Genomic DNA, 56367 nt, shown 5'->3' with positions numbered 1-56367 from the left:
TCGGGGCGCGGGGTCCTGTCCCAGATCTTTTGCAGCGGAGCATGGGCGCCGAGGAAGATGATACCGCCGATCACCGCGATGGCCGACATGATCAGCGCCGGGGTCACGCCGTGCCAGATCTTGAGCGTGTGCATGTGATAGCCGCCGCCCACGACCGCATTGGTCGCCATCTGGACGTAAGGCCCGGCAACCGCCATCGGGAACAGACCGATCGCGACCACGAGGACCACAAGGAAACCGGGGCTCAGCCACATGCCGAAATTCGGGTCATGCGGTTTCTTCGGCAGATCTTCGGAGACCGGGCCAAAGAAGGCGTGGGTGATGAAGCGGAAGGCGTAGGTGGCCGAGAACAGCGCTGCGACCGTCGCCATCGCCGGGATCAGCCAGTCGTTCTTGAGCCAGCTCGTATGGGCAGCCGCCTCCAGCATCATTTCTTTCGAGAGGAACCCGTTGAAGAGCGGGATCCCCGCCATCGACAGCGCCGCAATCGTCGCAATGGTGAAGGTGATCGGCATCAGCTTGCGCAGCCCCGAAATCCGGGTGAGATCGCGCGTGCCCGCCTCGTGATCGACGATGCCCGCGCTCATGAACAGCGCCGCCTTGAAGGTCGCGTGGTTGATGATGTGGAACACCGCGGCCAGCGCGCCCGCCTCGGTGCCGAGGCCCAGCATGAAGGTGATCAGCCCCAGATGCGAGACTGTCGAAAACGCGAGCAACGCCTTCATGTCATGCTTGAAGATCGCGATCAGCGCCGCGATGAACATCGTGAACAGCCCGACCGAAGCCACGATATAGAACCATTCCGGCGTGCCCGAGAGCACTGGCCACATCCGCGCCATCAGGAAGAGCCCCGCCTTCACCATCGTCGCCGAGTGCAGGTAAGCCGAGACGGGCGTGGGTGCCGCCATCGCGTGCGGCAGCCAGAAATGAAACGGGAATTGCGCGGATTTCGTGAATGCGCCCCCGAGGATCAGCAGCAGCGCCGGGATGTAGTAGGGGCTCGCCTGGATCGCGTCCTTGTGCTTGAGGATCTCCGAGATGTCGTAGCTGCCCGCGATATGGCCGAGTATCAGCATCCCCGCGATCATCGACAGCCCTCCCATGCCGGTCACGGTCAGCGCCATACGCGCGCCCTGGCGGCCCTCGGGCAGGTGCTTCCAATAGCCGATGAGCAGGAAGGACGAGAGCGAGGTCAGCTCCCAGAAGATCAGCAAAAGCAGGATGTTGTCGGACAGAACAATGCCCACCATCGCGCCCTGGAACAGCAGCAGATAGGTGTAGAACTGACCGACCGGGTCGCGGTTCGACAGGTAGTAGCGCGCATAAAGGATGATCAGCAGGCCGATCCCGAGGATCAGCGTCGCGAACAGCATCCCCAGACCGTCGATCCAGAAATTCACGTTCAGGCCCAGCCAGGGCAGCCAGTCGATCTTGGTCTCGACCACGCCACCGGCCAGCACCGTCGGCAGGTTCAGCAAGAGCCCCAGCAGCGCGAGCCCGGTAAAGAGCGCGGCGACCGCGGCGGCATTATTGCGTCCGGTGCGGATCAGGATCGACGGCAGGGCAGCGCCAAGGAAGGGCAAGGCGGCGATCAGGGCAGGCGACATTTTCTCTCCGGTCCGTTCTTTGGCGGGCCTTGGGGCGAAAGATGCGCGCGCATTGCTCCCCCCCGCGCAAGCTACCCTCTACCTGCGCATGAGGGTCTCGCCTGTCAAGCGCCGCCGGGCGGAATCAGGGCCAGAATCGAGCCGGTTTCGACCGTTAGCGCCCATAATACCCGGTCACCCGCCCCCCGACGGCTTTTCGCAGTTGCAGCGAGCTGTGATCGGAAAAGCGCACCATCGGCGGGAAACCGCGCTTTTCGACGCATGGATGGGCAGGGTTATGCAAATTTCGCATAGCTTGGCCCGTCCGGCAGGCCCGAGACCGCAAGAGCTCTTGCAAGTTTCGCAACCCTGTGGCTATGCAAATCCCGATCCGTGCCTATCTATGGGCACGAAGCGACTGTTATCGCAGGGAAACCAATGCCTCATTCCCGCACCTTGCCAGTGTCCCGTCTTTCTCGCCGACAGCTTCTGCGCGTTGGCTCCGCAATGGGCTGCCTTGCCGCGGCCGGTCTCGTACCGAGCCCGCTTATGGCGCAGGATGCTCAACCTGCGGGCGATGCCACCCCCGCCCCGGCACCTTCTGCCGCACCGCAGCAAACGCCCTTCTCCTTCGACGCGCTTGCCGCCGAGATGCAGCAGGCCGCGAAAAGCGACCCGGTTGCGCCTGCGACCAGCTCGGCGGAGTTCCTGAGCAAGCTGAACTATGACAGCTACCGCCTGATCCGTTTCGACCCCGCGAAATCGCGTTTCGCCGATATCGAGGATACGCGGTTCGAGCTTCAGGCCTTCCATCTGGGCTGGCTTTTCAAGGAGCCGGTGCAGCTCTTCACCGTCGAGGCCGACCAGTCGCGCCCGATGGAATTCAACACCGACGATTTCATCTACGAGCGCGAGGCGCGCGAGATCGTTCCCGAACACGTGGCCCTTCCGGGTGTCGCGGGCTTCCGCCTGCACAGCCCGATCAACCGTCCCGACATCATGGACGAGCTGATCGCCTTCCAGGGCGCTTCCTATTTCCGTGCGCTCGGGCGTCGCTCGGCCTATGGGCTTTCCGCACGCGGGCTGGCGGTGAATACCGGCCTGTCGGTCGCCGAAGAGTTCCCGCGCTTCACGCGGTTCTGGATCGAGACCCCGCAACCGGGCTCGGACACGATCACCGTCTTTGCCGCGATGAACTCGCAATCGCTGACCGGCGCCTATCGCTTCGTCATCACCCCCGGCGAGGCCACGGTGATGGATGTGACCGCGCGCCTCTTCATTCGCGCCGATATTCAGCAACTCGGCGTCGCGCCGCTGACCTCGATGTTCCTTTACGGGCCGCGCAACCGCTCGGATTTCGACGATTACCGCCCGAAGGTACATGACAGCGACGGGTTGGCGATCGAGCAGGCCGACGGCGACAGGATCTGGCGCCCGCTTCAGAACCCCGGCGCGCTCGCCTCGTCCTATTTCTCCGAGACCGCTCCGAAAAGCTTTGGGCTCTATCAGCGCGATCGCGATTTCGACCATTATCAGGATGCCTCGGCCCATTACGAACGCCGCCCCTCGGTGCGCGTCACGCCTCTGGGCGACTGGGGCAAGGGGATGGTCCGCCTCGTCGAGATCCCGTCGAAACTCGAGGTGAACGACAATATCGTTGCCTTCTGGGTGCCCGAAGCGCCCGCGAAAGCCGGCGATGCGCTGGAATTCGCCTATCGTCTCGAATGGGGCGATCTGCCCCCCGATCCGGCCGACACCCGAGCCCATGTCGAAGAGACGCGGGCGGGAGAAGGCGGCGTCTCGGGCGTCGAGAACACCAAGGGCACCCGGAAATTCGTCATTGATTTCAAGGGTGGAGAGATTTCGCGCCTGCCGGGATCGGCGGCGGACAAGATCAAAGCGGTCACCCATGCGAACAAGGGAAAGATCGTTACCGAGACGCTGTCGAAGGTCGAGCAGGACGGCGTGTGGCGGCTTGTGCTGGATGTTTCTGCCGATAGCGATGCTCCGGTGGAACTTTCCGCGCACCTTTCGGGTTTTGGACGGAACCTGTCCGAAACCTGGCTATACCAGTGGAATAAATCATGATGTCCCATCTCGACCTGCCCGCCGTCCCCGCGATGACCGAGCAAGCCCGTCCCGTGCGCGTCGTCTCCCCCGAGGCGCTGATCGCGGGCCCTTGCGCGCTGCCCGCCGCCCCGATGGCGATGCCGCCGCAACAGATCGAGCCTGATTTGAGCCTGAGCACCCGCCTCGCGCGGCTGTTCACTCGCCGCCCTGTTGGGGAAGGCACCTGACATGACCGCGCTGTCGCGTCCTCGCGGCGCCACCTTGATCGCCCTGCGCAGTATCGCGCTGGGGCTTTCGGCGCTGGCCGGTATCGGGGCCTTCGTGCTGTTCTTGCAATTCGGTCAGGCCGACGGGTTGCAGACGCTCGATATCGTGCGCGCGGTGCTGATCCTGATTTCGACGCTCTGGCTTGCATGGGGCGCGGTGCAGGCGCTGATCGGTTTGAGCTCGCGCGCCGAGGCGCCCGCCTATGATCCGGCGGCCCCGATCCGCGGACGCACCGTCGTTCTGGTCCCCGTCTATAACGAAGACCCGGTTGCGACCTTTTCGCGTGTGGCCGCGATGGATGCCTCGCTGGCCGCGACTCAGGACCCTGCCGAGGTCCACTTCGCGATCCTGTCGGACACCCGCAAGGAAGAGATCTCGGCCCGTGAAGCGCGCGTCTTCGCCCATCTCGTTGACGAGCGCGACGGGCTCGGACGGTTCTTCTACCGCCGCCGGATCAACAATATCGGCAAGAAGGCGGGCAATATCGAGGATTTCATCACCCGGTCGGGCGCGGCGTATGACTACGCGCTGATCCTCGATGCCGACAGCCTGATGGAAGGCGAGACGATCCTGCAGATGATCCGCCGGATCGAGGCCGAGCCGCGTCTGGGCCTTCTCCAGACGCTGCCCAAGGTGATCCGGGGCCGCTCGCGCTTCGCCCGCGCGATGCAGTTCTCGGCCAGCTTCTTCTCCCCTGTCTTCGCGCGTGGTCTCGCGATGCTGCAAGGCAAGACCGGTCCCTTCTGGGGGCATAACGCCATCGTGCGCACCCGTGCCTTCGCCGAAAGCTGCGGTCTGCCCGCACTGAAGGGCAAACCGCCCTTCGGCGGCCATGTGATGAGCCACGATTATGTCGAGGCGGCCCTTCTGGCGCGCAGCGGCTGGCTGGTACGGCTCGATGACGATCTGGAAGGCTCCTACGAGGAAGGCCCCGAGAATATCGTCGATCATGCCAAGCGTGACCGCCGCTGGTGTCAGGGCAACCTGCAACATTCGCGCATCATCGGCGCACCGGGCCTGCGCGGTTGGTCTCGCTTTGTCTTTGCGCAAGGGATCATGGCCTATATCGCGCCGCTATTCTGGCTTGGATTTCTCGTGGCCTCGATCGCGGCGCCCCTGTTTGTTCCGCCGCCGGATTACTTCCCCGAACCTTACTGGCCTTTCCCCTATTTCCCGCCCTCCGAGGCCTCGAAGGCAATCGGCCTCGCCATCGGTATCTTCGGGCTTCTGCTGGTGCCGAAGCTCCTGATCGCGGCGCGCGCGGCGCTTGTGGGGACTGCAAGCGGTTTCGGAGGCGCCGCGATGGGATTTGCCTCGACTCTGGCCGAGCTTCTGTTTTCCTCGCTCACCGCGCCGGTGCTGCTGGCCTTCGCGACGCGCTCTGTGTTTCAGGTGCTGATGGGGCGTGACGGCGGCTGGCCGACGAACAATCGCGGCGACGGTCGGATGAGCCTTTCCGAGGGGTTCGCCGCCTCGTGGTGGATCGTCGCGATCGGCCTTGGCGGGCTGGTCCTGACCGATCTGCTCGCGCCGGGGCTGCTGCTGTGGCTGCTGCCGGTCGGGCTGCCGATGATCGCGGCTCCCTGGTTGATTTCCTGGTCTTCGCAGCCCTCTCGCTCGCGGTTGATGCTGGTGCCGAGCGAGGTGTCGACCCCGCGCGTCGTTCGCCTGCACGATGCGATTTTCACCCGCTGGGAAAATGCTTTCCCGGCCCCCGATCCCGCACAGCCCGCTCCGGTGAGCGCGGCCCCCCGGAGCCCCGCCCATGCATGAGCGTTCCGCCCCCTTGCCGGTAAAGGCCGGGCGCGACCTGCGGATCGACCTGTTCCGCGGCCTCGCGCTGATCATGATCTTCATCGATCATATCCCCGGCAATCTCTATGAGAACTTCACCTCGCGAAACCTCGGTTTCTCGGATGCGGCGGAAGGCTTCGTCTTCATGTCGGGCCTTGCGGCGGCGCTGGCTTACGGCCCCGCGCTGGCGAAGGGGTTGAGCTGGGAGGGCACCTCACGGCTCTGGGGCCGCGCTTGGCTTCTCTACCTCGTTCATATCCTCACGGCGGTCTGGGCGATCGCCATCGTCTCGGCAGCCGTGCAGTTCTGGGGCAACGAGGCGATGCTCGCGAAGAACGCCTTCAAGACCTATGGCACCGATCCGTTCGGCTTCCTTATCGGGATCGCGACCCTCGGGCACCAGCTCGGCTATGTGAACATCCTGCCGATGTATATGGCGCTGCTGCTGATGGCGCCCGCGCTGATCCGGATCGGGCAGCGCAGCAAATGGGCGCTCTTGGCGACCTCGGTCGGGCTTTGGGCGCTGACGGGGCTGTTCCGGCTGAATCTGCCGAACTACCCGATGCAAGGCGGATGGTTCTTCAACCCGCTCGCCTGGCAGCTGGTGTTCAGTCTCGGCATCCTGACCGGCCTCGCGATCCGCGAGGGCAAGCGGCTGGTGCCGGTGAAAGGCTGGATCGTGGCGCTCGCGGCAGGTTGGCTGGTGCTGACCTTCGCCTGGGTCCATACCGAGTGGATGCTCGAAACCTTTGGTCACGGTACCTGGCAATTGCGCCAATGGGGTGTGCCCTTCTTCATCGCGGGTTTCGACAAGACCTTCGTCTCGCTGCCCCGGCTGACGCACCTTCTGGCACTCGCCTATATCCTGTCGCTTCCAGGCATCGTGCCGCGCATCGCCGCATCGCGGGCAGTGGCGCCGATCCGGTTGCTGGGCCGACATTCGTTGCCGATATTCGCGCTCGGGACGATCCTCGCCATTGCCGCACAGGCGATCAAGCAGATCCACCCCGGCGGGCTTGGGCAGGACACGCTGATCATCGGGACGGGCCTGGCGCTGCAATTGGGCTTTGCCTTCGCCCGCGACCGGCTGGGGCCGAAAGCGATCGCAAAGCGCAAACGTCATCGCGAGACATCGGGGCCGCAGCTGGCCTTCGGCCCGACCGTCGTGCTTGCGGCAGGCAACAGCCCCGTGCCGGTGCCTCCGCGCCCGAGCCGGTCGGCGGCGCGCTGACGCCAGCCGATCAGGCTGCGACCAGCCCCTCGGAGAGCCGCGCCTGTTCCTTGATCGCCTTCACGGCGGCCTGCACTTTCGGCGTGCGGTGCAGATCGACATGGGTCACCACCCAGAGCTCGGTATCCCAGCTCTCATAAGGTTTCATCACCTCTTCAAGCGTCGGATCCCCCCGCCCCATCGGCACTGTCAGGAAGCCCAGGCCAAGCCCCGCCTTGATCGCATCGACCTGGCTTTCATGCTCGTTGGCCCGGAAAACCACCTGCTCATCCGGGACGTTCTCGCGCAGCCAACGATAGAAGGGCGCGCGACTGTCGCGATTGTCGATCGAGACGAAGCGATGTTGTGCAAGCTCTTCCTTCGAGCGCGGGATGCCGTAGCGCTCGACATATGCGTGACTGGCATAAAGTGCATTCTGCATCCGGCCCAGCGATTGCACCACGTTATCGGGTTCGGTCGGACGATTGCCGGCGCGGATCGCGACATGGGCCTCGCCATATTCCAGCCGGAACACACGCTGATCGGTCAGGTAGCGCAGCCGGAGCCCGGGATATTCGCCAAGCAGTTTCTCCATTGCGGGCAGCACCAGCACCGAGACAGCCGTCAGCGAGGTCACGATCAGCTCCCCCGTCACCTCTTCGCCCGCGCCTGCAATCCGGGCGGCGAGCTGGCTGAACTGGTCTTCGGTCGCCTGCCCCACCGAGAGCAGTTGCTGCCCCGCCTCGGTCGGCGTGTAGCCGCGCGGATGACGCTGGAACAGCTTCGTTCCAAGCTTCTCCTCCAGCGCATCGACATGGCGGATCACTGTCGCATGGTGAACGCCCAGAACCTCCGCAGCCCCCGAAACGGTACCGATCCGAGCGACCTGAAAGGCCGTGCGAATTTCGTCCCAACTGTCAAAACTCATTTTGTGCACCCATGAACATTACATGCTCGATCATGCCCGTTGAGTTCCTAAATGCAATAGCCATCCTATAGGCCGTCAACATTGTGAACGGAGCCCTCCCCCATGACCAAGATTCTCCGCATCGACAGCTCGATCAAAGGCGATGCGTCGATCAGCAAACGTCTCACGGACAAGATCGTCGACACCCTCGGCGGCGATGTCACCAGCCGCGACGCGACCAAGATCCCCGCCATCGACGGCGCGTGGATCGGCGCGGTCTACACCCCGGCCGACCAGCGCAGCGACGAGCAGAAAGCCCTGCTCACGCTCTCCGACGAGCTGATCGCGGAACTGAAAGCGGCCGATACCGTCGTGATCGGTTGCGGCGTCTATAACTTCGGCGTCACTGGCCCGCTGAAAGCATGGATCGACCAGATCTGCCGCGTCGGCGAAACCTTCCGCTACTCCGAAGCAGGCCCCGAAGGCCTCGCCGGCCCCAAGCGGGTGATCATCGCCTACTCGTCGGGCGGCGTCCCGGTCGGCTCGGCCTTCGATTTCGCGACCCCCTATATCAAGCAGGTGCTCGGTTTCATCGGCATCACCGACGTGACCGTGGTCGCGGCCGAGGGTGTGAACATCGACGAGGCGGCGGCGATCGCCAAGGCTGAAGAGCAGATCATTCATCTCGCAGCCTGATCCACGCCCCTTCCTCTTCCTCCCGACTGGCCCCGAGGTTGACTCCGCGGGGCCTTTGTCTTAATTCACGCGAGATTTCCCCGGAGGACGAATCCCTCCGGTCCCGGCATGCGGTCGGGATCGCCACCAGTCAGCGCGTTGCGCCCACTGGTGCGCTTGTCGTTTGTCCCGGCCCCAAACCTAGGAGGGTGGCCCATGTTCGAAAGTCTTTCCGAACGCCTTGGCGGCGTGTTCGACCGGCTGACCAAACAAGGCGCGCTCTCTGCCGAGGACGTGAAAACCGCATTGCGCGAAGTGCGCGTGGCGCTTCTCGAGGCCGACGTTTCGCTGCCCGTGGCACGCCAGTTCATCAAGGCGGTCGAAGGCAAGGCGACAGGCGCTTCCGTGACCAAATCGGTCACGCCGGGCCAGCAGGTCGTGAAGATCGTCCATGACGAACTGATCGCGATGCTCTCGGGCGACGGTCCGGCCGATGCGCTCAAGATCGACAACCCGCCCGCGCCGATCCTGATGGTCGGCCTTCAGGGCTCGGGCAAGACCACCACCACTGCGAAACTGGCCAAGCGCCTCAAGGACCGCGAAGGCAAGCGGGTGCTGATGGCCTCGCTCGACACCAACCGCCCGGCGGCGATGGAGCAGCTCGCGATCCTCGGCACGCAGATCGGCGTCGACACGCTGCCGATCGTGAAGGGCGAAAACGCGGTGCAGATCGCCAAGCGCGCCAAGCAACAGGCAACCTTCGGCGGTTATGACGTCTACATGCTCGACACCGCGGGCCGTCTGCATATCGACGAAGTGCTGATGGACGAGGTGCAGGCGGTGCGCGACGTGGCGCAGCCGCGTGAAACCCTGCTCGTGGTCGATGGCCTGACCGGTCAGGACGCCGTCAACGTCGCAACCGAGTTCGACGAGAAGGTCGGCGTCTCGGGCGTGGTGCTGACCCGGATGGATGGCGACGGCCGTGGCGGTGCGGCGCTCTCGATGCGCGCGGTCACCGGCAAGCCGATCCGCTTCGTCGGTCTGGGCGAGAAGATGGATGCGCTCGAGACCTTCGAGGCCGAGCGTATCGCGGGCCGCATCCTCGGCATGGGCGATATCGTCGCCCTGGTGGAGCGCGCGCAGGAAACGCTGGAGAAGGAACAGGCGGAGCGCATGGCCAAGCGTTTCCAGAAGGGCCTGTTCAACATGAACGACATGCGTGGCCAGCTCGAGCAGATGCTCAAGATGGGCGGCATGCAGGGCGTCATGGGCATGATGCCGGGCATGGCGAAATATGCCAAGCAGGCCGAAGAGGCGGGCCTCAACGACAAGACAATCCAGCACCAGATCGCGCTGATCAACTCGATGACCAAGCAGGAACGCGCCAACCCGCAGCTTCTGCAGGCGAGCCGCAAGAAGCGTATCGCTGCGGGTGCAGGCCTTGAGGTTTCCGAGCTCAACAAGCTGCTGAAGATGCACCGTCAGATGGCCGACTCGATGAAGAAGATGGCCAAGATGGGCAAGGGCGGCATGCTCAAGCAGGCGATGAAGATGATGGGCGGCAAGGGCGGCATGCCGGATCTGGCCAATATGGACCCTGCCGAGGTCGAGGCCGCGGCGAAGGCGATGGGCGGCAAGCTGCCCCCGGGCGGCCTTGGCGGTCTGGGCGGCGCGCTGCCGCCGGGCCTGTCGGGCTTCGGCAAGAAGAAGTGATCCGATGACCGTCGCGCTCTCCCCCACCCCGACCCTCGAGACCGAGCGTCTCGTGCTCCGCGCCCCGCAGGCGCGGGACTGGGAGGCATGGCGCGACTTCTATCTCTCCGAACGCGGCCACTGGTTCCGTCCGGTGAAGAACCCCACCCCCGAGGATGCGTGGCGCAGCTTCGCCGCGATCACCGGCCATTGGGTTCTGCGCGGCTGGGGCATGTTCATCATGACCGAGCGTGGCTCGGATCAGGGCTTCGGCGCGCTCGGTCCCTGGATGCCCGAGAGCTGGCCCGAGGCGGAAATCGCCTGGTCGGTCTGGTCGCAGGACGCCGAGGGCAAAGGCTATGTCGCCGAGGCCGCGCGCGCGGTGATCGCCCATGCGTTCGGGGACCTGAACTGGTCCACCGCCGTCAGCTATATCGACCCGAACAACACCCGCTCGGCCGCATTGGCCGAGCGTCTGGGCGCCCGCCCCGACCCGGGTGCCGCCCATCCGGGCGAGCCGCCGATCGTGGTCTGGCGCCACCCCCAACCGCAGGAGGCCATGGCATGAGCGACGCAACCATCCGTGCCGCAGAGCTTCTGAAGGAACATCGCGACAGCATCGACCGGCTCGATGCGGTCCTGATCTGGACGCTGGCCGAACGCTTTGCCCAGACCAAGGCCGTGGGCAAGCTCAAGGCCGAGCACGCGCTCCCGCCCTCCGATCCCGCGCGCGAAGAACAACAGATCGCGCGGCTCGAGAAACTGGCGCTCGATTCCGGCCTCGACCCGGAATTCGCCAAGAAATTCCTGAACTTCGTGATTTCGGAAGTTATCCGTCACCACGAGAAATTCCAGAAATGACGGGCCAGACGGCCCGCTCACCAGCCATCCAAAGGAGATAACTGTCATGGCTATGAAGATCCGCCTCGCCCGTGGGGGCTCCAAGAAGCGTCCGTTCTACTCGATCGTCGCCTCCGACTCGCGCATGCCGCGTGACGGCCGCTTCATCGAGAAGCTGGGCACCTACAACCCGCTGCTGCCGAAAGACAGCGAAGAGCGCGTGAAGATGAACATGGAGCGCGTGAAGTACTGGCTGAGCCAGGGCGCCCAGCCGACCGACCGTATCGCCCGCTTCCTCGAAGCCGCTGGCGAGATGGACAAGCAGGAACGCGCCAACATGAAGAAAGCCGTCCCGGGCAAGAAAGCTCAGGAACGCGCCGAAGAGAAGGCCGCGAAAGCTGCCGAGGCCGCCGAAGCGGCTGCCGCTCCGGCTGAGGCTGCCGCGGAAGAATAATCCGCCAGTACGGTGGATGGCTGGCGGGCCGGGCGCTTTTGCGTCCGGCCCCTGCCCCTTTCAGGACCGCCTTTCTCAGGATCAGGAGTATCGCATGACCCTTCCCGACCGTGTCTGTGTCGGCGCCATCGCCGGAGCGTTCGGTGTGCAGGGCGAGGTGCGCCTGAAAAGCTTCTGCGCCGAGCCCGAGGATATCGTGGATTACGCGCCGCTTTACACCGAGGATGGCAGCCGCAGTTTCGATGTTACGCTGACCCGCCCGCTCAAGAACGGGCTGGGCGTGCGCCTTTCGGGCGTCGCGACCAAGGAACAGGCCGATGCGCTGCGCGGCGTGACGCTCTGGACCGCGCGGGAGAACCTGCCCTCGCTGCCCGATGACGAATTCTATCACGCCGATCTGATCGGCCTCGAAGTGGTCGACACCGGAGGCGCAAGGCTCGGTACGGTGCGCGCGGTGCACAATCACGGCGCGGGTGACATCCTCGAGATCTTCGCCCCGGGCCGCAAGCAGGCACTGCTGCTTCCCTTCACCAAGGCCGCCGTGCCAACTGTCGACCTCGCCGCGGGCCGCATCGTCGCCGACCCGCCCGAGGAGATGCAATGACGCGGATCCTGCTGCATCTTGGCTTTCACAAATGCGCCACGAGCAGCGCGCAGGCTTTCCTGCACGAGAACCGCGAACGGATCTGGCCGACCTGTGCCCTCGCCCTGCCCTACCGGCTCCGCCCCATCGCCAACAAGGTGTTCTGGTATCGCTTCGAGCGCGACGAGGCGGCGCTGGCCGATCTGCACGCAAGCATGCGCGCCTTCATCAGAGATCTGAACCTCACGCCCAACCGCAATCTCATCCTGAGCAGCGAGAACCTGTTGGGACAGATGCCGCTGGGCACGCTCGACGAGCCCTACCCGATCGCGGTGCCGGTCGTGCGCGCATTGACCTCCGCTTTCGAGGCGATCGCCTGGCCCTGCGAATTGACTGTCTATTTCTCGACCCGCGCGCACGATGACTGGGTACGCAGTGTCTGGGGGCATCAGGCACGCAAGCGGCGCAACGTACGGATTACCGACGATCTGGAGACCTTCCGCGCCCGGCTCTCGAAGGTCAGCTTGCACGATCAGCTCGCCCGGATCCGCGCCGCACTTCCGGATCTGCATATCGTGAGCGAAGATATCGACGCGCTCGCGGGCGCCCCTTTCGGAGTGGCCCAGCCGTTTGTCGATTTTCTGCGTCTGCCGCCTGCGAAGCTTGCCGAATTCACCCCGCCGCCCCGCGCCAATCAGGGACCGGGGCTTGCGCTCGCCGAGCAGCTGATCGAGCTGAACCGAAGCGATCTGGATCCCGACGCGCTGCATGCGGCGAAGGACGCGCTGATCGGCGCGCATTTCGGCTCTGCTCAAGAGCTGGACGATGACGAGGAAGAGCAGGTTTCAAGATGAGTGACGACAAACCCACCGTCGCGACGAAATCCCACGGTCGGCTGAGCATTTCCGCCTCGCGCAAGCCGCGCACTCTGATGGAGGAACCCGCGCGGGTGAAGGGCGCGTGGACGGCGAAGATCGTCACCCTCTTTCCCGATGCCTTCCCCGGCACGCTGGGGCTGAGCCTTCTGGGCCGCGCGCGCGATCTGGGGCTCTGGGCGCTGGAAACCATCGACCTGCGCCCCTTCGGTATCGGCAAGCACCGCAATGTCGACGACACCCCCGCAGGCGGCGGCGCGGGCATGGTGCTGCGCGCCGACGTGGTGGGCGCGGCACTGAGCGAGGCCGCAATCGGCACACCCGAGGACCGCGCTCGCTGGCCGGTCATCTATCTCTCCCCGCGCGGCAAGCCCTTCGATCAGACGATGGCGCGCCGCTTCGCCGAGGCCGAGGGCATGACGCTTCTTTGCGGGCGGTTCGAGGGCGTGGACGAGCGCGTGCTGGAACATTTCGGCGTCGAGGAAGTCTCGATCGGCGATTTCGTCCTGACGGGGGGCGAAGTGGCCGCTCAGGTGCTGATCGACGCCACCGTGCGGCTGATCCCGGGCGTGTTGGGCAATGCCGAGAGCGCCGTGGAGGAAAGCCATTCCAGCGGCCTTCTGGAGCACCCCCAATACACCCGCCCCGCCGAATGGGAGGGCCGTGCTATCCCCGAAGTGCTGACCTCGGGCAACCACAAGAAGATCGAACAGTGGCGCCGCGAGATGAGCGAAAAGCTGACACAGGAGCGGCGGCCGGATCTGTGGGAGAGGCACGCAGCGAATAAAGAATAGGCGTTCCCAACTGCCGGTCCCGCGCTAAGATGACTTCAATTTCATCATAGGCAGTTCGCGATGTGGCTTTTTTACGACCTCGCGGACAACGCAGAGTTCGTTCATGAATTTCAAAAGTTGGAAGACCCAATTTATCTTTGAGGAGGCGTTTTCGATCGCTGTCACCGTTTTTGGCTATTTGATCGACTACAAGCTCTTTTTCTTTCTGGGGCTAATGAATATCTTCGGCATCGTGCCCAGACGCGCTTTCCTTCGGTTCATTCAAGAGGTGCAAGAGCGCACGGAAACTCCGACGACGACCCCAAACAAGACCGAGAAATAGCGCCGTCGCTTAAACCCCTCGAAATCGTCAAGCACACAAGGGCCGAGCCGCTACTTCCCCCTTGATCCACACCCCATTTCCCCTTAATACGCGCGGGTCCGGACCGGAATCGGCCCTCGGACCCTTCTGCTGTTGCCCGGCGATGCCTTCTTCGGCCCGCCATCAGGCCCGGCAAAGGGCGCAAAAGCGAAAGACGACCTGAACCCTCCCGCGGGCGCGACCCTGAAAAGGCGACCGGACCCGGCGAAGACGCGGAGCTCTGAGGCGGCGAAACCTTCACGGAAAAAACCGTGAGCATCGAAAGGAAAAGCGATGAACCTGATCGCACAGATCGAGGCGGAGCAGATCGCCAGCCTCGGCAAGACCATCCCGGATTTCAAAGCCGGCGACACCATCCGCGTTGGCTACAAAGTCACCGAAGGCACCCGTTCGCGCGTGCAGGCCTATGAAGGCGTCTGCATCGCCCGCAAGGGCGGCGACACGCTGGCGGCGTCGTTCACCGTGCGCAAGATCTCCTTCGGCGAAGGCGTGGAGCGTGTGTTCCCGCTCTACTCGACCAACATCGACTCGATCGAAGTGGTCCGCCGTGGCCGCGTGCGTCGCGCGAAGCTGTACTACCTGCGTTCGCGTCGCGGCAAGTCGGCCCGTATCGCCGAAGACACCACCTACAAACCCAAAGCCGACGCGTAAGGAGCGGGACTATGAAAGCGGAAATCCATCCCGACTACCACATGATCACCGTCAAGATGACCGACGGCACCGAGTACCAGACCCGTTCGACCTGGGGCAAGGAAGGCGACACGATGACGCTCGACATCGACCCGACCTCGCACCCGGCCTGGACCGGCGGTTCGTCGCGCCTGATGGACACCGGCGGCCGTGTGTCGAAGTTCAAGAACAAATATGCGGGTCTCGGCTTCTGAGCCTGAGCAGCATGACCGTTACGGAAAAGGGCGCCTTTCGGGGCGCCCTTTTTCATTGCGCGCCTTGCCGTGCGGTGCGCTGATCCCCGGCGCCTCAATGCCGCGCGGGCGCACGCCAGCATATACTGGTCGCGCCCCCTAGCCCTCCCCTCGATTCCCTAGTAAACCCGCGCCCAAACCGCTTACACGCAAGAGGGTCTTCATGGCGCGCCATCTCATCACCTCGGCCATTCCCTATATCAACGGCATCAAGCACCTCGGCAATCTCGTGGGCTCGCAGCTGCCGGCCGATCTCTTCGCCCGCTATCAGCGCGCGCGCGGCAACGAGGTGATGTTCATCTGCGCCACCGACGAGCACGGCACGCCCGCCGAACTGGCCGCCGCCAAGGCCGGCAAGCCGGTCGCCGACTACTGCGCCGAGATGCATGACGTTCAGGCGAAGATCGCGGAAGGCTTCCGCCTCAGCTTCGATCACTTCGGCCGCTCCTCGAGCCCACAGAACCATCGCCTGACGCAGCATTTCGCGGTGAAACTGGCCGAGGCCGGTCTGATCCGCGAAGTCTCCGAGAAACAGATGTATTCCAAGGCCGATGGCCGCTTCCTGCCCGATCGCTATATCGAGGGCACCTGCCCGAATTGCGGCTTCGAGAGCGCGCGCGGCGATCAGTGCGACAACTGTACCAAGCAGCTTGACCCGGTGGATCTGATCAACCCCCATTCGGTGATTTCCGGCTCGACCGACCTAGAGATGCGCGAGACCAAGCACCTGTTCCTGCGCCAGTCCGCGATGAAGGACCAGCTCGACGCCTGGATCGATAGCAAGACCGACTGGCCGGTGCTGACGACCTCGATCGCGAAGAAATGGCTACATGACGGCGACGGGTTGCAGGATCGCGGCATCACCCGCGATCTCAGCTGGGGCGTCCCCGCCCAGTTCGAAGGCGCGCCGTGGGAGGGCATGGAAGGCAAGGTCTTCTACGTCTGGTTCGACGCCCCCATCGAATATATCGGCGCGACACAGGAGTGGTCGGCCGAGACCGGCGGCGACTGGGAGCGCTGGTGGCGCACCGACAAGGGCGCCGACGACGTGACCTACACCCAGTTCATGGGCAAGGATAACGTCCCCTTCCACACGCTCGGCTTCCCGACCACGATCCTCGGCTCGGGCGAGCCTTGGAAGCTCGTCGATTACATCAAATCGTTCAACTACCTGAACTACGATGGCGGGCAGTTCTCGACCTCGCGCGGGCGCGGCGTCTTCATGGATCAGGCGCTGGAAATCCTGCCCGCCGATTACTGGCGCTGGTGGCTTCTGAGCCACGCGCCCGAGAGCGCGGATGCAGAATTCACCTGGGAAAATTTCCAGACCTCGGTGAACAAGGACCTTGCCGACGTGCTGGGCAATTTCGTCAGCCGGATCACCAAGTTCACCCGCTCGAAATTCGGCGAGGCGATCCCCGAGGGCGGTGCTTGGGGCGATCAGGAGGCGGCGCTCATCGAAGAGCTGACCACCCGCATCCGCGCCTACGAGGCGCATATGGAAGAAAAAGACATCCGCAAGGCCGCGGGCGAGCTGCGCGCGATCTGGGTGGCGGGCAATGAGTACCTGCAAGCCGCGGCCCCTTGGTCGGTCTTCAAGACCGATCCCGATCAGGCCGCCGCCATCGCGCGGCTCGCGTTGAACCTGATCCCGCTCTACGCGGTCCTTTCGGCACCGTTCATCCCCGATGCGGCCGATGTGATGCTGGGCGCGATGCAGACCGAGGATCGCAGCTGGCCCGAGGATGTGAAAGCCGCGCTCACCGCGCTACCTGCAGGTCATGCCTTCACCACGCCGGAGGTGCTCTTCCGCAAGATTTCGGATGAGGAGCGCGAGGCCTGGCAGGAGCGCTTTGCCGGCACGCGGGACTGAGCCACAAGAGGGGGCGCTGCCCCCTCTGGCCTTCGGCCATTCACCCCCGAGATATTTGGGTCAAGAAGAAGGGTCAGATTCTTTTAACCAGAATCGGGCAAGGATGGCTGTGCGGTACAGGCGGAGACGCCGATGACCGCTCAAGGAGAAACGCCCGGCCTGCTGCCCGACGAGGGCTCGAGCCGGGCGAATTTGCTTCTTCTTGATAAAAATATCTCGGGGGTGAGGCGCCAAGGCGCCGAGGGGGCAGCGCCCCCTTAGCCCACATCCGTCCGGCCCCGCCGGTCGGATCGGAGATTGGAATACAAGACGTGATTGCGCCAACGTCCATTGATCTGAAGATAACTCTGCGCGACCCCTTCGTACTTGAAGCCCGATTTCTCCAGGACGCCGCGCGAAGGGCCGTTCTCGGGCAGGCAGGCCGCTTCGATCCGGCTCAGGTCGAGTTTCGTGAAGGCGTGATGCACGAGCGCCTCGATCGCCTCGCGCATGTAACCCTGCCGCGCGTAGCGTTGCCCGATCCAATATCCGAGCGTGCCTGATTGCGCGGGTCCGCGCCGGATGTTGTCCAGCGTGATCGCCCCGAGCAACTTGTCATCGGCGCGCGAGATCAGAAAGACCGGAAGGGCCGTGCCGCTGGCGATCGCGCGCGCCGCCCAATAGACCCGGTTGGAGAACGCCTTCCGACTGAGATGGTCGGGCGACCAGCTTGGCTCCCATGGGAGCAGGAAGGTCCGGCTCTCCTCGCGCAGGCTTGCCCAAGGTCGGTAGTCGCCATGCTGCGGCGGGCGCAGAACCATCCGCTCCGTATCGATCCGAAGCTGACGACGGCGCGCGAACATCAGGCGGCAAGCCTCTCGCGCAACTCCCCGAGTTCGGGCGCGTCCTTCACCGGGCCGTAAAGCGCCAGTGCCGCGCGCCCGCCAGTCGCGAGCCGTTCGGCGAAATCGCGCACCGCGTCGCGGGTCACGCCGTCGATTCGGGCGGAGGCCTCGTCGATGCCCGGCACACGGCCCCAGATATTGAGGCTGCGCGCCATGCGCTCGGCCCGAGCAGAGGCGCTTTCCAACCCCATCAGAAGGCCTGCCTTGATCTGGGCGCGGGCGCGGGCGATCTCGGCCTCGCTCATGTCTTCTGCCGCGCGCTTGAGTTCGTCCACGGTCAGTTCGGCCAGCCCGCGGATCTCTTCTCCGGATGTGCCCGCATAGATGGTGAACATACCCGTGTCTTCATAGGCGCCTGCCTGCGAGAAGATCGTGTAGCACAGCCCGCGTTCTTCGCGGATCTTCTGGAACAGGCGCGAGGACATGCCCCCGCCCATCGCGGTCGAATAGACCTGCGCGGTGTAGAGATCTGCGTCGCGATAGCTCGGCCCCTCGATGCCAAGCGCGAAATGCGCCTGTTCGAGCTGCTTGATCTCGCGGCGTTCATTGCCCGTCCAGCTGGCGGGATGCGGCGCGGGGTTCAGCGCGGGGCGCAGGTCACCGAAGATATCCTCGGCGCGCTTGACGATTTCGGCGTGGTCGACTGCTCCGGCCGCCGAAAGGATCATCTGATCGGGACCGTAATGTTCGGCCACGAAGCGCGAAAGATCTTCACGCGCGAAGGCACGCACGCGCTCTGCCGGGCCAAGGATGGTGCGGCCCATCGGCTGATCCGGGTAGGCCGCCTCTTGCAGCCAGTCGAAGATCACGTCGTCGGGCGTGTCGAGCGATTGGCCGATTTCTTGCAGGATCACGCCACGCTCGACCTCGATCTCGCGCTGGTCGAAGACCGGGTTCAGCAGGATATCCGAGATCACGTCGAGAGCGAGCGGCACATCCTCGGCCAGCACGCGGGCGTAATAGGCGGTCATCTCGCGCGAGGTATAGGCGTTGATATAGCCGCCCACATCCTCGACCGCCTCGGCGATCTGCAGCGCGGAGCGGGTCTTCGTGCCCTTGAACGCCATATGTTCGAGGAAATGCGCGATGCCGTTCTGCTCGGGGCGCTCATGGCGGCCACCGGCCGTCACCCAGATCCCGATCGAGGCCGAGGCAAGGCCCGGCATCTTCTCGGTGATGATGCGCAGGCCGTTCTTCAGGGTCGTGAATTCGATCATTTGCGGCGACGCTCCCGGATCAGCGCTTCGAGCGCGTCGAGATCGTTGGGCACGCGGGTCACACGCTCGTCGCGGGTGAACAGATCGGCCATGCGCGGCGGCAGGCCGGGGCGGATGCCCGTCGCCTCTTCCACCGCATCGGGGAATTTCGCCGGATGCGCGGTGGCGAGCGTGATCATCGGCGTGGCCGGATCGCGGGCGACGGCCTGCTTGCCCACGTTCACGCCCACGGCCGAATGCGGGCAGAGCAACTCTCCAGTCTCCTTCAGCGTGTCGCCGATCTCTTCGAGCGTGCGCGCCTCGCCGACCGAACCGCTGTCATAGATGTCGCGCAGCGCGCCGATGGCGTTTTCCGAGACGGTGAAGGAGCCCTCGGTCTTCAGCTCCTCCATCAGCTTCTCGATCGCGGCCCCGTCCTTGCCATAGGCCCAGAACAGTGCGCGTTCGAAGTTCGAGCTCACCTCGATATCCATCGAGGGCGAGATCGAGGGCGTCACGCCCTGCTTGGTGTAATCACCCTTCGAGAGGCAGCGATGCAGAATGTCGTTCTGGTTCGTCGCGATCACCAGACGCTCGATCGGCAGGCCCATTTCCTTCGCAAGGAAGCCCGCGAAGATATCCCCGAAATTGCCGGTCGGCACGGTGAAGGAGACCTTGCGATGCGGCGCGCCAAGTGCCACGGCGGCCGAGAAATAATAGACTATCTGCGCCAGCACGCGGGCGAAGTTGATCGAGTTCACGCCCGCAAGGCCAACCTCGTCGCGGAAGGTGAAATCGTTGAACATGTCCTTCAGCTTGCCCTGGCAATCGTCGAAATCACCGTCGAGCGCGAGCGCGTGAACATTGCCTTCGACCGGGGTCGTCATCTGGCGGCGCTGCACCTCGGACACCCGGCCATGCGGGAAGAGGATGAACACGTCCACATTGTCGAGCCCGCGGAAGGCCTCGATCGCGGCCGAGCCGGTATCGCCCGAAGTGGCGCCGACGATGGTGATCTTCTGGTTGCGCTTCTCCAGTTCGATCTGGAAGAGCTGGCCGATCACCTGCATCGCGAAATCCTTGAACGCGAGGGTGGGGCCGTGGAACAGCTCCAGCAGGAAGTGGTTCGGCGCAAGCTGCACCATCGGCGCGCGGGCGACATGGCCGAAGCCTGCGTAGGCGCGGGTGATAGCGCCGCGCAGTTCCTCGTCCGAGAAGGTCTCGGAGACGAAGGGCTTCATCACGCGGAAGGCCGTCTCTTCATACGAGAGCCCGGCAAGCGCCGCGATCTCGCCTTCGGAGAACTGCGGCACGGTCTCGGGCACGTAAAGCCCGCCATCGCGGGCAAGCCCCGTGAGCATCGCGTCGCCGAAATTCAGAACCGGGGCTTTTCCCCGCGTGGAAACATAACGCATCGTCAATCCTTCAGGCCGATTGCCGCCTGATACGCCAGAGAAGAAAGATTGTCATCCCGGCCCAGACGATTGCGAGCAAAAACCAGGTGATTGCGTATTGCTTGTGATCGTTGGGAATGCCGGTGATCGTGATCGGCTGCGGCGCGATGCCCTGAGTGTCGCCCTCGACACGGGCCGCGACGACGAGCACCGGCTCGGTCCCGAGCCTGACGGCCATCGCGGGCACGTCACGGGCAAACCAGAGCCCGGTCTTTTCGTCGGGCTTGGGCGTGTAGCTGTCGGTCTCTTCGGGCCAGTGGAGATTACCCGTGATCGTGAGGTCGACCGCCAGACGGGACACGCCCTTGTCAGCCTCGCGCAGGAAGCCCCGGTCGAGCAGAATGCGGCGTCCGGCGTCGGTTTCGAAAGCGTCGATCACGCGGTAGCCTGCCCCGATGCCCTTCTGCCCCGAAAGCACGAGGATCTCCTGGCCCGTCGTGCGCCCGCTCACCGTCACCGGCTGGTATTTCAGCGGTTTGGTGTCAGTGCCTTCTGGCGGCAGTTCCTGCGGCGCACCGCCGATCTTGGCGGAGATCTCGGCCAGCATTGCCTCTTTCCATTGCAGCCGTTGCAACTGCCAGACCCCGAGCGAGATCAGGATCGCACAGCCGACGATGCCGAGCAGAAATGGAAAGATGTAGCGTTTCATCGGTCCTCCAAGCGAACGGCGCGAGGGTCGCCCCCCGCGCCGCCATGCGCGTTTCCTCGCACGAGGGTCAGGGGCGCTTACGCACCGCCCCAGATATAGATCGACGCGAAGAGGAAGAGCCAGACCACGTCGACGAAGTGCCAGTACCAGGCGGCGGCTTCGAAGCCGACATGTTCGTTCTGGGTCATCTGGCCCTTGATGATGCGGATCAGGCAGACCAGCAGGAAGATCGTGCCGATGATCACATGCAGACCGTGGAAACCCGTCGCCATGAAGAAGTTCGCGCCGTAGATATTGCCAGAGAGGCCAAAGGCCGCGTGGCTGTATTCATAGGCCTGAAGCACGGTGAAGGAGGCACCGAGCAGCACGGTCAGGATCAGACCCTGCTTGACCTGCTTGCGGTCGTTCTCGTGCACGAGCGCGTGGTGCGCCCAGGTCAGCGTTACGCCCGAGAGCAGCAGGATCACCGTGTTGATCAGCGGCAGGTGCCACGGATCGAAGGTCTGGATGCCCGCGGGGGGCCAGACGCCATCCTGAAGGGGGCTCATCGGGCCCATCGGATACATGGCGTGCTTGAAGAAGCTCCAGAACCAGGCCGCGAAGAACATCACTTCGGACATGATGAAGAGGATGAAGCCGTAGCGCAGGCCGATCCGCACCACCGGCGTGTGATCGCCGACCTCGCCCTCGTGGACCACGTCGGACCACCAGCCATACATCGTGTAGAGCACGATGAGCAGGCCCGCGAAGAACATGTAATGGGTGATGTCCCGCATCCACAGGACTGCCCCGAAGAGCATGACGAACCCGCCCACCGCGCCGAGGAACGGCCAGATCGAGGGTGGAAGGATATGGTAGTCGTGGTTCTTTGCGTGCGCCATGCGTCTCCCTCCGATGGCTTAGTTGACCGTCTCCGCCGCTTTCGGGCGGACCGAGGCAGTTTTCTCGGGAAGGTCGGTTTCGTAGAAAGTGTAACTCAACGTGATCGAGTGGATCCGCTTCGCATCCGCATCCTCGACGATCTCGGGATCGACGAAGAAGCTCACCGGCATCTGAACCCTCTCCCCGGGTTGCAGCACCTGTTCGGTGAAGCAGAAACACTGAATCTTGTCGAAATAGTAGCCCGCCACATCGGGCGAGACATTGTAGCTCGCCGTCCCGGCGATGGGCCGGTCAGTCGGGTTGTAGGCCTCGTAGAAGGCAAGCCCGTTCTGACCGATCTTGAGCTTCATCTCGGTCTGCACGGGCTTGAACTCCCAAGGCATGCCGCGCGAGACATTGGCGTCGAAACGGACCGTGATCTCGCGGTCGAGCACGTGATCGGGAAGCTTCTCGGCCACGTTGGTCGTGCCGCCGTACCCCGTCGTCTTGCAAAACCAGTTGTAGAACGGAACTGCCGCCCAGGCACCCGCCCCCATCACGACGATCACCGCGAGCAGCATCAGCAGCACGCGGGTGTTCGACTTGTTCGGGGCGACGGGCTCGTTCACTTCTGCGCTCCCTCCGCCGGAAGCAGCGAGGTGCGCGGCTGGTGGTCGTAAGCCTCCATCGTCGAGCCACGCTCGACCTTGACCACGGTCAGGCCGAAGACGATGGCCACGAACCCGAGAAGCACCACGCCCAGCCCCGCATTGCGCGAGAACCGGCGGGTATGAAGATCACTGTCCCGGGTGATTGCCATCGCTTACCAGACTCCCAAACCGATATGGCTCAGCCCCTCTTCGGCCAGCAAGGCTGCGAAATGCGCGAAGAGATAGACGAGCGAGAAATAGAAGAACCGCTTTTCAACGGCGTATTTGTCGGCCTCGGCCTGAACCTCGGTCCGGCCGTGGATCTCGATCGCGCCCTTGATGAAGAGCGCGTTCATCACGATCGCGGTCGCGAGATAGAGCGGCCCGCCGATCGAGGTGAAGCCGGTCCCGACCGCAAGCGGCGCGAGGATCAGCGTGTAGACGAGGATGTTCTTGCGGGTGTGCTCGCGACCATGGGTGACCGTGAGCATCGGCACTTTCGCCTCGTGGTAGTCCGACTTCATGAACAGCGCGAGCGACCAGAAATGCGGCGGCGTCCAGAGGAACACGAGCAGGAACATGGCGATCGATTCGATCGAGATGCCACCCGTCGCCACCGCCCAGCCGATCATCGGCGGGAAGGCGCCCGCCGCGCCGCCGATCACGATGTTCTGCGGCGTCGCGCGCTTCAGCCACATCGTATAGATCACCACGTAGAAGAAGATGGTGAAGGCAAGGAACAGGCCCGAGAAGATATTCGTGGCCAGAGCCAGCATCACGCATGAGATACCCGAGAGCGCCAGGCCGAAGCCAAGCGCCTCGCGCTCGCTCACCTTTCCTGCGGGGATCGGGCGCGAGCGGGTGCGGCGCATGATCCGGTCGATATCGGCGTCATACCACATGTTGAGCGCACCCGACGCCCCCCCGCCCAGAGCGATGAACAGGATCGCCACGAACCCCACGAAAGGGTGAACGGGATTGGGCGCGACCACGAGCCCCACGAAGGCCGTGAACACCACGAGCGACATCACCCTCGGCTTCAGAAGCGCGATGTAATCGCTGAAGCGCGCCTCGTTGTCCTGTTGCTGGATATAGCTGATATCGCTCATGAAATTGTCCCTCGGGTGTCTCGCGCTGGCATTCAGTTCTGCGCGACCCGAACCGGCTTCTCGGCCTCGACCGAAGCGAAGTCATTCTTCGCGCGCTCAAGCCAGTTAGCGTAAACCTCCGGTGAGACAACTTTGACCACGATGGGCATATAGGCGTGGTTGGTGCCGCACAGCTCCGAACATTGGCCGAAGTACACGCCCTCGTTATCGGCCTTAAACCACAATTGCGCGATCCGGCCCGGCACGGCGTCCTGCTTCACGGCAAAGGCGGGCACGGTCCAGCTGTGGATCACGTCGGCGCCGGTGACCTGCACCACGATCGTCTTGCCTGCCGGCACGACCATCGCGTTGTCGGCCGCGAGAAGGTATTCGTCGGGCGCGTAACCGTGATCTTCCAGCTCGTCCTTGGTGAGCATGATCGAATCGAAGACGATCCCCTCATCGGGGTATTCATAGCCCCAGTACCACTGATAACCGGTCACCTTCACGGTGATGTCGCCCTCGGGGATCTCCTGCTGGTTCCACAGCGCGGGAAGCGAGAAGGCACCGATCGCCACGAGGATCAGGATCGGAACGAAGGTCCAGGTGATCTCGAGCGGGGTGTTGTGGGTGAAACGGCGCGGATTGGGATTCGCGCGGCTGTTGAAGCGCAGCAGCGAATAGATGATCAGCGCGAAGACGAAAACGCAGATCGCGGCGATGATCACGAGAAGCATGTGATCGAGCCATTGCTGGTCTTCGGCAAGGTTCGAAGAGGCTGGCTGGAACCCCGTTCCGCCCAGATGCGGCTTACCGATCACCGGCAGCCCCTTGATCATGTCCTGAGCCGCGGCTTGCCCGGCGATAAACATCGTCAGCGAAGCCGACGTGACAGCGGCCGCGAAACCGCGGCTGGTGCTTGCTTTAAGCATTCTTGTCTCCCTCTTGCGGCTCTCCCAGCCGCCAACGCGGGGTTTCGGCTCTCCCAAACCGGTGCCCCCGTTGTGTATTTCCGATTAAAGATCATATTTGTGGGGCGCCGCAAGCAAAAGCTGCGACATTCTGTCACTTTTATATCCGCCGATTGGAGAGCCGATGAGCCAGACCGACCGTTTTGCCCCTTTCGAGGAGAAGCTCGATCAGGAGCGCGCCCTGCATTTGCTGCGCGAGGCGACGGCCGGAGCGGAGGATGGCGAGCTTTTTCTCGAACAGCGCCGCTCGGAGGCGCTGGTCTTCGATGACGGTCGGGTCAAGACGGCCTCCTATGATGCGTCCGAGGGATTCGGGCTGCGCGCGGTAAAGGGGGAGGTCGCGGGCTATGCCCATTCGACCGACATTTCCGAAGCGGCCCTGAAGCGCGCGGTCGATACGGCGCGGCTTGCCGTGGGCGATGGTGGCGGCATGATGGCGCCTCCGCCTCAGGGCACGAACCGACATCTATATAGTGATGCCGATCCGGTCTCTGACACGCCCTTCGCCGCGAAGATCGACATTCTGCGCGAAATCGACGCCTTCACCCGCGATCTCGATCCGCGCGTCGTGCAGGTCTCGGCGTCGATGGCGGCGAGTCTGCAGGAGGTTTTCATCCTGCGCCCCGAGGGCGGGCTGGTCTCGGATATTCGTCCGATGGCGCGGGTGAATATCTCGGTGATCGTCGAGGAGAACGGTCGTCGCGAATCGGGCGGGCATGGCGGCGGCGGGCGCTTCGGTCTCGCCGGGCTGATCGATCCCGACCATTGGAAGCCCGTTGCGCGCGAGGCGCTGCGCATCGCACTGGTGAACCTGCGCGCCGAACCTGCGCCTGCGGGCGTGATGGATGTGGTATTGGGCCCGGGCTGGCCGGGTGTCTTGCTGCACGAGGCTGTGGGTCACGGGCTCGAGGGCGACTTCAATCGCAAGAAATCCTCGGCCTTCGCGGGACTGATGGGGCAACAGGTGGCCGCCAAAGGCGTGACCGTGCTGGATGACGGCACGATCCCCGATCGGCGGGGCTCGATCACCATCGACGATGAGGGCACGCCGTCCGGGAAGAACGTGCTGATCGAGGACGGGATTCTCGTGGGCTACATGCAGGACCGCCAGAACGCGCGCCTGATGGGGGTGACGCCTACCGGCAACGGGCGGCGCGAGAGCTTTGCCCATGCGCCGATGCCCCGCATGACCAACACCTACATGCTGGGCGGCGATGCCGAGCCCGAGGCAATCCTCGCCGATCTGAAAGACGGCATCTATGCCGTCGGTTTCGGCGGCGGTCAGGTCGACATCACCAACGGCAAGTTCGTCTTCAACTGCACCGAGGCGTATCGCGTGAAGAACGGCGTCGTGGGCGCACCCGTGAAGGGCGCGACCCTGATCGGCGACGGGCCAACGGCGATGCGCCAGATCCGTGCGATCGGCAATGACATGGCGCTCGATCCCGGTATCGGCAATTGCGGCAAGGCAGGCCAGTGGGTGCCGGTCGGCGTGGGTCAACCGACATTGATGATCGGCGGGCTGACTGTCGGGGGCTCAGCCGCGCGCTGAGCCTCACGGCACGCCAGTAATCGCAATTGAAAGATTTTTTCTCCAAAACCGCGAAAATTTTCCCAAAAACGCGCACAACCCGAGGTTTAGTAACCTCTTGTTAACACTAATGGGCGCATAAAGGTCTCGCGATTGAGGCGGAGGGCTGGATGGAAACAGATTTGTTTTCTTACCCCACCCCCTTCACCCCACCCACCACGGAAGAAGATGAACTGTCGGTTCTCCGTCTCATTCGCTCGCGTCGCGTGGGGCCGACGACTTTCCACCGATTGATTGGCGAACATGGGTCGGCCCGGGCCGCTCTCGAGGCCTTGCCCGAGGTTGCGCGTGCCGCCGGCGTGTCCGATTACGCAACCTGTACCGAGGCGCAGGCACGAGCCGAGCTGAAAGCGGGGAAGCGGGCAGGCGCGCGGCTGATCTGTTTCGGCGCAGCGGATTATCCCGAGAACCTTTCAGGCATCGACGACGCGCCCCCGGTTCTCTGGGCGCTTGGCCGGACCGAGCTTCTCACCCGGCCGATGGTGGCGATCGTGGGCGCGCGCAACGCCTCATCGCTGGGTCTGCGCATGGCCCGCAAACTGGCCGAGGGTTTGGGCGAGGCGGGCATCTGCGTGGTCTCGGGACTTGCACGCGGGATCGACGCCGCCGCGCATGAGGCGGCGCTGGCCAGCGGCACGATCGGGGTGCAGGCGGGCGGCATCGACGTGATCTACCCGCCGGAAAACACCGATCTCGCCCGCCAGATGGCCGAAACCGGGCTGCGGCTGAGCGAGGCATCTCCCGGCATACAGCCGCAAGCGCGTCATTTTCCGGCGCGCAACCGGATCATTTCGGGGCTCTCGGCGGGCGTGGTCGTCGTGGAAGCGGCACCGAAATCAGGCAGCCTGATCACCGCGCGCGATGCGCTCGATCAGGGACGCGAGGTGATGGCCGTGCCCGGTCACCCGATGGACGGACGCGCGGGCGGGTGCAACCTGCTGATCCGGGACGGCGCGGTTCTGGTGCGCGGGGCCGAGGATGTGCTTGCCGCGCTCGATGCCGTTCGGATGCCCGAAAAAGAGAAACCTGCCTCCGGCTGCATGCCCCCCGAACCACTCCCGCGCTCTGCTCCTTCCGAGGCAGCACTGGCTGCGAAAATCCTTGACCGGCTCGGCCCCTCCCCCACCGCCGAGGACCAGGTGATCCGCGATCTCGGGCTTGGGGCGGCGGCGTTTTCGCGCGCCCTGACCGCGCTCGAGATCGAGGGGCGGATCGAACGTCATCGCGGCGGGATGATCTCGCGCCTCGCCTGATTCCGGTGGTTTCCCTCAGGGTCAGCACGCATTGACAATCCCCCCCAAACCCCCACATGTTCCGCGCCCAGACCCTTTGACTGTTGAATTGTGAGGACCTTATGGCCGTTGTCGTCGTCGAATCCCCTGCCAAGGCAAAGACGATCAACAAGTATCTGGGGTCCGATTACACGGTTCTCGCCTCCTTCGGCCACGTCCGCGACCTGCCTCCGAAAGACGGATCGGTCGATCCCGAGCACGATTTCGCGATGAAATGGGAAGTCGCGAGCGACTCGAAAAAGCACATCAAGGCGATCACCGACGCGCTCAAGGATGACGACACGCTGATCCTCGCCACCGACCCCGATCGCGAGGGCGAAGCGATCTCGTGGCACCTGCAGGAAGCGCTGGAGAAGAAGCTCAAGGGCAAGAACGTCTCCCGCGTGACTTTCAACGCGATCACCAAATCCGCGATCCTCGAAGCGATGAAGCATCCGCGCGAGGTCGATGCCCCGCTGGTGGAGGCCTACCTGGCCCGCCGCGCGCTGGATTACCTCGTGGGCTTCAACCTCTCGCCGGTGCTGTGGCGCAAGCTGCCCGGCGCGAAATCCGCCGGCCGCGTGCAGTCGGTCTGCCTGCGCCTCATCGTCGAGCGCGAGATGGAGATCGAGGCCTTCAAGGCGCGCGAATATTGGTCGGTGACGGCCGTGCTGACGACCCCGCGCGGGCAGGAATATGAAGCCCGCCTTTCGGTGCTCGGCGGCAAGAAGCTCGAAAAATACGATATCCCGGACGCGACCACCGCCGAGATGGCGGTGCAGGCGGTGACCTCGCGCGATCTGACCGTCACCTCGGTCGAGGCGAAACCCGCCTCGCGCAATCCCTACCCGCCCTTCATGACCTCGACGCTGCAACAGGAAGCAAGCCGCAAGTTCGGCTTTGGCGCGCGGGCCACGATGTCGGCGGCGCAGCGGCTCTACGAGGCCGGGCACATCACCTATATGCGGACCGATGGCATCGACATGGCCCCCGAGGCGGTGATGTCGGCGCGCGATGCGATCAAGGACAAATTCGGCGAGCAATACCTGCCCAAGTCCCCGCGCATGTACAAGAACAAGGCCAAGAACGCTCAGGAAGCGCACGAATGTATCCGCCCCACGGATATGTCGAAATCGCCCGACCGGCTGAAACTGCCCGACGATCAGTGGAAACTCTACGATCTGATCTGGAAGCGCACGATCGCGTCCCAGATGGAAGCGGCGCGCTTCGAGCGCACGACCGTTCTCGTGGGCTCCGCCGATGAACAGGTCGAACTGCGCGCGACCGGTTCGGTCGTGACCTTCGATGGCTTCCTCAAGGTCTATGACCAGGGCCGCGACGACGACGAGGGCGAGGACAGCAACCGCCTGCCCCAGATCATGGAAGGCGAAGAGGCCAAGAAGGGCCAGATCACGCCCGAGCAGCACTTCACCCAGCCGCCGCCGCGCTACACCGAAGCGACGCTGGTCAAGCGGATGGAAGAGCTCGGCATCGGGCGGCCCTCGACCTATGCCTCGATCGTCACGACGATTCAGGATCGCGGCTATGTGCGCAAAGACAAGAACCGCCTGATCCCGGAAGATACCGGGCGGCTGGTGACGGCGTTCCTGTCGAACTACTTCAAGCGCTATGTCGAATACGATTTCACCGCCGATCTCGAAGACCAGCTCGACGACATCTCGGCGGGCGATCGCGACTACAAGGAAGTGCTCAAGCGGTTCTGGCGCGATTTCTCGGCGGCACTGGAAGAGACCTCGGAACTGCGCATCACCGAGGTGCTCGACAAGATCGATGAAGTGCTCGCGCCGCATCTTTACCCGCCGCGCCCGGACGGCTCGGACCCGCGCATCTGCCCGCTTTGCGGCAACGGCAAGCTGCATCTGAAAACGGCGCGCTCGGGCGGGGCGTTCATTGGTTGCGGCAATTACCCTGAATGCCGTTTCACCCGGCCTCTGTCGGCGCCCGATGGCGATGACGAGGTGCAGGCGCTCGACGGCAAGGTGCTGGGCTATGACGAAGGTCAGGCGATCACCCTGCGCGTGGGCCGCTTCGGGCCTTATGTGCAAAAGGGCGAGCCCACCGAGGACCAACCCAAACCCCCGCGCGCCTCGCTGCCCAAGGGGTGGAAACCCGAAGAGATCGATCTCGAGAAGGCGCTGATGCTCCTGAGCTTGCCGCGCGAGATCGGCCCGCACCCTGACGATGGCGAGTTGGTCGAAGCCGGAATCGGCCGCTACGGCCCCTATGTGAAGCACGGCCGCATCTACGCGAACCTGCCGGAAGTCGATGAGGTCTTCACCATCGGCATGAACCGTGCGGTCGAGGTGATCGCCCAGAAAGCCGCCAAGGGCGCCGGGCGCGGCGCTGCCGCGAAACCGCTCAAGGAGCTCGGCGAGCATCCCGAGGGCGGCCCCGTGCAGGTCATGCCGGGGCGTTACGGGCCTTATGTCAAATGGGGCAAGGTCAACGCGACCCTGCCCAAGGACATGGAACCCGAAGCGGTCACGATGGAAGACGCACTTCCGCTGATCGAGGCGAAGGCGGCGAAGAAGGGCGGGGCAAAGAAGAAGGCCGCGCCGAAGAAGGCGGCCGCAAAGAAACCTGCGGCCAAGAAGACCGCCGCGAAGAAGGCACCCGCCAGGAAAACCACCAAGAAGACCGACGAAGAATAGGGCGCCCGCGCCCCTCTTCCTCTTGGAAAGAAATATCCCGGGGGGCTCGCATCGCGAGCGGGGGCAGAGCCCCCTGTTCGGCCATCATTCTTCACCCTACGGCGACGGGGCAGAGCCACACTCTATTTGTCGCCCTCCTTCGACGGGGGCAGCGCCCCCTCCCCAGCGTGAAGTTTGCCCCCGCGATCCGCTCTCGCCGCATTGCAGCAATTGACTCCCCTCGCCCCGCGCGCCATCCTCGCGCGCATCTGAGCGGAGGACATTCATGAACAAGGTTTACGGTTCTGCGAAAGAGGCTCTTGACGGGCTTCTGTTCGACGGAATGCTGATCGCGGCCGGGGGCTTCGGGCTTTGCGGCATCCCTGAGCTTTGCATCGACGCGCTCGTCGAAAGCGGAGTGAAAGACATCACCATCGCGTCCAACAACTGTGGTGTGGACGGGTTCGGTCTGGGCAAGCTGCTCGACACGAAGCAGATCAAGAAGATGATGAGCTCCTATGTGGGCGAGAACGCGGAATTCATGCGCCAGTACCTTTCGGGCGAACTGGAGCTGGAATTCAACCCGCAGGGCACGCTGGCCGAGCGCATGCGCGCCGCCGGTCACGGCATCCCGGGCTTCTACACCAAGACCGGCGTGGGCACCGTGATCGCCGAGGGCAAGGAACATAAAGAGTTCAACGGCGAGACCTATATCCTCGAGGAAGGGATCTTCGCCGATGTCTCGATCGTCAAGGCGTGGAAAGCCGACGAGAGCGGCAACGCGATCTTCCGCAAGACCGCGCGCAACTTCAACCCGCCCGCGGCCATGTGCGGCAAGGTCTGCGTGATGGAGGTCGAGGAAATCGTACCGACCGGGTCGCTCGATCCCGACTGCATCCACCTGCCGGGCATCTATGTCCACCGTCTGATCCAGGGCGAGCACGAGAAGCGCATCGAACAGCGCACCGTGCGCCCGCGCAGCGATCACAGCAACACGCCTGCGGGCACGGGGGAGGAAGTCTGATGGCCTGGGACCGCAACCAGATGGCGGCACGCGCCGCCAAGGAACTTCAGGACGGCACCTATGTGAACCTCGGGATCGGTATCCCGACGCTCGTGCCGAACTTCATCCCCGAGGGCGTCACCGTGACGCTGCAATCGGAGAACGGCATGCTCGGCATGGGCCCCTTCCCCTATGAGGGCGAGGAAGACCCCGACCTGATCAACGCTGGCAAGCAGACGATCACCGAACTGCCCCAGACCGCCTATTTCGACAGCGCGACCAGCTTCGGCATGATCCGCGGCGGCAAGATCGCGATGGCGATCCTGGGCGCGATGGAAGTGGCCGAGAATGGCGATCTGGCGAACTGGATGATCCCCGGCAAGCTCGTGAAGGGCATGGGCGGCGCGATGGATCTCGTGGCCGGTGTCGGCCGCGTCGTCGTCGTGATGGATCACACCAACAAGCATGGCGAGAGCAAGGTTCTCAAGGCCTGCACACTGCCGCTGACCGGCACAGGCGTCGTCAACCGCATCATCACCAATCTCGGTGTGCTCGATGTGGTCGAGGGCGGGCTGAAGCTCGTCGAACTGGCCGATGGCGTCACTGAGGAAGACCTGCGCGCCGCGACCGAGGCGACGATCGTCAACTGATCGACCCGGTTTCAGAATTGCGAAGGGCGGCTCTCGGGCCGCCCTTTTTCATCCCTTGATGCGGAACACGCAGCCATCCGTCATCAGCTGTGGTGGCGTCACACAGAGCCCGCGCGCCACGTTCCATGCGGCCAGAACCTTCGGCACGTAATCGCGGGTCTCGGCGAAGGGCGGTACGCCGTCGTTCTTCTTCACCGCGTTCTCGCCCGAGTTATAGGCCGCGATCACCATCAGCGGATCGCGATTGAATTCCTTCATCAGCCAGTCGAGATAGGTCACCCCGCCTGCGATGTTCTGTGCCGGATCCTTGCTGTCGGCGACATCGAAGCGCTCGGCCGTCGCCGGGATCAGCTGCATCAGCCCGACCGCGCCGGCATGGCTGACGGCATCATGGCGACCGCCGGATTCGACCGAGATCATGGCGAGCACCAGCGCGGGCGAAACCTCGGTGCCGATCGTCGACCTGAGAATATCCGTGCCATGCACCTTCGCGATCTTCGCCAGCGTCTCTAGCCGCGGTGCGCCCACCTGCGTGCCCTTCGGCCCTTGGGTGAGGGCTGCCAGAGCGAGGTCAAGCCGTCCTGCGCGATCTTCCAGACGCGGTGACACCTTGTTCCAATACCAAGCGTAATGCGCCGAGCGCACCGGCTTGTCCGCCCCCGCCGATCCTGTCGCAGCAGGTTTGCGCGTAACGGGCTGCCAGGGCTCCTTGGCCATGGCGGCAAGTTCACGCTTCTGCTCTTCGGGATCGATCTGGATGGTGATGAAGCGCTTCGTCCCCGGCGCGGGCGGTTTGATCGTCTTGGGCTTGAAAGTCGATGGCTCCGGCGCGGCGATCTCCGCCCAGCCCGGCGCGGCCAATCCGGCCGACAATAGCGTCACGATGACTGCCCGTCTCAAGCGCATCCGCGCCACCTGCTCACTGCCTCTTGCGGTTCTGTCGTCCGCTTTGACGCCTTTATCCCCGAAATTCGTGCGATTTTCCAGAAAATCCGTGCGGGAATCCTCCGCGATTCGGGAATTGATTCGTATTTCTCGGTGGAAAAAGCGAAATCGAGCGTCGCCGGTTGATTTTTATATTTTTTATTTTCAATGATTTAGGTGGAAGGCATCAGGCCTTGGCAATTTTCCTGAAATCGCCGCGCGCCTGCCCAAATCGCGCCACGATCCGGGGGCCTTATATGCTCATACCGCGAGACGGAGAACGGCAGTCAACGCCAACCAGAGACGCGGGGCAGAGAACCGAACCCAAGGAGAGACACCATGATGAAATTCTTCAAAATCAAGAAGTTCCACGACGAAGAAGACGGCGCTGTGACCGTTGACTGGGTTGTGCTGACCGCTGCTGTTGTTGGCCTCGGCGCCGCTGCGCTGGCTCTGGTCCGCACCAACACCAAGGTCCTCGTGGACAAAATCGGCGGCTACCTGTCGACCGCCAAAGTCGAAACGACCTTCGACAGCGGCTCGACGACCCCCGACACGCCGTAATCTGGCACGTGTTGTGAATGCAAGCGGGGCCGCACGTGAATGTGCGGCCCTTGCTCTTTTTCAGGACACCAGCCGATCGAAGCGACGGGCTCTCCAGGGAACGTGATGGGCGCCACTAGCCCGAACGTTTCCCTTAACCAAGCCCGCAATCCGTTCGCGAAACTGTCAAAGTTTGGCCATTTTGATGGGCTACGTCTTTGAGAAATTGGGTCTGTATCAAATTGAGAGAGGACGCGAGACCATGATCAAATTCCTGCAGGCACTGCGCAACATGCGCAAGGATGAAGACGGCGCTGTGACCGTCGACTGGGTCGTTCTGACCGCAGCCGTCGTTTCGTTCGGAATGCTCGTCGGTGCTGTTATCTGGGGCCAGACAGGTGGCCTCTCCAAAACCATCGCCGACTATCTCGGCACGACAGAGGTCGCGACGACCTTCGCTGCGGGCGAAAGCCTCTAAACGGAAACAATTTCCCCCACGACGCCATTTTATTGCCCTTTTTGCCTGCGATAGAGCATGTCACCCGCCGGCATTGTGTCCGGAATGAAAACGGAAGGAAAAGACGATGCGACTGATGTTCGCCCTGTTTCTCGTCGCCGGGATCGGCCTTGCCGTGGTGGCCGTGATCATGGCGCAAGGCCAGATCGCGCAGTTCCAGGCAGAGCGCGACCATCTTGTGGCGATGCAGAAGAACGCACCGCGCCTCGCCAATGTCGTCGTCGTCAAGAAGCCTCTCAAATACGGAGAGCGGTTCACCGCGCAGGATCTCGCGGTGATCAAGGTTCAGGCAAGTGCGCTGCCGCAAGGCACCTACTCGCAGATCGTTGCCAAAGCGGGCACGCCGGAAGCCGAAAAGGCGGTTTTCGTCGAGGGTGAAGCCCGCCCGCGCGCCACCATGCGGTCGCTTTCGGCCAATGAATATGTGCTGAGCTCGCGCGTGACCAAGCCCGGTACCGATGCCGGCATCCTTGCGAGCCTGCAACCCAACCGCCGTGCCTTCACCATCCAGGTAAACGTCGCCAGCGGCGTCTCGGGCTTCCTGCGCCCCGGCGATATGGTCGACGTCTACTGGTCGGGAGCGATCAATGACGAGCCGGTGACGAAGCTGATCGAAGCGAACCTGAAACTCATCGCAATTGACCAGAATGCCGATCCCGACCGCTCCGCCGAGACCCAGATCGCGCGCACCGTCACCGCCGAAGTCAGCCCCGAGCAGGTCGCGGCCCTGACGCTCGCGCAGAACACGGGACGCCTGACTCTCTCTCTCGTGGGCGCCCATGATACCGACCAGGTCGGCGCGATCGAGATCGACCGCAACCAGCTCCTCGGGATCCAGAGAGAGCAGGTTCGGCAGGTCGAAAAAGCCAAGGTCTGCACGATCAAGACCCGCAGAGGCAGCGAGATCATCGAAACACCGATCCCCTGCACAAACTAAGCAAATGACACATTTTCAACTATTTGCACGGGGCCTCACGGGGCCCCGTTGCTCGTTTGCGACAGGTTTTCCACATCAGAAACTCTCGCCAATCCATTGATTATTGCAAAAAAACCGGTCTTGGGGCATGCTCCGCAAAACAATGGACGCAATCTGTCCCATAAGCAGGCAAAAAGACCTGTGGCGAGGCGTGATCGGAGAGGCAGGGTCACAATGAGACTGAAATCTATCGTAGGGGCCTGCCTTCTTGGCATGGCACTGAGCACCACAATATTCGCGCCGGGGCACGCGGAAACGCTTCGAATAATGTCGGGCACCGCGCAGGCTCCCCTGCATGTTCCGATGAACCGCGCCGTCGTGGTGGAAAGCGACACGCCCTTTGCGGAGCTTTCGATCGCCAACCCCGGCATCGCGGACATCCAGACGCTTTCGGACCGCTCGATCTACGTGCTGGGCAAACTGCCCGGCCGCACGACGCTGACGATCCTCGGAGCGGACGGCAAGCTGATCTCGAACGTCGACGTGCAGGTCACGCCCGACGTGGCTGAGTTCAAGGAACGTCTCAAGCAAATCCTTCCGGGCGAGAATATCGACGTGCGGACCGCCAATGACGGGATCGTCCTTTCTGGCACCGTTTCCTCGGCACAAAAGCTCGATCGCGCGCTCGATCTGGCGAACCGCTACGCACCCGACCGGGTCTCGAACCTGATGATGGTCGCGGGAACCCAGCAGGTGATGCTGAAAGTGCGCTTCGCGGAAATGCAGCGCTCTGTCGCCAAGAGCCTCGCCTCCTCGCTCGCCGTTCGCGGCGCTGGCGGCAATCTCAATGGCGTCGGCGCAACCGGCAACTTCACCGCAAACGGTGCGGTTGAGAACGCCTTCGACTCTACGGGAAGCACCTACCCGATCGCAGGCGACAAGGGCGCGATCGGTCTGGGCTTCACCGCGGGCAACCTTCAATTCGCAGTGCTTCTGGAAGCCCTGGAATCGAAAGGCGTCGTGCGCACACTGGCCGAGCCGAACCTGACCGCGCTTTCCGGCCAGCAGGCGGATTTCCTCGCCGGTGGCGAATACCCGATCCCGGTGCTCAAGGACAACTCGGTCTCGATCCAGTACAAGCCCTTCGGCGTGGAACTGGCCTTCACCCCGCGCGTCGTGGATGGCGACGTGATCAACCTCGAGATCGCGGCTGCGGTCTCGGCGATCGACACCACCGTCTCGATGAGCCAGGGCGGCTTCACGGTCAACGCCTTCAAGAAACGCTCGACCTCGACCACCGTCGAGATGCGTGACGGCGAGAGCTTCGCGATCGCGGGCCTTCTGCAGGACGACTTCACCGATCTCAACGATCAGATCCCGTGGCTCGGCGATGTGCCGGTGCTCGGTGCGCTCTTCCGCTCTGCCGATTACCAGCGCAAGCAATCGGAGCTCGTGATCATCGTGACCCCGCATCTTGTGTCGCCGGTCAAGGGCGAGGCGCTTGCCCTGCCGACCGATCGTCTGAAACTGCCCACCGAGTCCGAACTCTTCCTCTATGGCAAGACCGCCGGAGGCCTGAGCGCACCGACCAAGCCCACGAGGGGCCCGGCCGCCGAGGTCGCCAAGCAGGACTTCTCGGGCTCCTATGGCTACGTGATGGAGTGAGAGAGATGATGGGTCAGGCGAACAAGCTGCGCAGCTCGGCAATCCTTCTTACTGCGGCACTGGCGTTGGCCGGTTGCTCGGAAGGTGCCAAGATCCTCCATTCCGAAGCGGGCTCCAACATGGACGGCACCGCGAATTTCGGAGCCACCATCGCGCACAACACCGCGCTGATGAGCGGGGATGAGAGCTTCGCGATCAACATGACGCGCAAATTCGCGGCGGATGTGCCGAACACGGTCCATTTCGCTTTCAACTCCTCGGTGCTCGATGCTCAGGCGCAGCGCGTGCTGATGCTGCAAGCCGACTGGATCAGGCAATTCCCCGAGGTACGGTTCCGCGTCTACGGCCACACCGACCTCGTGGGCAGCAATGCCTATAACAAGGCCCTTGGCCTGCGTCGCGCCCGTACAGTGGTGAACTTCCTCGTCGCCCAGGGCATCTCGCGCTCGCGCCTCGAGGCGGTCGTTTCCTACGGCGAAACGCAGCCCCTGGTCTACACCCAGGCGCCGAACGAGCAGAATCGCCGGACGGTGACCGAGGTGTCCGGGATCGTGCGCGGTGGCAAAGCGATCCCGCTCGACGGAAAATATGCCCGCGTCGTCTATCGCGAGTATGTGCGCTCCGCCTCGGTGATGCCGCTGACGACGGTGAACGAAGGCACACCGGGCGGCTAAGTCCCGAACGAGTGATCGCGGTTTCGCGACAATCGACATTAACAAACGGCGGGCTTGATAAACAAAGCCCGCCGTTTCTCTTTATCGTCGCTCAAAACCTCACAATTGAAACAGTCTGGCCCCAATCTCGCCCAGATTCCTGCCCAGATTGATCCCCGGCAGAAAAGGTGTGACGCCGAGTCATACTTGACCTGCGGCGCATGAGAGGGCGCGATCCCCGGCGACCGTGGGCCCAGGAAACGAAGGACAGAGGCTAATGAGTGCAGCAGCAATGATGACGACAGAGCCGGCGCCAATCCAGGCCTGCACGGTTTCGCGCGACGTCTCGAATTTCGATCTGCTGATCGAGGATATGGAAACCGAGCTCGGCGAAAGCTGGGGGGACCTCACCTTTGACGAGGCTGTGATCTTTCTCGGACAACCCGACGCCTCGAAACTCGAATTCATCGCGATCGCCGTGGATGGTGAGGACGAGGACGAGCTCACCAAGATCTCGGGCATCATCACCGAGGCGAAGGAGCGCAATATCCGCGTCATCCTGATCGCCGAGGAAGTCAGCCCGATCGCCCTGCACCAGCTGCTGCGTCTCGGCGCGGATGATTTCGTGCCCTATCCGCTGCCCGAAGGCGCGCTGCACGATGCGATCGAGCGTCTGGGCCAGGCGGCGGTTCCCGACCTTCCGGTGCGCAGCCACGCGCCGGTGATGACCAATACCGGTGGCCGCGACGGTGTCGTGCTCGCAGTTCACGGGCTCTCGGGCGGCGTGGGCGCCACGACTTTCGCGGTCAACCTCGCTTGGGAACTCGCGACGGCCCATGACGGCAAGAAGAAGGAAACGCGCCCCTCCCCGCGCGTCTGCCTGCTCGATCTCGACCTGCAATTCGGCAGCACCGCCACCTATCTCGATCTGCCGCGCCGCGAATTGATCTACGAACTGCTCAGCGACACCGAGCACATGGATGGCGAAAGCTTCAAGCAGGCACTCCTGAGCTTCAACGACAAGGTGGACGTGCTCACCGCCCCCGCCGACATGCTTCCCCTCGACCTGATCTCGGGAGAAGACGTAGAGCGCCTGATCGACATGGCGCGGTCGCATTTCGACTTCGTCGTGATCGACATGCCCTCGACCGTCGTGAGCTGGACCGAGACCGTGCTCAACAAGGCACAGCTCTATTTCGGGCTTCTCGAAATGGACATGCGCTCGGCTCAGAACGTGTTGCGTCTGGTGCGGGCGCTCAAGGCCGAGGGCCTGCCGACCGAGAAGCTTCGCTACGTGCTCAACCGCGCGCCGAAATTTACCGACCTCAACGGAAAGGCTCGCGTGAAGCGCCTCGCCGAGAGCCTCGACATCTCGATCGAACTGATGATGTCGGATGGCGGCAAGCTCATCACCCAGGCGAATGACCATGGCCTGCCGCTGGCGCTGTCATCGCCGAAAATTCCGCTGCGCAAGGAAATCCAGAAACTCGCCGGCTCTCTCGTCGAACTTGGCGAGTCGATCGAAGTCGCGGCCTGAGCCGAAAGGACCCCGGACTGATGTTTTCGCGCTACAAGAAACAGCCCGCCAAACCCGGAAACGGCGCGGTCAGCACAGCCGCCGCGCCCGCAGCCCCGCCGCCGATCGACGCCGCGCCGAAGACGGCAGTGCATCGGAAGCCCTTGCCGCAAAAGGCTCCGGCTGACGCTGCCGCCGCCGACAAGGAGCGTAAGCGCAAGGAGCGGATGCAGGAACTCAAGGTCGAGCTGCACAAGCGCCTCCTTGAGAATCTCAACCTCGCCGCGCTCGAACATGCGTCCGAGAAAGAGCTGAAGACCGAGATCGCCGATATCACCGCCGAGGCGATGTCGGAGATGGCGGTTGCGCTCAACAGCCAGGACCGGCAGGCGCTGCATCAGGAACTCTATGACGAAGTGATGGGGCTCGGGCCTCTCGAGCCGCTTCTGAAGGACGAGACCGTGAACGATATTCTCGTGAACGGCCCCAACCAGATCTTCGTGGAACGCGCCGGCAAACTGCAACTGAGCGACATCACCTTCAAGGATGAGCGCCACCTGCTGCGCATCATCGACAAGATCGTGTCGGCCGTGGGTCGTCGCGTCGACGAATCGAACCCCTATGTCGACGCCCGTCTGGCCGATGGCTCTCGTTTCAACGCGATGGTGCCGCCAATCGCGGTCGATGGCTCGCTCGTCTCGATTCGTAAATTCAAGAAGGACAAGCTCGGGATCGACGATCTCGTGCAGTTCGGGGCCTTCACCGAGGAAATGGCCGCCTATCTTCAGGCCGCCGTCGCCACCCGCCTCAACGTGATCGTCTCGGGCGGGACGGGCTCGGGTAAGACGACGACGCTCAACGCGCTGTCGAGCTTCATCGACAACTCCGAACGCATCCTGACGATCGAGGACACAGCGGAACTTCAGCTTCAGCAGACCCATGTGGGCCGGATGGAAAGCCGCCCGCCGAACGTCGAAGGCAAGGGAGCGGTCACTCAGCGCGACTGTCTTCGCAACGCGCTGCGGATGCGTCCCGACCGTATCATCGTCGGCGAAACGCGCGGCGAGGAAGTCATCGACATGCTTCAGGCCATGAACACCGGCCACGACGGCTCGATGACCACCATTCACGCGAACTCCGCGCGCGACGGTATCGCACGTCTGGAGAACATGATCTCGATGGCCGGGATCGAAATGCCGATGAAGGCGATGCGCTCGCAGATCGCCTCGGCTGTGAACCTGATCGTGCAGGCCTCGCGTCTGCAGGACGGCTCGCGCCGCATGGTCTCGATCACCGAGATCACCGGCATGGAAGGCGACGTGATCTCGATGCAGGAAGTGTTCCGCTACGAGCGTCTGGGCCTTGCCCCTGACGGAAAGATCATCGGTCGCTTCACCGCGACCGGCGTGCGCTCGCATTATTCCGATCGCTTCCGCCAGTGGGGCTATGACCTGCCGGCCTCGATCTACGAACCCGTGCAGGACTAAGGAGACACCAAATGGCGACGCCCGTCATCTACCTGCTGATCTTCATCGCAGTCCTGCTGCTGGTCGAGGGCATGTACTTGCTCTTCTTCGGCAAGTCGATCTCGCTCAACAAGCGCGTGAACCGCCGCCTCGAAATGCTCAACAAGGGCGAGCGACGCGAGGAAGTGCTCGAACGCCTCCGCAAGGAAGCGACGCAGCACACCGAGGCCCGGACCATCCCTCTTTATTCGCTGCTCGCGACCAAGGCTCAGAAAGCCAATATCGCCTTCTCGCCCATCGCGCTGATCGCGATCATGGCGTTTGCCAGCTTCGTCGCCTTCGTGGCGCTCAGCCTGACCTCGGAGGCAGGCATCTATATCCGCATCGCGCTCGCGCTCGGAATGGGTGTCGGCGGTGTCTATTTCTGGGTGAACAACAAGGCCAAGAAGCGCATGGCGCTGATGGAAGAGCAACTGCCCGATGCGGTGGAACTGATGGTGCGCAGCTTGCGCGTCGGTCACCCGCTGGCGTCCGCGATCCAGGCTGTTGCGCGCGAGATCCCCGATCCGCTGGGCTCCGAATTCGGCATCATCGCCGACGAGGCCGCCTATGGCCGTAACGTCTCCGAGGCGATCTCGGAAATGGCCGAGCGCCTCGATATGCAGGACATGCGCTTCCTCGCGGTGTCGGTCTCGATCCAGCAGACCTCGGGCGGCAACCTCGCAGAGGTGCTCGATGGCCTCTCGAAGGTGATCCGGTCGCGCTTCCGCCTGTTCCGCCGGGTGAGCGCCATCACTGCAGAACCGCGCTGGTCGGGCATCTTCCTGTCGGCCTTCCCGATTGCGGTGCTCGTGATCATCCAGGTCATCTCGCCGCATTATTACGACGACGTGAAAGAAACGACGGCTTTCATTCCCGCCGCCATCGTCGTCTTCGCCCTGCTCGGCGCGAACATGATCTTCATGAAGGTCATGACAACCATCAAGGTTTGAGGAGTCTTTCATGGATCTCTCCGCCATCAACACCCTGCTGATCGATACGCTTGGGCCGATGGGTCCGATGATCGCGCTCGCCGGTCTGGGCTTTCTGTTCGTGCTGGCCGCGCTTCCGGCGCTGCTGAAAAAGCGCGCCGACCCGCTTGAGCGTCTGCGCGGGGGCGCGCCGCGTCACCACCAGCAAAGTCAGGCGAAGAACGAAGGGAACCGCCAGAAACTGCGCGATGGCAGTTCGGACAAGCTCGAGAAATATGCCGCCTTCCTCGAGCCCAAGAATGCCGACGAGATGTCGGAATCGAAGAAATGGCTCCAGAGCGCCGGCTATCGCGGAACCAACGCCGTGCGAACCTTCCACGCGATCCAGTTCGCGATGGGGCTGGGGCTGCTCACGCTGGGTTCGCTCTATGTGGTGATCACCAACACGACCGCCCCCGAGGGTCAGCAAATGGGCACGATCGGGACGATCATGGCCGTGCTGCTGCCCGGCGCGATCGGTTACTACGCTCCGAAATACTGGGTCAACAAGCGCGTCAAGGCGCGCACCGCCGAGATCCAGAACGGCTTTCCCGACGCGCTCGACATGCTGCTCGTCTGCGTGGAAGCCGGTCAGTCGCTCGACCAGGGGATCATCCGAGTCTCCAAGGAACTGCACAATTCCTACCCCTCGCTGGCCGAGGAATTCGCGATGGTCGCCCATGAGATCAAGGCCGGCCTGAACAAATCCGACGTGCTGCGTCGCTTCGGCGAGCGTTCGGGGGTGGCCGATGTCGCGAGCTTCGTGACCGTGATGATCCAGTCGCAGCAATTCGGCACCTCGATCGCCGAGGCGCTGCGCCTCTATGCCGCCGACATGCGCGACAAGCGGATCATGCGCGCCGAAGAGGCCGCCAACAAGATCCCGACCAAGATGACGCTCGGCACGATGATGTTCACGGTGCCGCCTCTCCTGATCATCCTTGTCGGCCCCTCGATCCATGATATGCTTGAGAACTTCAAGAATATGGGCATGTAACCCGATGATCCGACCGCGACGCGGCCATCTCTGGGCCGCTCTGCTCCTGCTGAGCCAGGCCGCTTGTTCCACAGGCGGCCTTTCGGCTGAGAAAGGCGGTCTATTCGCACCCGGCGCCAAGCCGGATGCAAAGGCTGTCGACGGGCTTCTCGTCGGCCATCGTCTGATGGAAGCGGGCGAGTACGAGCTTGCCCTCGAAGCCTATTACCGGGCCGCGGCCGAACATGGCGCGACGGCGGAAGTGCTGTCGGGGATCGGTTCGGCCGATCTGAAACTGGGCCGTCTCAACCAGGCCGAACAGATGCTGCGCCGCGCGATCGAACAGGACGAAACCTTCGTTCCCGCGTGGAACAATCTCGGCGTGGTGCTGATGGAGCGCGGTAAATATGCCGAGGCCTCGCGCGTCTTCCAGACCGCCTTCGCGCTTGACAGTGGCCAATCGGACTCGATCCGGCAAAACCTGCGACTGGCGCTCGCAAAATTGGAAAAACCGGGTTACTCTGCTCCGCAGGACAGTCAGTTCAAGCTCGTCAGGAAGGGTGCCGGTGAATACCTGCTTCTGACGCAGCACTGAGGCTCGAGCAAAAAGGACGCAGCAATATGCGCCACCCGATCTTTCTGGCAGCCCTCGCGGGCTGTGCGATGACTCTCTCCGGCTGCATGGGCAACAGCAGCGATGCCGAGGTCGCCCGCGCGATGAAAAGCGTGAACGCGGTCGACGAGTCGAACCTTTCCGACATCATGCTGACCGTGGGCGATCCTGACGAAGCCGTCGCCTATTTCCAGCGCACCGCCGCCGAGAACCCCGATCGGATCGACATCCGCCGCGGCCTTGCGAAGTCTCTGGTGCGCGCCGACAAGCCGGTACAGGCAGTGAAGGCATGGGAACAGGTACTCGCCCTGCCGGGCGCGACGAATGATGATCGGGTCTCGATGGCCGATGCCCAGATCCGCGCCAATGACTGGGCCGGGGCGAAGAAGACACTCAGTTCGATCCCGCCAACGCACGAAACCTACGACCGCTACCGCCTCGAGGCTATGGTCGCCGACAGCGAGAAACAATGGAACAAGGCCGACAGCTTCTATGAGACCGCCTCCGGTCTGACCACCAAACCTTCGGGCATCTACAACAATTGGGGCTTCTCGAAGCTGACGCGCGGCGATGCCGCCGGGGCAGAAAAGCTCTTCAAGGAAGCGCTGACCTACGATCCGCATCGCTTCACCACGAAGAACAACCTCGTGCTCGCCCGCGCAAGCCAGGGCAAATACGAGCTGCCGGTGATCGAGATGACCCAGGCGGAACGCGCGCAGCTGCTCTACACGGCGGCGCTCGCGGCGATCAAGCGTGGCGACGTCACCATGGGCAAGTCGCTGCTTCAGGATGCAATCGACACCAACCCGCAATATTTCGCCGAGGCGGACCGCGCCCTCAAGGCGCTTGATGCCGGGCCCGGGGCGACGGTGAAAGGCTGACGCAATGCTCGGTCTTTCCCCGCAGCTTGCGGCACTGGTTTTCTTGGTGCTGATCACCCCGGTCTGTGCCTGGGTGGTCTTTACCGATCTGAAATTCATGAAGATCCGCAACAAGGCGGTGATGGCGCTTCTGGTCATCTTCGCGCTGGCGGGTCCGCTGCTGCTGCCGCTCGATGTCTACGCCTGGCGGTGGAGCCATGCGGTCGTCGTCTTTCTCGTGGGTTTCATCCTGAACCAGATCGCACATTTCGGCGCGGGAGACGCGAAATTCGCGGCCGCAGCCGCCCCCTATTTCGCCCATGACGCCTTCCATATCGAACTGACGATGCTGCTCTTGTGCGCCTTCCTGCTCTCGGCCTTCACCGCACATCGCATCATGCGGGCGATTCCGGCGGTGGTGAACGCGACGCCTGACTGGGTCAGCTGGAAGCGCAAGGATTTCCCGATGGGCCTCGCGCTGGTCGGCACGCTCTGGGCCTATCTGCTGATCGTCGCTCTGTCCTGACTTCCGCAACAATTGTTCTCAGGTCGGTGCGCGCTTCGCGCCGATTGCGCTGTTTTTCCCATTTTTGGCCACAATCCGGGGCCATATTGGTGGGGACCACGTCTTCAGGCCCCGGTTTTTTCCAGTCCGGGACGAGCAGCCAAGAGGAAACCGCCCGATGAATATGATGGCCGCGAACGTCATCGCTCCGCCGCTTCCCCGGTCGCTGGACGATACGGGGATCAACCTCGTCATGATGCGGGATATCCTGCTCAAGACGATGTTCCGGACCAATACGGACACGGCCTCGGCGCTGTCGAAACTGATCTGTATTCCGATCACGCTGACGCAGGAACTGATCGACATCTGCCGCAAGCAGGGTCTTGTCGAAGCAATGGGCACGCTTCATGCGAACTCGGGCGGCGAGATGGGCTTCCAACTCTCGGATACCGGAAAGGCGCGCGCGCTCGATGCGCTCAGCCAGTCGGAATATTACGGCGCGATGCCGGTGCCGCTGACCGTCTATCGCGAGCAGGTGAAGCGGCAGTCGATCCGCAACATCCAGCTGACCCGCCAGCAGCTTCTGGGCGCGATGGGGCACCTCATCCTGCCGCCCACGCTGATCGACCAGCTTGGTCCGGCGGTCTCCTCGGGGCGCTCGATCCTGATGTACGGCCCGCCCGGCAACGGGAAATCCTCGATCTCGAACGGCATCCGCGACGCGATCGGCGACAACATCTATATCCCCCGCGCGATCGAATATGCCGGTCAGGTCATCACCGTCTTCGACCCGATCGTTCACACCCCCGCGCCGCTGCCCGAGGAAGATCCGACCGCACTGCGCAAGCGCGGCGTGCAGTTCGACACCCGCTATGTCTATTGCGAGCGCCCGACCGTGATCACCGGTGGTGAATTGTCGCTCGACATGCTCGACCTGAAATACAACAAGACCGCGCGCACCTATACCGCCCCTCTCCAGCTGAAAAGCTCGGGCGGCGTGTTCATCGTGGACGACCTTGGCCGTCAGGCAGAACCGCCGCAGAAACTGGTGAACCGCTGGATCGTTCCGCTCGAGGAAAACCGCGACATTCTCTCGCTGCAATCGGGGGAAAAATTCGAGGTCCCCTTCGACACGCTGGTGATCTTCTCGACCAACTTCCACCCGAACGAAATCTTCGATAAGGCGGCGCTGCGTCGTATCTTCTTCAAGATCAAGATCGACGGTCCCGATCAGGCGGGCTTTCTCAAGATCTTCCAGATGGTCGCGAAGAAGCGCCAGATGCCGCTCGACGAAAAGGCGCTGCTGCATCTGCTCAAGGTGAAATACCCGACGATCGACAATATCTATGCGAACTATCAGCCGATCTTCCTGATCGACCAGATGATCTCGATCTGCGAGTTCGAGGGAATTCCCTACCAGATGACTCCCGAACTGGTGGACCGCGCATGGATGAACATGTTCGTGAAGGACGAGGCGATCGTCCACTAAGCCTTACTGGGCCGCGATGCTTTCGTCGGAGGCGGGGAAATTCTCCGCCTCGACCTGTGCCTGATAGGTGCGCGAAACGGGCACCTCTTCTCCGTCGGCCATCACCAGGAACGTCTTGCCCCGCGCGCGACGGATCGCGCGCACGCCCGTCTGCGCCACCCAATGCGAGCGATGCACCTGCAGACCGGGGGTTCCCTCCGTCTCGGCGATCGCATCGGCGAGGCGCATCAGAAGGCTCGCCTGTCCGGCCTCGGTCACCACATCCACGTAGTGATCGCAGACCGAGAGCCGGATCAGCGGCGCACGAAGCGCCGGCTCGACCCGATCAAGGAGGCGCGGAGCGGGGTCGGGCTCGGGCGGCCGAGCGGGGATGACGCGTTCAACCGCTTTGCGACGCGACCGCCCGTGCAACGGCGCCATCCGCCGCCGCAGGACCGAATTCGCCATCGACAATCCGAAGATATAGCCCAACATGTGGAGCACCCCGAGGTCCGGCAACTCGGGGTCATTCGCGAGCCAAGCGGTGATCTGGAAAATCGGTCCGGCAAGCACGAGTGCCGCAAGCGATGCGACCACCAGAGCCTCTAGCCAGAAAACCCGCAACCTGAACCTGCGCCGCACGAAAATGCGAATTGCGGTACCGATCAGGATCGCCATCCCTACCACGAGCGGCCAGTAGAGAAGACGTCCGCCGAAGCTCATCCCCTCAAGCGAGCCGAAGGGTCCAGCGATGACGCCGAAGGCGGACGCAACGAGCCAGATCACCGGCAATGCCGGGATCTTCAATGCCCGCAAGTAAATCCGCCAGAATTCGGACATGCCGACTTCCCTGAAATCCCGTTACGAAAGAGGTAGCGCAAGGCACCGCTTCGACGCAACGAAAAGGGTCGCGGATTTCTCCTAACGTAAGGGAAACCTTACCTAATTTTAAATCAGGCGGTCAGACCTTCGGGCTCTGGAAGGTTATTCGCACGGCAGCAGGCGGTCACAGTGTTTGCCAGAAGGCATGCGATCGTCATCGGACCGACCCCTCCGGGCACCGGGGTGATCGCGCCCGCGACCTGCGCCGCGCTGTCAAACTCCACATCGCCGACGAGTCGCGTCTTGCCCTCGCCCTTCTCGGGGGCGGGGATGCGGTTGATGCCGACGTCGATCACGGTCGCACCGGGCTTGACCCAGTCGCCGGGGATCATCTGCGGACGGCCCACCGCGGCGACGAGGATGTCTGCGCGGCGGCAGACATCGGCGAGATCCTTGGTGCGGCTATGCGCGATGGTGACCGTGCAGCTGTCGCGCAGCAGAAGTTGCGCCATGGGCTTGCCGACGATATTCGAGCGGCCCACGACCACCGCGTTCAGCCCCGAGAGCGAACCGTGATGGTCGCGCAGCATCATCAGGCAGCCGAGCGGCGTACAGGGCACCATCGCCTTCTGCCCGGTGCCGAGAAGGCCGACATTGAGGATATGGAACCCATCCACGTCCTTGTCAGGGGTGATCGCGTTGATCACCTTTTCCTCGTCGATATGTTGGGGCAGCGGCAGCTGCACGAGAATGCCGTGCACCGCCGGATCGGCGTTGAGTTGCTTTACCAGCGCCAGGAGATCGGCCTCGGGCGTATCCTCGGGCAGCTTGTGCTCGTAGGAGTTCATCCCCGCTTCCAGCGTCTGTTTGCCCTTGTTGCGGACATAGACTTCGGAGGCCGGATCGTCGCCCACCAGCACCACGGCGAGGCCCGGGGTGATGCCATGAACTTCCTTCAGGCGGCTGACATGGCCCGCCACCTTCTCGCGCACCTCGGCTGCGAAGGCTTTCCCGTCGATGATCTTGGCGCTCATGCCTGATCTCCCTTGCCCAGAACTTTCTCTTCCTGCGCGATGAAATGCTCGATCATCTCACGCCACAGACGCTCGGCGAGCCCGGTGTCGAGACCGGCGACCTCCGCCTTGGCGACCACTTTCGCGACGACGTCCTCGACCCGGTCGGGAATGCGCGCGGGCCAGCCATTGCCCTGCTTGAGCTCTGCCGCGCGGTCGATCAGTCGCGCGCGCGCCGCGAGCATCTCGACCAGTTCGCGGTCGAGCGCGTCTATCTCGACGCGCAGCTCCTCCATCGTGTGCAGCTCGGATGGGGCTTTCATCGGCAAGGCTCCTGAGAAACTTGCGCCCCCTATCGCAGCTTGCGCGCTCAAGCTCAAGGCCACCCGCTCAGAACAGCCCTGTGATGCGACCATCCGCATCAAGCCCGATCTTTTCCGCCGCCGGATGGCGTGGCAAGCCGGGCATGGTCATGATCTCACCGCAGATCACCACCACAAACCCGGCGCCCGCCGAAAGCCGCACCTCGCGGATCGGCAAGATGTGGCCCTCAGGCGCCCCGATCAGTGTCGGATCGGAGCTGAAGGAATATTGGGTCTTGGCCATGCAGATCGGCAGCTCTCGATAGCCTGCGGCCTCCCAGTCGCGCAGCTGGTCGAGGATCTTCTTGTCCGCGACCACTTCGCCCGCGTGATAGATCCGCTTCGCGATGACCTCGATCTTGTCGAAGAGGCCCATGTCGTCAGGATAGAGCGGCGCGAAATGCGAGGGGCTTTCCGTCAGCTCAACGATCTTTTCTGCGAGCGCCTCGGCCCCTGCCCCGCCATCCGCCCAATGGGTGCACAGCACCGCCTCGACACCCTGCGCCTCGGCCGCGGCCCGGACTGCCGCGATCTCGGCCTCGGTATCGGCGGTGAAATGGTTGATCGCCACGACGACGGGCACGCCGAACCCCTTGGTGTTGGCGATATGGCGCGCGAGGTTGGCACAGCCCTTCTCGACCGCCGCGACATTCTCGGCGCCAAGATCGGCCTTCGCCACCCCGCCATTCATCTTTAGCGCACGCACCGTAGCCACGACCACCGCAGCACTCGGCGTCAGCCCCGCCTTGCGGCACTTGATGTTGAAGAACTTCTCGGCCCCCAGATCAGCGCCGAATCCCGCTTCGGTCACCACGTAATCGGCCAGCTTCAGGGCCGATTGCGTCGCGATTACCGAATTGCAGCCATGCGCGATATTTGCGAACGGCCCGCCATGCACGAAGGCCGGCGTGCCCTCCAGAGACTGTACGAGGTTCGGCTGCATCGCGTCTTTCAACAACACCACCATCGCGCCATCAGCCCCGATATCCGCGCAGGTGATGGGCGAGTGGTCGCGGCGATAGGCGACTACGATCCGTCCCAGACGCTCCTGCAACTCGTCCAGATCACGGCTCAGGCACAGGCAGGCCATGACCTCGGAGGCCACGGTGATGTCGAAGCCGGTCTGGCGCGGGAAGCCGTTCGACACGCCGCCAAGCGAAACGACGATATCGCGGAGCGCTCGGTCGTTCATATCCACGACGCGTTTCCAACTTACCCGGCGCTCGTCGATCTCGAGGGTGTTCCCCCAGTAGATATGATTGTCGATCATCGCCGCGAGTAGGTTATGCGCCGCCCCGATCGCGTGGAAATCCCCCGTAAAATGGAGGTTCATCGACTCCATCGGCACGACCTGCGCGTAACCACCGCCAGCCGCCCCGCCCTTCATCCCGAAATTCGGGCCGAGCGATGCCTCGCGGATGCAGATGGCGGAGCGCTTGCCGATCCGGGCGAGCCCGTCCCCCAAACCCACCGTCGTCGTCGTCTTGCCCTCGCCTGCGGGCGTCGGCGAGATCGCGGTGACGAGGATCAACTTGCCGCTCTCGCGCCCCTCCAACTCTGCGATGAAGCCCGCGTCGAGTTTCGCTTTATCCCGGCCGTAGGGAATCAGCGCCTCTTCGGGGATGTCGAGTTTCGCGGCAATTTCGGGCATCGGGCGCAGCGACGCTGCGCGCGCGATTTCGATATCGGTGGTCATGATCGTCCTCCTCCAGGGCAAGGATAACCATCTGATTGGGAAGGAAAAGGGAAGGAAGCGACAGACCGCTGGTCTAAATCGTCTCAGCGGACCTCGTCCATCAACTCCCAAGGGCGTTGATCGGGAATGTGCAGGCGCAGCGTGTCACCAATCACGAGCCGGCCCGGACGCTCGACCCAAGCGGTGACGCCCCGACGGCCCTGGGCCGCGGGTTTGTAGCGCTTGCCTTTCTCGGGGTAGATTTCCTCGATCACCTTCCCCGGCAGAACGCAGGCGCGGTTCTCCATGTCGATCACCAGCGTCAGGCCGGTCTCGTTCTGAAGCCGCGACGAGGGCGGGAGGTGGGTCAGGTCCGGCAGGCCGCGCAGAACGATCGAAGCTCCGACCCATGTGGGGTCAAGCTCGGGGATACCCATGGCGAAGGCGGTTTCGGCCAGTTCCTCCGCCGAGAGGATCGTCATCTGCCGGACATTGGCGATCTCGGTGTCGCGCTCATGCTGATCCGTCACACGCGAGCACGACGCCCGGGTCCGTCCCGCATGCAGTTCGCCCACAGGGCCATCGAACGTGAATTCCAATGCTTCGACGGGGGTGGACACCAATTCCCCTTCGGTCGTGACGCGGCCAAGCCAGACGACTTCACCTTGGTATTGCGTCGGTTTGAGCGCGGCCATCAGCCCCCCAGTGTCAACACGATGAACAAGCGCCGGAACGGGAAAAGAACGCTCCCATCGGCCCTCGAAGGATAGACTTTCTCGAGCGCGCTTTCATAGCGTTCGATAAGCACTTGCGCCTCGGTGTCACCCAGTTGCGTCAGGAAAGGACGCATCGCCGTCGACTCGGTGAAGCGGCGCACCGGATGGGCGCCGGGGGTGGGCGCAAGCTGCTGCAGATATTCCGTGCTCCAGATGTCGAACGCGCCGAAGGACGAGAGCATTTTCGCGTACTCCACCGGTGAGGCCACAGGCGGCACCCATCCGGTGAAATCGAAGCGGTCGGGGAACATTTCCTGCGCCAGATCGCGCAGGATACGATGCGACGGAGCGCTTTGCTGCGCGGGCATCTGGACCGCAAGCACACCGCCCTCACGCATCGACCCGGCAAGGCGCGGGAAAAGCTCGGCGTGATCGGGCAGCCAATGCAGCGCAGCGTTCGAGAAGATCATCGCGGGCGGTTTGTTCGGAGTCCACTGCGCGATATCGGCCAGATCGCAGCGGTGATAGGCGCCGGTCGCGGCGGCCCGTTGCAGCATCGGCTCGGAGTTGTCGACACCGACCAGCTTGCGCTTGGGATAGTGGTGGCTGAGCGCCTCGGCCACTGCGCCATTGCCGCAGCCGAGGTCGATGATCTTGCCGCGTTCAGGCAAGGTCGGGATACGCGCGATCAGATCGAGCGCCGGACGCAGCCGCAAATCGCGAAACCGGCTATAGGCATCGGGATCCCAGTCCCGCGCGCCCGTTCCGGCGATCGTGCCCTCGCCCATCGGTCCCTTCCTCCCCGTCAGGCCGAGGGCTCGGGCGAGGTTTCCGCCCCGCCATCGCCCTTGTCCTTTTTCTTCGCGGTCTTGGGAAGCGCGGTCACCGAGGGCAGGCTGCCCGAAGACCCATCATCGCTATCCCCGCCAAGCGGATCCCCCGCGAGCACCTTCTTGATTTCGTCGCCGGTCAGGGTCTCGTATTCGAGCAGGCCCTGAGCCAGACGCTCCCAGTCGTCGTGACGTTCGTGGAGGATGCGGCGGGCTTCCTGGTAGCCCTCTTCGATCAGCGCGCGCACCTCTTCCTCGATCAGCTCTTTCGTCTTGGTCGAGACCGAGAAGCCGGCGGTGTTGCCCTGATAGCCCTCATGCGCCTCGGCATAGTCGATATTGCCGACCTTGTCGGACATACCCCAGCGCATCACCATCGCACGTGCAATGGCAGACGCCTGCTGAATGTCGCCCGCCGGGCCGTTCGAAACATGCTCTTCGCCCCATTTCAGGATCTCGGCCGCCTTGCCCGCCATGGTCATGGCGATCTTCTGCTTGGCCTCGTCCTTGTGGTAATTGAGCTTGTCCATCTCCGGCAGCGACACGACCATACCAAGCGCCTGACCGCGCGGGATGATCGTCGCCTTGTAGACCGGATCGCATTTGGGCAGCGACAGGCCGACGATGGCGTGACCGGCCTCGTGATAGGCGGTCATTTCCTTCTGCTCGGGCGTGAGCACCATCGAACGGCGCTCGACACCCAGCATCACCTTGTCCTTGGCATTCTCGAAATCTTCCATCGAGACGAAGCGACGGCCCACACGGGCAGCCATCAGCGCCGCCTCGTTGACGAGGTTCATCAGGTCCGCCCCCGAGAAGCCCGGCGTGCCGCGCGCGATGGTGCGCAGATCGACATCGGGCCCAACGGGAACCTTGCGAGCATGGACGGTGAGGATCTTCTCGCGGCCTTTGATATCGGGGTTCGGCACGTGGATCTGACGGTCGAAACGGCCCGGACGCAGCAGCGCGGGGTCAAGCACATCTTTGCGGTTGGTCGCCGCGATGATGATGATGCCTTCATTCGCCTCGAAGCCGTCCATCTCGACGAGGAGCTGGTTGAGGGTCTGTTCGCGTTCGTCATTGCCGCCACCGATGCCGACGCCGCGTGCGCGGCCGACCGCGTCGATCTCGTCGATGAAGACGATGCAGGGCGCGTTCTTCTTGGCCTGCTCGAACATGTCGCGCACGCGGCTTGCGCCGACGCCCACGAACATCTCGACGAAGTCGGAGCCCGAGATGGTGAAGAAGGGAACACCCGCCTCACCAGCGATGGCGCGCGCGAGAAGCGTCTTACCGGTGCCCGGAGGGCCCACGAGCAGCGCGCCTTTCGGGATCTTGCCGCCAAGACGCGAGAATTTTTGCGGGTTGCGCAGGAATTCGACGATCTCTTCAAGCTCTTCCTTGGCTTCGTCGATGCCGGCCACGTCGTCGAAGGTCACGCGGCCATGCTTTTCGGTCAGCAGCTTCGCCTTGGACTTGCCGAAGCCCATCGCGCCGCCTTTGCCGCCGCCCTGCATCCGGTTCATGAAGAAGATCCAGATCCCGATCAGCACGAGGAAGGGAAGCCAGACACCCAGCAGGGACATGAAGCCCGATTGCTGTTGTTTGACGACGCGCACCGAAACGCCCTTGCCGATCAGCTTTTCGGCGATCGGATCTTCGATCGGCTTGATCGTGGTGAAGGTCGTGCCGTCGGCGAGCTGGTAGCGCACCTCTTCACCGTCGAGCTGGACGGTCTTCACCTCGCCCTTGTCCACGGCGTCCATGAATTCCGAGTAGGTCGCCTGGGTCGAGTTCATCGAAGATTGCCCGTCACCGAAAAGGTTGAACAGGGCCAAAATCAGCAGGAACAGCACCGCCCAGAAGGCCAGATTGCGCGCATTGCCCAAAGGATATCCTCCAATCGTACCGGGCAACTGACCACCGGTCGCCGCCTCTGTCCTGTGAAAATAGGCATTACGCGCCCGGGTTCAACGTCCAAATAGCCAAGCGGCGAATGCGCCGCGGGAAATCCGCGCGGTCCACCCTTCCGCGAGCCCCGCAAGCGGCGCGGCGACAAGGCGTTCGCCTGCCCAGATCGCAGGGCTTGCCAACAGTGATGCGCGCGGCAGACCGGTCTCGCGCCAGTCGGGGCATTGACGCAAACCCTCCGCGCCCAGCACCGCGATCTCAAGTCCCTCGCCTTCAGGGCCGACGACGTCCCAGCGATCCCAGTTTTCCCCGACAGGAACGCGCAAATCGCGGACGGCACGCGCCTCGCGGGTGATGCGGATTTCGCTTTCGTTCACGGTGATGCGGCAGCCATGCAGCGTGCGATCGCGCTTCTCCCGCCAGTTGGTCAGGAAGGTTTCGACCTTCGTCGCGCGCGGCGCGTAATCGGCGCCCGACACCCAGCGCAGCGCCGCGACGATCAACCGGCGCTGCATCTCGGGGTCGATTTCACGGAGAAAGGCTTGCGCGTCAATCAACAGATCCCCCGCGACCTCACGAACATGTGCGCCCACCAGCCGTCCCAGCGCGAAGCCGAGCGCGCTTTCGGCCATCTCCAGGTGATGCATCGACGCCGCGATCTTTTCCGCCGTGATCCCGAGCGGGCGCAGCGCGGCGAGGGCCTTGCGCGCCTTCACTCGGTCAAAGCGCTCGTTCTCGTTGCTCGGGTCCTCGATCCAGACGATGTCGTGGCGGCTCAGGTAGCTGCGCAGCTCGGCGCGGCTCTGCGTCAGGAACGGCCGCGCCCAAAGCACGCCCTCGGCGGTGAACCTCCGCCGCATGCCCGAAAGCCCTTCCAGCCCCGCCTCGCGTGAAAGCCGCATCAGGAACGTCTCGGCCTGATCGTCGCGGGTATGGCCAAGCGCCACGATGCCGATCCCGCGCTCGCGTGCCCAAGCCCCGATCAGCGACAGCCGCGCCCGGCGCGCAGCATCCATCAAGTTGCCTTCGGCGGCGTGCCCATCCCAATGCAGGATCCGATGAGGAATGCCTCGTCCCGCGCAGAAGCGGGCCACGAAAGCCGCCTCGTCCGCGGCCTCCGGACGCAGGCCGTGATCGACGGTCACCGCCTCGACCTCGTGAAACTGCGCCAGAAGCGTCAGCGTCGCCATCGAATCCGAACCTCCCGAGACGGCGACGCCGATCCGGGTGCGGATGTTTTCGGGAAAGGTGTGAAAAGCACTGTCGGCCCAGTGGTGGAGCCAGGCGTCTTCGGGAGAGATCTCGCCCCGCCCGACCGCCTCCATCCGGGCGGCCGCGCGGGTCGTGAAATCGTCGTTTACGGGCATCCCAGCGATTGCCGCGCGGTTTGCGCCTCGCTGGCCGCCGAGGAGCCGGGGAACCGCACGCCGACCTGACCGAGCGTCGTGCAGGCCTCGTTGGTCTGACCGAGCTGTCCCAGTGCTTTGCCGAGCGAAAGCAGGTTGTCGCCCGCTCGCGCGCCACTCGGATCGGCGGAGAACCCGTCGAGCCAGGAGCGCGCCGCCGCCCCTGTATCGCCCTGCTGCTGAAGCGCGAGACCGCGATAATACATCGCGTCCCCGGTCAGGGGCGAACCAGGATAGGTTTGCTTGAAGGTATTGAATAGATCGGCCGCCGAAGCGTAATCTCCCGCGTCATAGGCCTTCTTGCCAGCGTCGTAATCGGCTTTTTCGTTGATCGCGAGATCCGGGCCAGTCGAGGCATCTGGCGCGGGCGCGGTCACCGAGGGCGCGCTGCCCGCAGCCCCGCCGCCCAGCGGCTTGGTGGCCCCGAGGGTGGAGATGTCGCAGTTGTCCTCCATCTCGCAAACCCGATATTCGAGATCGCCCACACGGTTCGTGCCATCGGCGACGACCCGGTTGATGCGGTTCTCGAGCCCTTCGACGCGGTCGGTCAGATGGCTCAGCGAGAGCTCCATCGAATCCATCCGTTGAAGCGCCGAGGCACCGCCGGCCTTTTGCAGGCCAGCCGCGCCCGAGGCCTTCAGCTCCTGGCGGAGGCTGTCGATCTCGGACTGAAGCTGACCCAGCTCGGTCTTGATGTCAGCCAGCGTCTGGGCGCGGTTCGCGTCCTGCGCCAGCACCGGCGCGGCAGACAAAACCGCCGCGCTCAGAAGCAAAGCCCGCAGCATCGGCCGTTAGCTCCCGACCGCCGATTGCGAGATCACGGTGACCGCGCGACGGTTCTTCGAGTAGCATTCCTCGGTCGAGCAGATCGCGAGCGGACGCTCCTTGCCGTAGGACACCGTGCGCAGACGGTTGGCGGTGACACCCTGGCTGATCAGGTATTCCTGCACGGCCGAGGCACGACGCGCACCAAGTGCGAGGTTGTATTCACGGGTGCCCTGCTCGTCGGCATGGCCTTCGATGATCGCGGTGTAGGTCGGGTGGCTCACGAGCCAGCTCGCCTGCTGCGTCAGGATCGAGCGCGCGGTGTCCGTCAGGGTCGACTGGTCAACCTGGAAATGGACCATATCGCCGATCGTCTGGGCGAAATAGGCCGGCGAGTTCGGGTCGTTGATGCTGCCCTGGGTGATGCCGCCCGCACCGCCCGGACCGAGCGTGCCGCCCGGCCCCGTCGCGCCCGAGCCGTATTTGTCGGGGTTCGAACAGGCCGCGAGGCCGAGGATCGAGATGGCCAGAACGGCCTTCACTGCAAATTTCATTGGTTTCGCCTTTGTTGATCTGCCCTTTGCGGGCGAGCCTAGCAGTTTCCGTAACGATTGTTAATCCGCCCTCAGGGCAGAAGCGGCGACCAGGCCGGGTCCGAAGCGGGCCCGGGCGTGGGAACTTTCTTGAGGTTGCGACCCGAGATATCGACCGAATAGAGCGAGGCTTGCCCCTCGGCGCCGGGGCTCTCACGGGTGAACATGATCACGCGGCCATTGGGCGACCAGGTCGGGCCTTCGTCGAGGAAGGACGAGGTCAGAAGACGCTCTTCCGAACCGTCCGTTCGCATCACGCCGATATGGAAGCGGCCCTGGTTCTGCTTGGTGAAGGCGATCATGTCCCCGCGCGGCGACCAGACGGGCGTCGAATAGCGGCCGTCGCCAAAGCTGATCCGGGTCGCATCACCGCCCTGCACCGGCATGATATAGAGTTGCTGCGTGCCCGAGCGGTCGGATTCGAACACGATCCGCGAGCCGTCCGGCGAGAAGCTCGGGGAGGTTTCGATCGAGGGCGAGGTGGTCAGGCGCTGGGTCTGCCCCGAAGCCACATCCATCATCCACAGGTCGGTATTGCCGTTCTGCTCCAGCGAATAGACGATCTTTGTCCCGTCCGGCGAGAAACGCGGCGCGAAGGTCATCGTGCCCGGCACCTCGGGTAGCAGCCGCGCCGAGGCGGTCGCAACGTCGAGCATCTTGATGCGCGGGAAGCCGGTCTCGAAGGTGGTATAGAGCACCTTGGTGCCGTCGCGCGAGAAGCGCGGCGCAAGCACGATCGTCGAGGCATCGGTGAGGTAGGTCACGTTCGCCCCGTCGTAATCCATCACCGCGAGGCGCTTCTGGCGGGCGTCCTTCGGG

The 56367-nt window shown here is 63.5% G+C and carries 57 protein-coding genes (2 of these 57 only partly in view); 34 read left to right on the top strand and 23 right to left on the bottom strand.

From position 1 onward, the window contains the following. Positions 1-1607: the 5' portion of a monovalent cation/H+ antiporter subunit A gene (locus BMI90_RS10705; protein ID WP_078529233.1), read on the bottom strand. The gene continues 1390 nt to the left of window position 1, outside the view; the window shows 1607 of its 2997 coding nt (coding positions 1-1607); the start codon lies at positions 1605-1607; the stop codon falls past the left edge of the window. A 417-nt stretch (positions 1608-2024) separates the two neighbouring features. On the opposite strand from BMI90_RS10705, the gene BMI90_RS10700 reads away from it, so the two are divergent. Genes BMI90_RS10700 through BMI90_RS10685 form a run of 4 tightly spaced genes read left to right on the top strand, consistent with a single transcriptional unit; the run spans position 2025 to position 6948 of the window. Continuing rightward, the gene (locus tag BMI90_RS10700; RefSeq protein ID WP_078529231.1) at positions 2025-3674 is read left to right on the top strand and encodes a glucan biosynthesis protein G; all 1650 of its coding nucleotides are present in this window, start codon (positions 2025-2027) and stop codon (positions 3672-3674) included. Then, complete coding sequence (locus BMI90_RS10695) at positions 3674-3883, top strand: hypothetical protein (protein ID WP_078574734.1); 210 nt, start codon at positions 3674-3676, stop codon at positions 3881-3883. The genes BMI90_RS10700 and BMI90_RS10695 overlap by 1 nt, the downstream gene beginning before the upstream one ends. A 1-nt stretch (position 3884) precedes the next feature. After that, positions 3885-5696: a glucans biosynthesis glucosyltransferase MdoH gene (gene mdoH / locus BMI90_RS10690; protein WP_078529227.1), complete on the top strand. Its 1812-nt coding sequence runs from the start codon at positions 3885-3887 to the stop codon at positions 5694-5696. Next, on the top strand, positions 5689-6948 hold the full coding sequence (locus BMI90_RS10685; RefSeq protein WP_078529225.1) for an OpgC domain-containing protein: 1260 nt from the start codon (positions 5689-5691) through the stop codon (positions 6946-6948). Before mdoH ends, BMI90_RS10685 begins: the two co-directional genes overlap by 8 nt. A gap of 10 nt (positions 6949-6958) precedes the next feature. On the opposite strand, the gene BMI90_RS10680 is transcribed toward BMI90_RS10685, so the two are convergent. Beyond that, a complete protein-coding gene (locus tag BMI90_RS10680) occupies positions 6959-7855 on the bottom strand; it encodes a LysR family transcriptional regulator (protein WP_078529223.1) in 897 nt (298 codons plus the stop codon). A gap of 102 nt (positions 7856-7957) precedes the next feature. Here BMI90_RS10680 and BMI90_RS10675 point away from each other — a divergent pair, with 102 nt between their 5' ends. From BMI90_RS10675 to metG, 12 genes are all read left to right on the top strand, one after another. After that, positions 7958-8530, top strand: a complete 573-nt coding sequence (locus BMI90_RS10675; protein WP_078529221.1) for an NAD(P)H-dependent oxidoreductase — start codon at positions 7958-7960, stop codon at positions 8528-8530. Between the two features lie 195 nt (positions 8531-8725). Then, a complete protein-coding gene (ffh, locus tag BMI90_RS10670) occupies positions 8726-10222 on the top strand; it encodes a signal recognition particle protein (RefSeq protein WP_078529219.1) in 1497 nt (498 codons plus the stop codon). 4 nt (positions 10223-10226) lie between these two features. Beyond that, on the top strand, positions 10227-10769 hold the full coding sequence (locus BMI90_RS10665; protein ID WP_078529217.1) for a GNAT family N-acetyltransferase: 543 nt from the start codon (positions 10227-10229) through the stop codon (positions 10767-10769). Continuing rightward, complete coding sequence (locus BMI90_RS10660) at positions 10766-11062, top strand: chorismate mutase (protein ID WP_078529215.1); 297 nt, start codon at positions 10766-10768, stop codon at positions 11060-11062. The genes BMI90_RS10665 and BMI90_RS10660 overlap by 4 nt, the downstream gene beginning before the upstream one ends. Positions 11063-11108: 46 nt before the next feature. After that, on the top strand, positions 11109-11495 hold the full coding sequence (gene rpsP, locus BMI90_RS10655) for a 30S ribosomal protein S16 (RefSeq protein WP_078529214.1): 387 nt from the start codon (positions 11109-11111) through the stop codon (positions 11493-11495). 94 nt (positions 11496-11589) lie between these two features. After that, entirely contained in the window at positions 11590-12099 is a 510-nt protein-coding gene (gene rimM / locus BMI90_RS10650) for a ribosome maturation factor RimM (RefSeq protein ID WP_078529212.1), read from the top strand. Continuing rightward, complete coding sequence (locus BMI90_RS10645) at positions 12096-12932, top strand: hypothetical protein (protein ID WP_078529210.1); 837 nt, start codon at positions 12096-12098, stop codon at positions 12930-12932. The genes rimM and BMI90_RS10645 overlap by 4 nt, the downstream gene beginning before the upstream one ends. Then, positions 12929-13747 (top strand): tRNA (guanosine(37)-N1)-methyltransferase TrmD, encoded by an 819-nt coding sequence (gene trmD, locus BMI90_RS10640; protein WP_078529208.1) that lies wholly within the window; start codon positions 12929-12931, stop codon positions 13745-13747. Before BMI90_RS10645 ends, trmD begins: the two co-directional genes overlap by 4 nt. Before the next feature lie 103 nt (positions 13748-13850). Then, positions 13851-14069 (top strand): hypothetical protein, encoded by a 219-nt coding sequence (locus BMI90_RS10635; protein ID WP_078529206.1) that lies wholly within the window; start codon positions 13851-13853, stop codon positions 14067-14069. A 312-nt stretch (positions 14070-14381) separates the two neighbouring features. Beyond that, the gene (gene rplS / locus BMI90_RS10630) at positions 14382-14759 is read left to right on the top strand and encodes a 50S ribosomal protein L19 (protein ID WP_038074852.1); all 378 of its coding nucleotides are present in this window, start codon (positions 14382-14384) and stop codon (positions 14757-14759) included. Positions 14760-14770: 11 nt separating this feature from the next. Further along, on the top strand, positions 14771-14992 hold the full coding sequence (gene rpmE / locus BMI90_RS10625; protein WP_038074857.1) for a 50S ribosomal protein L31: 222 nt from the start codon (positions 14771-14773) through the stop codon (positions 14990-14992). Positions 14993-15194: 202 nt separating this feature from the next. After that, on the top strand, positions 15195-16904 hold the full coding sequence (gene metG / locus BMI90_RS10620; protein WP_078529204.1) for a methionine--tRNA ligase: 1710 nt from the start codon (positions 15195-15197) through the stop codon (positions 16902-16904). A 257-nt stretch (positions 16905-17161) separates the two neighbouring features. On the opposite strand, the gene BMI90_RS10615 is transcribed toward metG, so the two are convergent. The 9 genes from BMI90_RS10615 to coxB form a co-directional block, all read right to left on the bottom strand. Further along, complete coding sequence (locus BMI90_RS10615; RefSeq protein ID WP_078529202.1) at positions 17162-17746, bottom strand: GNAT family protein; 585 nt, start codon at positions 17744-17746, stop codon at positions 17162-17164. Further along, on the bottom strand, positions 17746-19005 hold the full coding sequence (locus BMI90_RS10610; protein WP_078529200.1) for a pitrilysin family protein: 1260 nt from the start codon (positions 19003-19005) through the stop codon (positions 17746-17748). The genes BMI90_RS10615 and BMI90_RS10610 overlap by 1 nt, the downstream gene beginning before the upstream one ends. After that, entirely contained in the window at positions 19002-20399 is a 1398-nt protein-coding gene (gene thrC / locus BMI90_RS10605) for a threonine synthase (protein WP_078529198.1), read from the bottom strand. The genes BMI90_RS10610 and thrC overlap by 4 nt, the downstream gene beginning before the upstream one ends. A 10-nt stretch (positions 20400-20409) precedes the next feature. Next, positions 20410-21087 (bottom strand): SURF1 family protein, encoded by a 678-nt coding sequence (locus tag BMI90_RS10600; RefSeq protein ID WP_078529196.1) that lies wholly within the window; start codon positions 21085-21087, stop codon positions 20410-20412. Positions 21088-21164: 77 nt separating this feature from the next. After that, the gene (locus BMI90_RS10595; protein ID WP_078529194.1) at positions 21165-21968 is read right to left on the bottom strand and encodes a cytochrome c oxidase subunit 3; all 804 of its coding nucleotides are present in this window, start codon (positions 21966-21968) and stop codon (positions 21165-21167) included. An 18-nt stretch (positions 21969-21986) separates the two neighbouring features. Continuing rightward, the gene (locus tag BMI90_RS10590; protein WP_281251068.1) at positions 21987-22577 is read right to left on the bottom strand and encodes a cytochrome c oxidase assembly protein; all 591 of its coding nucleotides are present in this window, start codon (positions 22575-22577) and stop codon (positions 21987-21989) included. After that, positions 22574-22768, bottom strand: coding sequence for a hypothetical protein (locus tag BMI90_RS10585; protein WP_078529192.1), 195 nt, complete (start codon positions 22766-22768; stop codon positions 22574-22576). The genes BMI90_RS10590 and BMI90_RS10585 overlap by 4 nt, the downstream gene beginning before the upstream one ends. A gap of 3 nt (positions 22769-22771) precedes the next feature. Then, positions 22772-23707, bottom strand: a complete 936-nt coding sequence (gene cyoE / locus BMI90_RS10580; RefSeq protein WP_078529191.1) for a heme o synthase — start codon at positions 23705-23707, stop codon at positions 22772-22774. A 32-nt stretch (positions 23708-23739) separates the two neighbouring features. Continuing rightward, positions 23740-24558, bottom strand: coding sequence for a cytochrome c oxidase subunit II (coxB, locus tag BMI90_RS10575; protein ID WP_093470140.1), 819 nt, complete (start codon positions 24556-24558; stop codon positions 23740-23742). A gap of 223 nt (positions 24559-24781) precedes the next feature. Between coxB and tldD the strand changes: the two genes are divergently transcribed. The 5 genes from tldD (at position 24782) to BMI90_RS10550 (ending at position 31823) form a co-directional block, all read left to right on the top strand. Next, positions 24782-26209 carry a metalloprotease TldD gene (tldD, locus tag BMI90_RS10570; protein ID WP_078529187.1) on the top strand — a complete coding sequence of 476 codons (1428 nt, stop codon included), beginning with the start codon at positions 24782-24784 and terminating at the stop codon, positions 26207-26209. Positions 26210-26358: 149 nt separating this feature from the next. Next, complete coding sequence (gene dprA / locus BMI90_RS10565; protein ID WP_078529185.1) at positions 26359-27501, top strand: DNA-processing protein DprA; 1143 nt, start codon at positions 26359-26361, stop codon at positions 27499-27501. Positions 27502-27602: 101 nt separating this feature from the next. Beyond that, positions 27603-30191, top strand: a complete 2589-nt coding sequence (topA, locus tag BMI90_RS10560) for a type I DNA topoisomerase (RefSeq protein WP_078529183.1) — start codon at positions 27603-27605, stop codon at positions 30189-30191. Between the two features lie 265 nt (positions 30192-30456). Next, entirely contained in the window at positions 30457-31194 is a 738-nt protein-coding gene (locus tag BMI90_RS10555) for a CoA transferase subunit A (protein WP_038074879.1), read from the top strand. Beyond that, the gene (locus BMI90_RS10550) at positions 31194-31823 is read left to right on the top strand and encodes a CoA transferase subunit B (protein WP_078529181.1); all 630 of its coding nucleotides are present in this window, start codon (positions 31194-31196) and stop codon (positions 31821-31823) included. Before BMI90_RS10555 ends, BMI90_RS10550 begins: the two co-directional genes overlap by 1 nt. A 48-nt stretch (positions 31824-31871) precedes the next feature. On the opposite strand, the gene BMI90_RS10545 is transcribed toward BMI90_RS10550, so the two are convergent. Continuing rightward, entirely contained in the window at positions 31872-32729 is an 858-nt protein-coding gene (locus BMI90_RS10545; RefSeq protein WP_078529179.1) for a lytic transglycosylase domain-containing protein, read from the bottom strand. A gap of 357 nt (positions 32730-33086) precedes the next feature. Between BMI90_RS10545 and BMI90_RS10540 the strand changes: the two genes are divergently transcribed. From BMI90_RS10540 to BMI90_RS10480, 13 genes are all read left to right on the top strand, one after another. Beyond that, complete coding sequence (locus BMI90_RS10540; protein ID WP_078529177.1) at positions 33087-33311, top strand: hypothetical protein; 225 nt, start codon at positions 33087-33089, stop codon at positions 33309-33311. A 241-nt stretch (positions 33312-33552) separates the two neighbouring features. Further along, positions 33553-33768: a hypothetical protein gene (locus BMI90_RS10535; protein ID WP_168172756.1), complete on the top strand. Its 216-nt coding sequence runs from the start codon at positions 33553-33555 to the stop codon at positions 33766-33768. A 106-nt stretch (positions 33769-33874) separates the two neighbouring features. Then, positions 33875-34744 carry a Flp pilus assembly protein CpaB gene (gene cpaB, locus BMI90_RS10530; protein ID WP_078529175.1) on the top strand — a complete coding sequence of 290 codons (870 nt, stop codon included), beginning with the start codon at positions 33875-33877 and terminating at the stop codon, positions 34742-34744. A 213-nt stretch (positions 34745-34957) separates the two neighbouring features. Then, entirely contained in the window at positions 34958-36388 is a 1431-nt protein-coding gene (locus tag BMI90_RS10525) for a type II and III secretion system protein family protein (protein WP_078529173.1), read from the top strand. A 5-nt stretch (positions 36389-36393) separates the two neighbouring features. Then, positions 36394-37062 (top strand): OmpA family protein, encoded by a 669-nt coding sequence (locus BMI90_RS10520; protein WP_078529171.1) that lies wholly within the window; start codon positions 36394-36396, stop codon positions 37060-37062. A 256-nt stretch (positions 37063-37318) separates the two neighbouring features. After that, complete coding sequence (locus BMI90_RS10515; RefSeq protein WP_078529169.1) at positions 37319-38578, top strand: AAA family ATPase; 1260 nt, start codon at positions 37319-37321, stop codon at positions 38576-38578. A 20-nt stretch (positions 38579-38598) separates the two neighbouring features. After that, positions 38599-40044: a CpaF family protein gene (locus BMI90_RS10510; protein WP_078529167.1), complete on the top strand. Its 1446-nt coding sequence runs from the start codon at positions 38599-38601 to the stop codon at positions 40042-40044. Positions 40045-40055: 11 nt separating this feature from the next. Then, entirely contained in the window at positions 40056-41015 is a 960-nt protein-coding gene (locus BMI90_RS10505) for a type II secretion system F family protein (RefSeq protein WP_078529165.1), read from the top strand. A 10-nt stretch (positions 41016-41025) separates the two neighbouring features. Next, entirely contained in the window at positions 41026-42030 is a 1005-nt protein-coding gene (locus BMI90_RS10500) for a type II secretion system F family protein (RefSeq protein ID WP_078529163.1), read from the top strand. A gap of 4 nt (positions 42031-42034) precedes the next feature. Then, on the top strand, positions 42035-42604 hold the full coding sequence (locus BMI90_RS10495; protein WP_078529161.1) for a tetratricopeptide repeat protein: 570 nt from the start codon (positions 42035-42037) through the stop codon (positions 42602-42604). 26 nt (positions 42605-42630) lie between these two features. Then, the gene (locus BMI90_RS10490) at positions 42631-43503 is read left to right on the top strand and encodes a tetratricopeptide repeat protein (protein WP_078529159.1); all 873 of its coding nucleotides are present in this window, start codon (positions 42631-42633) and stop codon (positions 43501-43503) included. Between the two features lie 4 nt (positions 43504-43507). Then, entirely contained in the window at positions 43508-44008 is a 501-nt protein-coding gene (locus BMI90_RS10485) for a prepilin peptidase (protein WP_078529157.1), read from the top strand. 157 nt (positions 44009-44165) lie between these two features. Further along, positions 44166-45476 carry an ATPase gene (locus BMI90_RS10480; protein WP_078529155.1) on the top strand — a complete coding sequence of 437 codons (1311 nt, stop codon included), beginning with the start codon at positions 44166-44168 and terminating at the stop codon, positions 45474-45476. A 3-nt stretch (positions 45477-45479) separates the two neighbouring features. Here BMI90_RS10480 and BMI90_RS10475 read toward each other — a convergent pair whose 3' ends face one another. From BMI90_RS10475 to tolB, 11 genes are all read right to left on the bottom strand, one after another. After that, positions 45480-46295, bottom strand: coding sequence for a LytTR family DNA-binding domain-containing protein (locus tag BMI90_RS10475; protein WP_078529153.1), 816 nt, complete (start codon positions 46293-46295; stop codon positions 45480-45482). A 113-nt stretch (positions 46296-46408) separates the two neighbouring features. After that, positions 46409-47311: a bifunctional methylenetetrahydrofolate dehydrogenase/methenyltetrahydrofolate cyclohydrolase FolD gene (gene folD / locus BMI90_RS10470; protein ID WP_078529151.1), complete on the bottom strand. Its 903-nt coding sequence runs from the start codon at positions 47309-47311 to the stop codon at positions 46409-46411. After that, positions 47308-47613, bottom strand: a complete 306-nt coding sequence (locus tag BMI90_RS10465; protein WP_078529149.1) for a chorismate mutase — start codon at positions 47611-47613, stop codon at positions 47308-47310. Before BMI90_RS10465 ends, folD begins: the two co-directional genes overlap by 4 nt. 67 nt (positions 47614-47680) lie before the next feature. Beyond that, positions 47681-49348 (bottom strand): formate--tetrahydrofolate ligase, encoded by a 1668-nt coding sequence (locus tag BMI90_RS10460; RefSeq protein ID WP_078529147.1) that lies wholly within the window; start codon positions 49346-49348, stop codon positions 47681-47683. 83 nt (positions 49349-49431) lie between these two features. Next, positions 49432-50022 (bottom strand): sulfurase, encoded by a 591-nt coding sequence (locus tag BMI90_RS10455; RefSeq protein WP_078529145.1) that lies wholly within the window; start codon positions 50020-50022, stop codon positions 49432-49434. Next, complete coding sequence (locus BMI90_RS10450) at positions 50022-50831, bottom strand: methyltransferase domain-containing protein (protein ID WP_078529143.1); 810 nt, start codon at positions 50829-50831, stop codon at positions 50022-50024. The genes BMI90_RS10455 and BMI90_RS10450 overlap by 1 nt, the downstream gene beginning before the upstream one ends. 17 nt (positions 50832-50848) lie before the next feature. Then, complete coding sequence (gene ftsH / locus BMI90_RS10445; protein ID WP_078529141.1) at positions 50849-52762, bottom strand: ATP-dependent zinc metalloprotease FtsH; 1914 nt, start codon at positions 52760-52762, stop codon at positions 50849-50851. Between the two features lie 81 nt (positions 52763-52843). Next, the gene (tilS, locus tag BMI90_RS10440) at positions 52844-54151 is read right to left on the bottom strand and encodes a tRNA lysidine(34) synthetase TilS (protein WP_245795039.1); all 1308 of its coding nucleotides are present in this window, start codon (positions 54149-54151) and stop codon (positions 52844-52846) included. Further along, positions 54142-54972 carry a tol-pal system protein YbgF gene (gene ybgF / locus BMI90_RS10435; protein WP_078529589.1) on the bottom strand — a complete coding sequence of 277 codons (831 nt, stop codon included), beginning with the start codon at positions 54970-54972 and terminating at the stop codon, positions 54142-54144. The genes tilS and ybgF overlap by 10 nt, the downstream gene beginning before the upstream one ends. 9 nt (positions 54973-54981) lie before the next feature. Continuing rightward, positions 54982-55509, bottom strand: coding sequence for a peptidoglycan-associated lipoprotein Pal (pal, locus tag BMI90_RS10430; RefSeq protein WP_078529139.1), 528 nt, complete (start codon positions 55507-55509; stop codon positions 54982-54984). Between the two features lie 71 nt (positions 55510-55580). Further along, on the bottom strand, positions 55581-56367 hold the 3' portion of the coding sequence (gene tolB, locus BMI90_RS10425) for a Tol-Pal system beta propeller repeat protein TolB (RefSeq protein WP_245795049.1). 515 nt of this gene lie beyond the right edge of the window; 787 of the gene's 1302 nt are visible here — the last part of the coding sequence; the start codon falls outside the window, past its right edge; the stop codon is at positions 55581-55583.

The organism is Thioclava sp. L04-15 (genome assembly GCF_002020275.1).
In the GTDB taxonomy this organism is placed as follows: domain Bacteria; phylum Pseudomonadota; class Alphaproteobacteria; order Rhodobacterales; family Rhodobacteraceae; genus Thioclava; species Thioclava marina.
The sequence above is the reverse complement of the archived record's forward strand: the minus strand, read 5'-3'. Positions and strand labels throughout refer to the sequence as shown.

Excerpts from the sequence above, each read along its gene's own strand:
- rplS (WP_038074852.1), top strand. The coding sequence starts at position 14,382 with ATGAACCTGATCGCACAGATCGAGGCGGAGCAGATCGCCAGCCTCGGC.
- BMI90_RS10660 (WP_078529215.1), top strand. The coding sequence starts at position 10,766 with ATGAGCGACGCAACCATCCGTGCCGCAGAGCTTCTGAAGGAACATCGC.
- BMI90_RS10465 (WP_078529149.1), bottom strand. The coding sequence starts at position 47,613 with ATGAAAGCCCCATCCGAGCTGCACACGATGGAGGAGCTGCGCGTCGAG.
- BMI90_RS10460 (WP_078529147.1), bottom strand. The coding sequence starts at position 49,348 with ATGACCACCGATATCGAAATCGCGCGCGCAGCGTCGCTGCGCCCGATG.
- rpmE (WP_038074857.1), top strand. The coding sequence starts at position 14,771 with ATGAAAGCGGAAATCCATCCCGACTACCACATGATCACCGTCAAGATG.
- BMI90_RS10555 (WP_038074879.1), top strand. The coding sequence starts at position 30,457 with ATGAACAAGGTTTACGGTTCTGCGAAAGAGGCTCTTGACGGGCTTCTG.
- BMI90_RS10500 (WP_078529163.1), top strand. The coding sequence starts at position 41,026 with ATGGATCTCTCCGCCATCAACACCCTGCTGATCGATACGCTTGGGCCG.
- trmD (WP_078529208.1), top strand. The coding sequence starts at position 12,929 with ATGAGTGACGACAAACCCACCGTCGCGACGAAATCCCACGGTCGGCTG.
- BMI90_RS10475 (WP_078529153.1), bottom strand. The coding sequence starts at position 46,295 with ATGTCCGAATTCTGGCGGATTTACTTGCGGGCATTGAAGATCCCGGCA.
- BMI90_RS10545 (WP_078529179.1), bottom strand. The coding sequence starts at position 32,729 with ATGCGCTTGAGACGGGCAGTCATCGTGACGCTATTGTCGGCCGGATTG.
- BMI90_RS10525 (WP_078529173.1), top strand. The coding sequence starts at position 34,958 with ATGAGACTGAAATCTATCGTAGGGGCCTGCCTTCTTGGCATGGCACTG.
- BMI90_RS10685 (WP_078529225.1), top strand. The coding sequence starts at position 5,689 with ATGCATGAGCGTTCCGCCCCCTTGCCGGTAAAGGCCGGGCGCGACCTG.
- cpaB (WP_078529175.1), top strand. The coding sequence starts at position 33,875 with ATGCGACTGATGTTCGCCCTGTTTCTCGTCGCCGGGATCGGCCTTGCC.
- BMI90_RS10645 (WP_078529210.1), top strand. The coding sequence starts at position 12,096 with ATGACGCGGATCCTGCTGCATCTTGGCTTTCACAAATGCGCCACGAGC.
- pal (WP_078529139.1), bottom strand. The coding sequence starts at position 55,509 with ATGAAATTTGCAGTGAAGGCCGTTCTGGCCATCTCGATCCTCGGCCTC.
- BMI90_RS10615 (WP_078529202.1), bottom strand. The coding sequence starts at position 17,746 with ATGTTCGCGCGCCGTCGTCAGCTTCGGATCGATACGGAGCGGATGGTT.
- BMI90_RS10515 (WP_078529169.1), top strand. The coding sequence starts at position 37,319 with ATGAGTGCAGCAGCAATGATGACGACAGAGCCGGCGCCAATCCAGGCC.
- metG (WP_078529204.1), top strand. The coding sequence starts at position 15,195 with ATGGCGCGCCATCTCATCACCTCGGCCATTCCCTATATCAACGGCATC.
- BMI90_RS10535 (WP_168172756.1), top strand. The coding sequence starts at position 33,553 with ATGATCAAATTCCTGCAGGCACTGCGCAACATGCGCAAGGATGAAGAC.
- rpsP (WP_078529214.1), top strand. The coding sequence starts at position 11,109 with ATGGCTATGAAGATCCGCCTCGCCCGTGGGGGCTCCAAGAAGCGTCCG.
- tilS (WP_245795039.1), bottom strand. The coding sequence starts at position 54,151 with ATGCCCGTAAACGACGATTTCACGACCCGCGCGGCCGCCCGGATGGAG.
- tldD (WP_078529187.1), top strand. The coding sequence starts at position 24,782 with ATGAGCCAGACCGACCGTTTTGCCCCTTTCGAGGAGAAGCTCGATCAG.
- BMI90_RS10675 (WP_078529221.1), top strand. The coding sequence starts at position 7,958 with ATGACCAAGATTCTCCGCATCGACAGCTCGATCAAAGGCGATGCGTCG.
- folD (WP_078529151.1), bottom strand. The coding sequence starts at position 47,311 with ATGAGCGCCAAGATCATCGACGGGAAAGCCTTCGCAGCCGAGGTGCGC.
- topA (WP_078529183.1), top strand. The coding sequence starts at position 27,603 with ATGGCCGTTGTCGTCGTCGAATCCCCTGCCAAGGCAAAGACGATCAAC.
- rimM (WP_078529212.1), top strand. The coding sequence starts at position 11,590 with ATGACCCTTCCCGACCGTGTCTGTGTCGGCGCCATCGCCGGAGCGTTC.
- ffh (WP_078529219.1), top strand. The coding sequence starts at position 8,726 with ATGTTCGAAAGTCTTTCCGAACGCCTTGGCGGCGTGTTCGACCGGCTG.
- BMI90_RS10610 (WP_078529200.1), bottom strand. The coding sequence starts at position 19,005 with ATGATCGAATTCACGACCCTGAAGAACGGCCTGCGCATCATCACCGAG.
- BMI90_RS10485 (WP_078529157.1), top strand. The coding sequence starts at position 43,508 with ATGCTCGGTCTTTCCCCGCAGCTTGCGGCACTGGTTTTCTTGGTGCTG.
- BMI90_RS10600 (WP_078529196.1), bottom strand. The coding sequence starts at position 21,087 with ATGAAACGCTACATCTTTCCATTTCTGCTCGGCATCGTCGGCTGTGCG.
- dprA (WP_078529185.1), top strand. The coding sequence starts at position 26,359 with ATGGAAACAGATTTGTTTTCTTACCCCACCCCCTTCACCCCACCCACC.
- BMI90_RS10505 (WP_078529165.1), top strand. The coding sequence starts at position 40,056 with ATGGCGACGCCCGTCATCTACCTGCTGATCTTCATCGCAGTCCTGCTG.
- BMI90_RS10520 (WP_078529171.1), top strand. The coding sequence starts at position 36,394 with ATGATGGGTCAGGCGAACAAGCTGCGCAGCTCGGCAATCCTTCTTACT.
- BMI90_RS10700 (WP_078529231.1), top strand. The coding sequence starts at position 2,025 with ATGCCTCATTCCCGCACCTTGCCAGTGTCCCGTCTTTCTCGCCGACAG.
- BMI90_RS10665 (WP_078529217.1), top strand. The coding sequence starts at position 10,227 with ATGACCGTCGCGCTCTCCCCCACCCCGACCCTCGAGACCGAGCGTCTC.
- BMI90_RS10490 (WP_078529159.1), top strand. The coding sequence starts at position 42,631 with ATGCGCCACCCGATCTTTCTGGCAGCCCTCGCGGGCTGTGCGATGACT.
- BMI90_RS10550 (WP_078529181.1), top strand. The coding sequence starts at position 31,194 with ATGGCCTGGGACCGCAACCAGATGGCGGCACGCGCCGCCAAGGAACTT.
- BMI90_RS10695 (WP_078574734.1), top strand. The coding sequence starts at position 3,674 with ATGTCCCATCTCGACCTGCCCGCCGTCCCCGCGATGACCGAGCAAGCC.
- BMI90_RS10585 (WP_078529192.1), bottom strand. The coding sequence starts at position 22,768 with ATGGCAATCACCCGGGACAGTGATCTTCATACCCGCCGGTTCTCGCGC.
- BMI90_RS10595 (WP_078529194.1), bottom strand. The coding sequence starts at position 21,968 with ATGGCGCACGCAAAGAACCACGACTACCATATCCTTCCACCCTCGATC.
- BMI90_RS10635 (WP_078529206.1), top strand. The coding sequence starts at position 13,851 with ATGAATTTCAAAAGTTGGAAGACCCAATTTATCTTTGAGGAGGCGTTT.
- BMI90_RS10495 (WP_078529161.1), top strand. The coding sequence starts at position 42,035 with ATGATCCGACCGCGACGCGGCCATCTCTGGGCCGCTCTGCTCCTGCTG.
- thrC (WP_078529198.1), bottom strand. The coding sequence starts at position 20,399 with ATGCGTTATGTTTCCACGCGGGGAAAAGCCCCGGTTCTGAATTTCGGC.
- BMI90_RS10455 (WP_078529145.1), bottom strand. The coding sequence starts at position 50,022 with ATGGCCGCGCTCAAACCGACGCAATACCAAGGTGAAGTCGTCTGGCTT.
- BMI90_RS10510 (WP_078529167.1), top strand. The coding sequence starts at position 38,599 with ATGTTTTCGCGCTACAAGAAACAGCCCGCCAAACCCGGAAACGGCGCG.
- BMI90_RS10540 (WP_078529177.1), top strand. The coding sequence starts at position 33,087 with ATGATGAAATTCTTCAAAATCAAGAAGTTCCACGACGAAGAAGACGGC.
- cyoE (WP_078529191.1), bottom strand. The coding sequence starts at position 23,707 with ATGAGCGATATCAGCTATATCCAGCAACAGGACAACGAGGCGCGCTTC.
- BMI90_RS10450 (WP_078529143.1), bottom strand. The coding sequence starts at position 50,831 with ATGGGCGAGGGCACGATCGCCGGAACGGGCGCGCGGGACTGGGATCCC.
- coxB (WP_093470140.1), bottom strand. The coding sequence starts at position 24,558 with ATGTTTATCGCCGGGCAAGCCGCGGCTCAGGACATGATCAAGGGGCTG.
- mdoH (WP_078529227.1), top strand. The coding sequence starts at position 3,885 with ATGACCGCGCTGTCGCGTCCTCGCGGCGCCACCTTGATCGCCCTGCGC.
- BMI90_RS10680 (WP_078529223.1), bottom strand. The coding sequence starts at position 7,855 with ATGAGTTTTGACAGTTGGGACGAAATTCGCACGGCCTTTCAGGTCGCT.
- BMI90_RS10480 (WP_078529155.1), top strand. The coding sequence starts at position 44,166 with ATGAATATGATGGCCGCGAACGTCATCGCTCCGCCGCTTCCCCGGTCG.